The 55,096-nt window shown below is 70.6% G+C and carries 51 protein-coding genes and 2 tRNA genes (1 of these 53 cut by a window edge); 26 read left to right on the forward strand and 27 right to left on the reverse strand.

Translation table 11 applies throughout. From position 1 onward, the window contains the following. Positions 1–53 precede the first annotated feature (53 nt). Positions 54–1,235, reverse strand: a complete 1,182-nt coding sequence (locus VGL85_RS11640; RefSeq protein WP_331589107.1) for a citrate synthase — start codon at positions 1,233–1,235, stop codon at positions 54–56. A gap of 81 nt (positions 1,236–1,316) precedes the next feature. On the opposite strand from VGL85_RS11640, the gene VGL85_RS11645 reads away from it, so the two are divergent. From VGL85_RS11645 to VGL85_RS11665, 5 genes are all read left to right on the forward strand, one after another. Beyond that, positions 1,317–2,402 carry a citrate synthase/methylcitrate synthase gene (locus VGL85_RS11645; protein ID WP_331589108.1) on the forward strand — a complete coding sequence of 362 codons (1,086 nt, stop codon included), beginning with the start codon at positions 1,317–1,319 and terminating at the stop codon, positions 2,400–2,402. 55 nt (positions 2,403–2,457) lie between these two features. Then, positions 2,458–3,393, forward strand: a complete 936-nt coding sequence (locus VGL85_RS11650) for a cation diffusion facilitator family transporter (protein ID WP_331589109.1) — start codon at positions 2,458–2,460, stop codon at positions 3,391–3,393. Positions 3,394–3,515: 122 nt separating this feature from the next. Beyond that, positions 3,516–4,208: a glutathione S-transferase family protein gene (locus VGL85_RS11655; protein WP_331589110.1), complete on the forward strand. Its 693-nt coding sequence runs from the start codon at positions 3,516–3,518 to the stop codon at positions 4,206–4,208. Continuing rightward, on the forward strand, positions 4,189–5,352 hold the full coding sequence (gene queG, locus VGL85_RS11660) for a tRNA epoxyqueuosine(34) reductase QueG (RefSeq protein ID WP_331589111.1): 1,164 nt from the start codon (positions 4,189–4,191) through the stop codon (positions 5,350–5,352). Before VGL85_RS11655 ends, queG begins: the two co-directional genes overlap by 20 nt. Positions 5,353–5,379: 27 nt before the next feature. Continuing rightward, on the forward strand, positions 5,380–6,102 hold the full coding sequence (locus tag VGL85_RS11665; protein WP_331589112.1) for a DUF899 family protein: 723 nt from the start codon (positions 5,380–5,382) through the stop codon (positions 6,100–6,102). A gap of 10 nt (positions 6,103–6,112) precedes the next feature. Here the strand turns inward: VGL85_RS11665 and rfbC are convergent, their stop codons facing one another. Beyond that, the gene (gene rfbC / locus VGL85_RS11670) at positions 6,113–6,670 is read right to left on the reverse strand and encodes a dTDP-4-dehydrorhamnose 3,5-epimerase (RefSeq protein WP_331589113.1); all 558 of its coding nucleotides are present in this window, start codon (positions 6,668–6,670) and stop codon (positions 6,113–6,115) included. 20 nt (positions 6,671–6,690) lie between these two features. Between rfbC and VGL85_RS11675 the strand changes: the two genes are divergently transcribed. Further along, positions 6,691–7,734, forward strand: a complete 1,044-nt coding sequence (locus VGL85_RS11675) for a glycosyltransferase family 2 protein (protein WP_331589114.1) — start codon at positions 6,691–6,693, stop codon at positions 7,732–7,734. 102 nt (positions 7,735–7,836) lie between these two features. Here the strand turns inward: VGL85_RS11675 and argE are convergent, their stop codons facing one another. Beyond that, on the reverse strand, positions 7,837–8,997 hold the full coding sequence (gene argE, locus VGL85_RS11680) for an acetylornithine deacetylase (protein WP_331589115.1): 1,161 nt from the start codon (positions 8,995–8,997) through the stop codon (positions 7,837–7,839). A gap of 124 nt (positions 8,998–9,121) precedes the next feature. On the opposite strand from argE, the gene VGL85_RS11685 reads away from it, so the two are divergent. Then, on the forward strand, positions 9,122–10,786 hold the full coding sequence (locus tag VGL85_RS11685) for an MFS transporter (RefSeq protein ID WP_331589116.1): 1,665 nt from the start codon (positions 9,122–9,124) through the stop codon (positions 10,784–10,786). Continuing rightward, complete coding sequence (locus VGL85_RS11690; RefSeq protein ID WP_331589117.1) at positions 10,783–11,241, forward strand: GNAT family N-acetyltransferase; 459 nt, start codon at positions 10,783–10,785, stop codon at positions 11,239–11,241. The genes VGL85_RS11685 and VGL85_RS11690 overlap by 4 nt, the downstream gene beginning before the upstream one ends. 10 nt (positions 11,242–11,251) lie before the next feature. On the opposite strand, the gene VGL85_RS11695 is transcribed toward VGL85_RS11690, so the two are convergent. The 3 genes from VGL85_RS11695 to VGL85_RS11705 form a co-directional block, all read right to left on the reverse strand. Beyond that, entirely contained in the window at positions 11,252–11,773 is a 522-nt protein-coding gene (locus VGL85_RS11695) for an FKBP-type peptidyl-prolyl cis-trans isomerase (protein WP_331589118.1), read from the reverse strand. A gap of 14 nt (positions 11,774–11,787) precedes the next feature. Continuing rightward, positions 11,788–12,996 carry a threonine ammonia-lyase gene (locus VGL85_RS11700; protein WP_331589119.1) on the reverse strand — a complete coding sequence of 403 codons (1,209 nt, stop codon included), beginning with the start codon at positions 12,994–12,996 and terminating at the stop codon, positions 11,788–11,790. A 126-nt stretch (positions 12,997–13,122) separates the two neighbouring features. Next, entirely contained in the window at positions 13,123–14,184 is a 1,062-nt protein-coding gene (locus tag VGL85_RS11705; protein WP_331589120.1) for a mannose-1-phosphate guanylyltransferase, read from the reverse strand. Between the two features lie 73 nt (positions 14,185–14,257). Here VGL85_RS11705 and VGL85_RS11710 point away from each other — a divergent pair, with 73 nt between their 5' ends. After that, positions 14,258–14,782, forward strand: a complete 525-nt coding sequence (locus VGL85_RS11710) for an HAD family hydrolase (protein ID WP_331589121.1) — start codon at positions 14,258–14,260, stop codon at positions 14,780–14,782. Between the two features lie 125 nt (positions 14,783–14,907). On the opposite strand, the gene VGL85_RS11715 is transcribed toward VGL85_RS11710, so the two are convergent. The 3 genes from VGL85_RS11715 to VGL85_RS11725 form a co-directional block, all read right to left on the reverse strand. Further along, positions 14,908–16,533, reverse strand: coding sequence for a cisplatin damage response ATP-dependent DNA ligase (locus tag VGL85_RS11715; protein ID WP_331589122.1), 1,626 nt, complete (start codon positions 16,531–16,533; stop codon positions 14,908–14,910). A 49-nt stretch (positions 16,534–16,582) separates the two neighbouring features. Beyond that, positions 16,583–17,407: a DUF4349 domain-containing protein gene (locus tag VGL85_RS11720; protein WP_331589123.1), complete on the reverse strand. Its 825-nt coding sequence runs from the start codon at positions 17,405–17,407 to the stop codon at positions 16,583–16,585. A gap of 225 nt (positions 17,408–17,632) precedes the next feature. Then, positions 17,633–18,643, reverse strand: a complete 1,011-nt coding sequence (locus VGL85_RS11725; RefSeq protein WP_331589124.1) for a ligase-associated DNA damage response exonuclease — start codon at positions 18,641–18,643, stop codon at positions 17,633–17,635. An 88-nt stretch (positions 18,644–18,731) separates the two neighbouring features. On the opposite strand from VGL85_RS11725, the gene VGL85_RS11730 reads away from it, so the two are divergent. Together VGL85_RS11730 and VGL85_RS11735 are read left to right on the forward strand one after the other, a co-directional pair. Continuing rightward, a complete protein-coding gene (locus VGL85_RS11730; protein WP_331589125.1) occupies positions 18,732–19,241 on the forward strand; it encodes a PaaI family thioesterase in 510 nt (169 codons plus the stop codon). Then, a complete protein-coding gene (locus tag VGL85_RS11735) occupies positions 19,238–19,654 on the forward strand; it encodes a PaaI family thioesterase (protein WP_331589126.1) in 417 nt (138 codons plus the stop codon). The genes VGL85_RS11730 and VGL85_RS11735 overlap by 4 nt, the downstream gene beginning before the upstream one ends. Here the strand turns inward: VGL85_RS11735 and phnD are convergent. Beyond that, positions 19,651–20,649, reverse strand: a complete 999-nt coding sequence (gene phnD / locus VGL85_RS11740) for a phosphate/phosphite/phosphonate ABC transporter substrate-binding protein (protein ID WP_331589127.1) — start codon at positions 20,647–20,649, stop codon at positions 19,651–19,653. The two genes, VGL85_RS11735 and phnD, sit on opposite strands and share 4 nt — an antisense overlap. Positions 20,650–20,822: 173 nt before the next feature. Here phnD and VGL85_RS11745 point away from each other — a divergent pair, with 173 nt between their 5' ends. Continuing rightward, positions 20,823–22,502 carry a lysine--tRNA ligase gene (locus tag VGL85_RS11745; protein WP_331589128.1) on the forward strand — a complete coding sequence of 560 codons (1,680 nt, stop codon included), beginning with the start codon at positions 20,823–20,825 and terminating at the stop codon, positions 22,500–22,502. Between the two features lie 6 nt (positions 22,503–22,508). Here the strand turns inward: VGL85_RS11745 and VGL85_RS11750 are convergent, their stop codons facing one another. Together VGL85_RS11750 and VGL85_RS11755 are read right to left on the reverse strand one after the other, a co-directional pair. Then, a complete protein-coding gene (locus VGL85_RS11750) occupies positions 22,509–23,366 on the reverse strand; it encodes a hypothetical protein (protein WP_331589129.1) in 858 nt (285 codons plus the stop codon). Positions 23,367–23,569: 203 nt separating this feature from the next. Continuing rightward, positions 23,570–26,044 (reverse strand): zinc-dependent metalloprotease, encoded by a 2,475-nt coding sequence (locus VGL85_RS11755; protein ID WP_331589130.1) that lies wholly within the window; start codon positions 26,042–26,044, stop codon positions 23,570–23,572. Between the two features lie 213 nt (positions 26,045–26,257). On the opposite strand from VGL85_RS11755, the gene VGL85_RS11760 reads away from it, so the two are divergent. The 3 genes from VGL85_RS11760 to VGL85_RS11770 are packed head-to-tail and all read left to right on the forward strand — an operon-like array spanning position 26,258 to position 29,064. Further along, on the forward strand, positions 26,258–26,737 hold the full coding sequence (locus VGL85_RS11760; protein ID WP_331589131.1) for a MerR family DNA-binding transcriptional regulator: 480 nt from the start codon (positions 26,258–26,260) through the stop codon (positions 26,735–26,737). A 44-nt stretch (positions 26,738–26,781) separates the two neighbouring features. Further along, entirely contained in the window at positions 26,782–28,569 is a 1,788-nt protein-coding gene (locus VGL85_RS11765; protein WP_331589132.1) for an acyl-CoA dehydrogenase C-terminal domain-containing protein, read from the forward strand. A gap of 24 nt (positions 28,570–28,593) precedes the next feature. Continuing rightward, positions 28,594–29,064 carry an OsmC family protein gene (locus VGL85_RS11770; protein ID WP_331589133.1) on the forward strand — a complete coding sequence of 157 codons (471 nt, stop codon included), beginning with the start codon at positions 28,594–28,596 and terminating at the stop codon, positions 29,062–29,064. Positions 29,065–29,165: 101 nt separating this feature from the next. Here the strand turns inward: VGL85_RS11770 and VGL85_RS11775 are convergent, their stop codons facing one another. The 3 genes from VGL85_RS11775 to VGL85_RS11785 form a co-directional block, all read right to left on the reverse strand. Continuing rightward, positions 29,166–29,615, reverse strand: a complete 450-nt coding sequence (locus VGL85_RS11775) for a DNA mismatch endonuclease Vsr (RefSeq protein ID WP_331589134.1) — start codon at positions 29,613–29,615, stop codon at positions 29,166–29,168. 8 nt (positions 29,616–29,623) lie between these two features. Further along, positions 29,624–30,613: a cysteine synthase A gene (cysK, locus tag VGL85_RS11780; protein ID WP_331589135.1), complete on the reverse strand. Its 990-nt coding sequence runs from the start codon at positions 30,611–30,613 to the stop codon at positions 29,624–29,626. Positions 30,614–30,701: 88 nt separating this feature from the next. Further along, positions 30,702–31,838, reverse strand: coding sequence for a DNA cytosine methyltransferase (locus VGL85_RS11785; RefSeq protein WP_331589136.1), 1,137 nt, complete (start codon positions 31,836–31,838; stop codon positions 30,702–30,704). 46 nt (positions 31,839–31,884) lie between these two features. Here VGL85_RS11785 and VGL85_RS11790 point away from each other — a divergent pair, with 46 nt between their 5' ends. Beyond that, on the forward strand, positions 31,885–32,355 hold the full coding sequence (locus VGL85_RS11790) for a hypothetical protein (protein WP_331589137.1): 471 nt from the start codon (positions 31,885–31,887) through the stop codon (positions 32,353–32,355). Positions 32,356–32,364: 9 nt separating this feature from the next. Here VGL85_RS11790 and VGL85_RS11795 read toward each other — a convergent pair whose 3' ends face one another. Next, on the reverse strand, positions 32,365–32,493 hold the full coding sequence (locus VGL85_RS11795) for a hypothetical protein (protein ID WP_331589138.1): 129 nt from the start codon (positions 32,491–32,493) through the stop codon (positions 32,365–32,367). 226 nt (positions 32,494–32,719) lie between these two features. Between VGL85_RS11795 and VGL85_RS11800 the strand changes: the two genes are divergently transcribed. The 5 genes from VGL85_RS11800 to VGL85_RS11820 all read left to right on the forward strand — a co-directional run bounded on the left by VGL85_RS11800 (position 32,720) and on the right by VGL85_RS11820 (position 38,614). Continuing rightward, positions 32,720–34,501: an N-acyl-D-amino-acid deacylase family protein gene (locus tag VGL85_RS11800; protein ID WP_331589139.1), complete on the forward strand. Its 1,782-nt coding sequence runs from the start codon at positions 32,720–32,722 to the stop codon at positions 34,499–34,501. Between the two features lie 10 nt (positions 34,502–34,511). After that, on the forward strand, positions 34,512–35,546 hold the full coding sequence (locus VGL85_RS11805; protein ID WP_331589140.1) for a TauD/TfdA family dioxygenase: 1,035 nt from the start codon (positions 34,512–34,514) through the stop codon (positions 35,544–35,546). Between the two features lie 200 nt (positions 35,547–35,746). Further along, positions 35,747–37,591 carry a DNA helicase RecQ gene (gene recQ / locus VGL85_RS11810; RefSeq protein ID WP_331589141.1) on the forward strand — a complete coding sequence of 615 codons (1,845 nt, stop codon included), beginning with the start codon at positions 35,747–35,749 and terminating at the stop codon, positions 37,589–37,591. Positions 37,592–37,655: 64 nt separating this feature from the next. Continuing rightward, positions 37,656–38,312, forward strand: a complete 657-nt coding sequence (locus VGL85_RS11815) for a hypothetical protein (RefSeq protein ID WP_331589142.1) — start codon at positions 37,656–37,658, stop codon at positions 38,310–38,312. Next, entirely contained in the window at positions 38,246–38,614 is a 369-nt protein-coding gene (locus VGL85_RS11820; RefSeq protein ID WP_331589143.1) for a hypothetical protein, read from the forward strand. The genes VGL85_RS11815 and VGL85_RS11820 overlap by 67 nt, the downstream gene beginning before the upstream one ends. A gap of 3 nt (positions 38,615–38,617) precedes the next feature. Here the strand turns inward: VGL85_RS11820 and VGL85_RS11825 are convergent, their stop codons facing one another. The 3 genes from VGL85_RS11825 to gyrB all read right to left on the reverse strand — a co-directional run bounded on the left by VGL85_RS11825 (position 38,618) and on the right by gyrB (position 42,030). Beyond that, on the reverse strand, positions 38,618–39,073 hold the full coding sequence (locus VGL85_RS11825) for a hypothetical protein (protein WP_331589144.1): 456 nt from the start codon (positions 39,071–39,073) through the stop codon (positions 38,618–38,620). A 76-nt stretch (positions 39,074–39,149) separates the two neighbouring features. Beyond that, complete coding sequence (locus tag VGL85_RS11830; protein WP_331589145.1) at positions 39,150–39,521, reverse strand: MerC domain-containing protein; 372 nt, start codon at positions 39,519–39,521, stop codon at positions 39,150–39,152. Positions 39,522–39,594: 73 nt separating this feature from the next. After that, complete coding sequence (gene gyrB / locus VGL85_RS11835) at positions 39,595–42,030, reverse strand: DNA topoisomerase (ATP-hydrolyzing) subunit B (protein ID WP_331589146.1); 2,436 nt, start codon at positions 42,028–42,030, stop codon at positions 39,595–39,597. 263 nt (positions 42,031–42,293) lie between these two features. Between gyrB and VGL85_RS11840 the strand changes: the two genes are divergently transcribed. Then, positions 42,294–43,502 carry an aspartyl/asparaginyl beta-hydroxylase domain-containing protein gene (locus tag VGL85_RS11840; RefSeq protein ID WP_331589147.1) on the forward strand — a complete coding sequence of 403 codons (1,209 nt, stop codon included), beginning with the start codon at positions 42,294–42,296 and terminating at the stop codon, positions 43,500–43,502. On the opposite strand, the gene recF is transcribed toward VGL85_RS11840, so the two are convergent. Then, a complete protein-coding gene (gene recF, locus VGL85_RS11845; protein ID WP_331589148.1) occupies positions 43,499–44,728 on the reverse strand; it encodes a DNA replication/repair protein RecF in 1,230 nt (409 codons plus the stop codon). The genes VGL85_RS11840 and recF overlap by 4 nt on opposite strands. Positions 44,729–44,838: 110 nt before the next feature. On the opposite strand from recF, the gene VGL85_RS11850 reads away from it, so the two are divergent. Continuing rightward, on the forward strand, positions 44,839–45,639 hold the full coding sequence (locus VGL85_RS11850; protein WP_331589149.1) for an isocitrate lyase/phosphoenolpyruvate mutase family protein: 801 nt from the start codon (positions 44,839–44,841) through the stop codon (positions 45,637–45,639). Positions 45,640–45,780: 141 nt separating this feature from the next. On the opposite strand, the gene VGL85_RS11855 is transcribed toward VGL85_RS11850, so the two are convergent. Beyond that, on the reverse strand, positions 45,781–46,161 hold the full coding sequence (locus VGL85_RS11855; RefSeq protein WP_331589150.1) for a VOC family protein: 381 nt from the start codon (positions 46,159–46,161) through the stop codon (positions 45,781–45,783). Positions 46,162–46,295: 134 nt separating this feature from the next. On the opposite strand from VGL85_RS11855, the gene polA reads away from it, so the two are divergent. Further along, positions 46,296–49,199: a DNA polymerase I gene (gene polA / locus VGL85_RS11860; RefSeq protein WP_331589151.1), complete on the forward strand. Its 2,904-nt coding sequence runs from the start codon at positions 46,296–46,298 to the stop codon at positions 49,197–49,199. 22 nt (positions 49,200–49,221) lie between these two features. On the opposite strand, the gene VGL85_RS11865 is transcribed toward polA, so the two are convergent. After that, positions 49,222–49,297, reverse strand: a tRNA-Ala gene (locus VGL85_RS11865). Between the two features lie 120 nt (positions 49,298–49,417). Here VGL85_RS11865 and VGL85_RS11870 point away from each other — a divergent pair. Beyond that, complete coding sequence (locus VGL85_RS11870) at positions 49,418–49,723, forward strand: YggT family protein (protein ID WP_331589152.1); 306 nt, start codon at positions 49,418–49,420, stop codon at positions 49,721–49,723. Between the two features lie 207 nt (positions 49,724–49,930). Here VGL85_RS11870 and VGL85_RS11875 read toward each other — a convergent pair whose 3' ends face one another. Continuing rightward, positions 49,931–51,235: an ammonium transporter gene (locus tag VGL85_RS11875; RefSeq protein ID WP_331589153.1), complete on the reverse strand. Its 1,305-nt coding sequence runs from the start codon at positions 51,233–51,235 to the stop codon at positions 49,931–49,933. Positions 51,236–51,436: 201 nt separating this feature from the next. Between VGL85_RS11875 and VGL85_RS11880 the strand changes: the two genes are divergently transcribed. Next, entirely contained in the window at positions 51,437–52,207 is a 771-nt protein-coding gene (locus VGL85_RS11880; protein WP_331589190.1) for a Sir2 family NAD-dependent protein deacetylase, read from the forward strand. A gap of 9 nt (positions 52,208–52,216) precedes the next feature. On the opposite strand, the gene VGL85_RS11885 is transcribed toward VGL85_RS11880, so the two are convergent. From VGL85_RS11885 to VGL85_RS11900, 4 genes are all read right to left on the reverse strand, one after another. Next, positions 52,217–52,678: a hypothetical protein gene (locus VGL85_RS11885; protein ID WP_331589154.1), complete on the reverse strand. Its 462-nt coding sequence runs from the start codon at positions 52,676–52,678 to the stop codon at positions 52,217–52,219. An 81-nt stretch (positions 52,679–52,759) separates the two neighbouring features. Next, positions 52,760–52,835: transfer RNA gene (locus tag VGL85_RS11890), tRNA-Thr, on the reverse strand. Positions 52,836–52,904: 69 nt separating this feature from the next. Beyond that, positions 52,905–54,458, reverse strand: a complete 1,554-nt coding sequence (locus VGL85_RS11895) for a heme biosynthesis HemY N-terminal domain-containing protein (protein ID WP_331589155.1) — start codon at positions 54,456–54,458, stop codon at positions 52,905–52,907. Next, positions 54,455–55,096, reverse strand: partial view of a hypothetical protein gene (locus VGL85_RS11900; protein ID WP_331589156.1) — the 3' portion only. The gene runs 258 nt beyond the window's last position; only the last 642 of its 900 coding nucleotides appear in the window; the start codon falls outside the window, past its right edge — the gene reads right to left on this strand; it ends in the stop codon at positions 54,455–54,457. Before VGL85_RS11900 ends, VGL85_RS11895 begins: the two co-directional genes overlap by 4 nt.

Here is a 55,096-nt window from a genome sequence, read left to right on the forward strand (position 1 = left end):
CTGCTCTCGGCGCGCAAGGCGTTCTACGAGGCCGGCGTCTAGCGGCGCTCCCCCTACCCGAACTCCGGCTCCGGCCCCACGTAGCGCGCCCGCGGGCGGATCAGGACGTCTGCCTGGCCCTGTTCGATGGCGTGGGCGATCCAGCCGGCGCAACGGGCCACCGAGAACAGGGCGAAGGGCGCGTCGGGCGGCAGCCGCAGCGCCTCGCAGGCGGCCAGCAGGGTGAAGTCCACATTGGGATCGAGGCCGGCCACGGCCTTCACCGCCTGCTGCAGGGCGAGCAGGTCCGGCGGCGGGCTGAAGTGTTCCAGCAGGGCGGCGGCGCGCGGGTCGCCATCGGGATAGAGCATGTGGCCGAAGCCCGGCAGGGCGCGGTCCTCCATCAGCCGATTGGCGATCGCCTGGCGAGGCCCGAGCTGGGCGGCCTCGGCCGCGAAGGTGCGCACCGCCGCCGTGGCCCCGCCGTGCCGTGGGCCGGAAAGAGTCGACAAGCCCGCGAGCGCACTGGCCGCCAGCGAAGCGCCGGTCGAGGCCGCCACCCGCGCGGCGAAGGCCGAGGGGTTCAGCTCGTGGTCGGCGATCAGCACCAGCATGCGGCGGACGAGATCCGCGCCGGGCCCTCCGGGCCCCTGGCCCCAGGCCAGCGCAAGGCGGTTGTGGATCGCCCCGCCCCAAGCTTCGCCCGCCACGGCGTCGGTAAGCACGTCGAGCAGGGTGGCGGCCTCCACGGCGAGCGCCAGCGGGTGGCGGCCGCGCGCCGGCGGGTCCGCGCCGGCCCGCAGCGCCAGGGCCAGGTAGGCGCGGGTGCGCATGTCCGGATGCTCCGGCGGGTCGGGCCGGTCGGTGCGCTTGAGCGCCGCGCCGTGGCCGCCGCGCAGCAGGCGGGCCACCGATTCCAGGGTCTCGCTGTCGGCGAGCCGGATGGCGTCGCGGCCCCGGTAGAACAACCGCCCGCCGGCCACGGTGGTGATCTCGGACGCCAGCACCGGCTCGCCCCAGGCGATGGCCCCGGCGGCGACGTCGGAGACCTTGCGGCTGCGGCTCTTGCGCTGGGTGAGCGCGGTGATGTCGGCGGCGCGGTAGAGGCTGCGGCGCGGATCGCGCGGATCGGGGCGCACCTGCACCCGGCCGCGGCTGACGTAGGCGTAGAGGGTCTGAGGCCGCACACCCAGGCGGTCGCGGGCGTCCTCGGCGGCGATCCAATCGCCTGACGGCCTGGGGGCGGTTGCGGTCATATATTGATTATATTGATCAAGATTGACGAAGCCAATGTGAAGGCATTTCTGACGGGCAGCAAGCGAGATCTGGAGACGGCCATGTCGGAGGGGTTGGAAGGCGTTGTCGCCGCGAACACGGTGCTGTCGGAGGTGGACGGCCAGGCCGGCCGGCTGATCATCCGCGGCCACGACCTGGACGAGCTGGCCGGGCGCGCCACCTTCGAGCAGGTCACGCGCCTGTTGTGGGACGGGTTCTTCGAGCCCTTGCCGCAGGACCTCGCGCCGGCGCTGGCCGCCGCCCGGGCGGAGGTGTTCGCCGAAGTCTCGGCCCTGGACAGCGGCCTGCTGGACCGCACGCCAATCGAAGGAATGCGGGCGCTGACCGCGCGGCTGGCCGACGGCGACAGCCTGGCGACCGCGCTGCGCCTCACCGCCGCGCCGGCGGTGTTCACCGCGGCCATGGTGCGCGCCCTGGCGGGCGAGGCGCCGGTCAGGCCGGACCCGTCGCTCAGCCACGCCGCCGACGCCCTGCGCATGCTGCGTGGCAAGGCGCCCAGCGAAGCCGAAACCGCGGCGTTGGACACCTATTTGGTGACGGTCAGCGACCATGGCCTGAACGCGTCCACCTTCACCGCGCGGGTGATCGCCTCGACGCAGGCCGGCCTGGCCTCGGCGGTGCTGGGCGGGATCAGCGCGCTGAAGGGGCCGCTGCACGGCGGCGCGCCGGGGCCGGTGATCGACATGCTGGACGGCATCGGCAGGCCGGCGAACGCGCGCGCCTGGATCGAGGGCGCGCTCGACCGCGGCGACCGGCTGATGGGCTTCGGCCACCGGGTCTACCGGGTGCGCGACCCGCGCGCCGACGCGCTGAAGGCCGCGGTGCGCAAGCTCACCGAAGGCTCCAATGCCGCGCCGGGCCGGCTGGCCTTCGCCGAGGCTGTGGAGGCCGCCGCCCTGGTGATCCTGAAGGAGCGCAAGCCCGACCGGGCGCTGGACACCAACGTCGAGTTCTACACGGCGCTCCTGCTGGAGGCCCTGGCTTATCCGCCGAACGCCTTCACCTGCGTCTTCGCCACCGGCCGCGTCGCCGGTTGGATCGCCCACGCCCGCGAGCAGGTGATGGGCGGCCGGCTGATCCGCCCGGCGTCGAACTATGTGGGTCCCTGGCCGAAGAAGGCGGCCTGAGAGCTGAGAGTCGTTCGCGCTGGCGCGGCCGTTCCCGCGCCCTAAATTCCGCTCCATGACCGAACCCCACGGCCTGACGCCCCAGGAGACCTTCGCGCTGACCCGGCGCGTCACCCTCTATTCGGTGGCGACGGCGGGGGTCCTGGTGACGATCAAGATCGCGGCCTGGCTGGCGTCGGGCTCGGTGGCGCTCCTGGCCTCGACGGCGGATTCCGGCCTCGACCTCCTGGCCTCGCTCACCACCTTCTTCGCCGTGCGCTACGCCGCCGCGCCACCGGACGCCGAGCACCGCTATGGCCATGGCAAGGCCGAGGGCTTCGCGAGCCTGGTGCAGGCCGGCCTGGTGTTCGCGTCGGCCGCCCTGATCGGCCAGCAGGCGATCGAGGACCTGATCCATCCCAGGCCGATCGCCGACGGCGCCTGGGCGCTGGCGGTGATGGGCGTCTCGGTGGTGCTGACCGGGGTGCTGATCGCCGCCCAGAGCCAGGTGCTGAAGAAGGCCGCCTCCGTGGCGGTTTCCGGCGACCGGGCGCACTACGCCGCCGACTTCGCCTCCAACCTGGTCGCGCTGGCCGGCATCGGCCTCGCCGCCTTCCTGGGGCTGAACAGCCTGGACGCCGTCGCCGCCCTGGCGATCGCGGCCTTGCTGCTGTGGGGCGCGGTGGGCGTGTTCCGCGAGGCCTCCGGCCAGCTGATGGACCACGAGTTGCCCGACGAGGTGCGCGCCCAGATCGTGGCGCTGATGACCAAGGACCCGCAGGTGACCGACGTCCACCAATTGCGCACGCGCGCCGCCGGACCTTACGTCCACATCCAGATGCATGTGGACATGGACCCCAAGCTGACGCTGGAGGCGGCGCACAAGGCGATCGTCGCCGCCGAGAAGCGGGTGCTCGACGCCTTCCCCGCCGCCGACATCATTATCCACGCCGATCCGCGCGGCCGGGCGGAGCCGCACGGCGGGGCCTTCGCCGAAACCCACGCGGCCTAGGGCGAGATAAATCGGCGGCGAATGGCGCCGGGGCGGCGTAGTAAACGAGCCCTTAAGGGGTGGAGCGTCCATTGGGGCCAACGATTCGTACTGCCGAGAGTTATCGGTAAGACCCGGACCCGATGAGCGTCGAACGCATCCTCCACCACTTCCCGCTGGACCCGGCCTCGCGCCAGGTGCGCTTGACGCTGGGCGAGAAGCGGCTGGCGTTCACCGAAGTCCAGGTCCGCTATTGGGAGCGGCCGAAGGAACTGACGGCGATGAACCCGTCCGGGATGGTCCCGGTGCTGGAGGAGACCGACACCGACCTCGGACGCCACCTGGTGCTGTGCGAAACCCGCGCCATCCTCGACCACCTGGAGGAATCGACGCCCGAACCGGCGCTGCTGGGCCGCGATCCGGGCGAGCGGGCCGAGGCGCGCCGGCTGCTCAGCTGGTTCGACCGCAAGTTCGAGTTCGAGGCCGGCGGCTACATCCTGCACGAGAAGATGGAGAAGCGGCTGTTCGGCCTGGGCGCGCCTGACCTGAACAATTTGCGCCAGGGGCGCGACGGCCTGCGCGCGCACCTGTTCTACATCGACAAGCTGCTCCAGGAGCGCGAGTGGCTGGCGGGGCGCCGGCTATCGCTGGCCGATTTCGCCGCCGCTGCGCACCTGTCGGTCATCGACTATTGCGGCGACATGCCCTGGCCGGACTTCCCGGCGGTGAAGACCTGGTACATGAAGCTGAAGTCGCGCCCCTGCTTCCGGCCGCTCCTGGCCGACCGCTGGCCGGGCCTGGCGCCGCCCAGGAACTATGACGACCTCGACTTCTGAGCGTCCTGAAGACCTGACCAGTCCCGAATCCCAGATCAGGGCCGAGGCGCTCAGGCTCGGCTTCGACCTCTGCCGATTCACCCGCGTGGACGAAGCCTGGAACGCCGGCGCGCGGCTGGCCGAATATGTGGCCGCCGGCCGCCACGGCGAAATGGCCTGGCTGGCCGAGACCGCCGAGCGGCGGGCACACCCGCAGGCCATGTGGGCCGACGCGCGCGCGGCGATCGTGCTGGGGATGAACTACGGGCCGGACCACGACCCGCTGGCGATCCTCTCCGAGCCGGCGAAGGGGGCGATCAGCGTCTACGCCCAGGGCGACGACTATCATGAGCTGATCAAGGGCCGGCTGAAGCAGCTCGGCGGCTGGCTGCAGGCGCGTTTCGGCGGGGCGCTGAAGGTGTTCGTGGACACCGCGCCCTTGCTGGAAAAGCCGCTGGCCGAGCGCGCCGGCCTGGGCTGGCAGGGAAAGCACACCAACCTGGTCAGCCAGGCGTTCGGCTCCTGGCTGTTCCTGGGCTCGATCCTGACCACCCTGGAGCTTTCGCCCGACCCGGCGGAAGCCAACCACTGCGGGACCTGCCACGCCTGCCTGGACATCTGCCCGACGGACGCCTTCCCCGCGCCCTACCAGCTCGATGCGCGCCGCTGCATCTCCTACCTGACCATCGAGCTCAAAGGGGCCATCCCGCGGGAATTCCGGGCCGCGCTCGGCAACCGCATCTACGGCTGCGACGACTGCCTGGCGGTCTGCCCCTGGAACAAGTTCGCCGAGACCGCCCGCGAAGCCGCCTTCCACGCCCGCGACGTCTTGCGCGCGCCGGCGCTGGCCGAGCTGGCGCGGCTGGACGATGCGGCCTTCCGCGCCCTGTTCGCCAAGAGCCCGGTCAAACGCATCGGTCGCGACCGCTTCGTGCGCAACGTCCTCTACGCGATCGGCAACTCGGGCGAGCCGGTCCTGGCGGCGGAGGCGGAGCGCTCGCTGGACGACCCCTCGCCCGTGGTGCGCGGCGCGGCGGTCTGGGCGCTTTGGCGGCTATTGGAAGGCCCGGCGTTCGACAGGTTGAAAGCGGCGCGGGAACCTGAAGAAGCCGACGTGGCCGTCCGCGAGGAATGGCAGGAACCCCGATCCGTCGTGGCGGGTTGACCAGGTTTCCACGTGGGAGACCCCGTCATGGCCGATGGCTCCAACCTGCGCCCCGCCAAGGCGATCGCGCAAAGCAATCACGCCCGCCAGCCGCACGAGAGCGCCGAGTACCGCCAGGCCCGCGAGGCCCTGCTGGCCGAGGAGATCGAGCTCAACCGCCACATCGCCCGCGTCGCCGCCCAGCGCCGCGCCCTGCCGCCCGGCGGGGAAGTGAAGGGCGACTACCAGTTCCTGGGCGAGGCCAGCAGCGTGCAGGGCGCCAATCCGGTGGGGTTCGGCGAGCTGTTCGGCGATCAGGACACCCTGTTCGTCTACAACTGGATGTACGGCCCCAAGCGCCAGCGGCCTTGCCCCATGTGCACGGCGCTGCTGAGCTGCCTGAACGGCAACGCCGACCACATCCGCCAGCGTATCGCGCTCGCGGTCGTCGGCCTTTCCCCCATCGAGCGGCAGGTGGCCTTCAAGGTCGAGCGCGGCTGGAAGAACCTGCCGATGTACGCCGACGTCAACGGCAAGTTCAGCCAGGACTACCACGCGATCATGGACGACGGGACCGACACCGCCGCCTACAACGTCTTCACCCGCAAGGACGGGACCATCCGGCACTTCTGGGGCGCGGAGCTGGGGTTCGAGTCGGCCGATCCGGGCAAGGACCCGACCACCGAGCCCGACCTGATGGTGCTGTGGAACGTGCTGGACCTGACGCCGGGCGGGCGCGGGACCGACTGGTACCCCAGCATCACCTACTAGGCGTCGTCCGTTAGAATCCTGTCTTGCCCAGGTCCTTGAGCCGGGGCTGGACCTTGTCCTTGTCCGAGAGCATCGGATCGACGTCGAGCGGCCACGCGACACCGATGTCGGGGTCGTTCCAGATGACGCCGCCCTCAGCCCCAGGCGCGTAGTCGTTGTCGACCTTGTAGAAGATCTCGCAGTCGTCGGTCAGCGTCATGTAGGCGTGGGCGAAGCCGGGCGGCACCCAGATCTGCTCGCCTGCCTCGGCGGTCAGTGTGGCGGCGGCCCATTGGCCGAAGGTCGGCGAGCCCGCGCGGATGTCGACCGCCACGTCGAACACTGCGCCGCGCAGCACCCGCACCAGCTTGCCCTGGGCGAAGGGCGGCTTCTGGAAGTGCAGGCCGCGCAGGGTGCCCTTCCGGGCGCTGAACGCCTGGTTGTCCTGCACGAAGACGGGTTCAAGCCCGGCGGCGGCCGAGAGCGCCTTCTTGCTCCAGGTCTCAGAGAACCAGCCGCGCGCATCGCCATGGCGCTTCGGCGTGATAAGCAGGACCTCGGCGAGGGCCAGGGGCGTGATCGTCGTCATTTTGGCTCGGACTTTGAGGCGTGGACCTTCGGATGGCGCGGCGCACGGCGGAAGGCAAGCCCCCAGCGGCCCGGCCCGCGCCCGCCGTCAGCATCGTGGTGGTGGTCTATGAGTCCGGCCCGACGCTGTCGGAATGCCTGGCGGCCATCCGCGCGCAGAGCTTTTCCGACTATGAGCTGATCCTGGTCGACAACGCGTCTTCGGACCGCACCGCCCAGGCGGCGAAGGCGGCCGATCCGCGAATCCGGCTGATCGAGAACCCGCAGAACCTGGGGTTCGCCGCCGCCGTGAACCAGGGCGCGCGGGCGGCGACGGGCGCCTGGCTGGCGCTGCTCAACCCCGACGCCTTCGCCGATCCGGACTGGCTGGCGAAGCTGATCGCGGCGGCTGGGGCCAATCCGGCGGTGCGCTGTTTCACCTCACGCCAGCTGATGGCCGACGATCCGAGCGTGCTCGATGGGCTGGGGGACGTGATGTCGCTGGCCGGCTATCCGTTCCGCGGCGGCTACACCCACAAGGACCCTGGCGCCATCGCGCCCGGCTGGGTGTTCTCGGCCTGCGGCGGGGCGATGATGGTCGCGCGCGACCTGTTCCTGGGCGTGGGTGGGTTCGACGAGCGGCTGTTCTGCTACTGCGAGGACGTCGACCTGGGCTATCGCCTGCGCCTGATCGGCGAGCCGACGCTGCTGGTTCCCGACGCGGTGGTGCGCCACGTGGGCTCGGCCTCCACCGGCGGGCGGCGCAGCGACTTCGCGGTGTTCCACGGCACCCGCAACCGCTTCTGGGTCTTCGTGAAGGACACCCCGCCGGTGCTGTTCTGGCTGACCCTGCCGCTGCATATCGCCGCCACGGTGGTGCTGTTCGCCCGTCACGCCACGCGCGGCGAGCTCGCCACGCCGATCAAGGGGCTGGCCGCAGGGATCGCCAATGTGCGGGTGGCGGTGGAGGCCCGGCGCGAGGCCCAGGCGACGCGCAAGGTGGGCTCCTGGGGGATCGCGCGGGCGATGAGCTGGAACCCGCTGGACCTGCTGCTGCGGCGCGCCTTCGTGCAGCGGCGCCGCTGACCCTCTCCCTACCCTCTCCCTCTCGCTTCGCGGGGGAGAGGAGGCTGAAGCCCGGGCACAATCTCCTCTCCCCCGAAGAGAGGGAGAGGATCAAGGAGAGGGCTACGACGCCGCCCACTCCGTCAGCCGGCGCATGAAGTCGACGCCGCGCTCCATCTGGCTGATCTCCACATATTCGTCCGGCTGGTGGGCCTGCAGGATCGAGCCGGGGCCACAGAGGATGGTGGAGAGCCCGCCGCGCTGGAACTGGCCGGCCTCGGTGGCGAAGGAGACCACCCGCGGCGGGCCGTTGTCGCCGGCCAGGCGGCGCGCGAAGGCCTCGGCCGCCCCGCCAGGCTCCGGCGCGAACCCGGGGACGTTGGAATGCATGTGCCAGGCCACGCCGGCCTCCGGCGCGCGGGCCTTCAGGGCCGCATCGGCGGCTTTCGCCAGGTCGAAGAAGCCGGCCAGGACCTTGTGAGGTTCCAGCGGCGGCGGGACGCGCAGGTCGAAGACGAACGTGCACTCGCGGGCCAGGATGTTGTGCGCCGTGCCGCCATTGACCATGCCGATGGTCAGGGTCGCGCCCTTGGGCGTGAAGGGCGAGGCCGGGTCTGCGTCGCGCTCCAGCCGCTCGGCGAGGTCCACAAGATAGGCCATCAGCTTCACCGCCGCCGACACCGCTGAGACGCCTTGCTGGGTCTGGCTGGAATGGGCCTCGCGGCCGGTGACGGTGACGTGGAAGGTGGCGATGCCCTTGTGGCCGCCCACGGCCTGCATGTCGGTGGGCTCGCCCACCACCACGAACGCCGGCTTCGGCAGTTCGCGGCCGATGACCTCGATCATCGCCGGCGCGCCCAGGCAGCCGATCTCCTCATCGTAGGAGAAGGCCAGGTGCACCGGGCGCTGTGGCCGCGCGGCGATCACGTCCGGCACGGCGGCCAGCGCCAGGGCCAGGAAGCCCTTCATGTCGCAGGTTCCGCGCCCGTAGAGCCGGCCGTCCTTCTCGACTACCGTCCAGGGATCGCTGCTCCAGGGCTGGCCGTCCACCGGCACCACGTCGGTATGGCCGGAGAGCACCGCCCCCCCTTCGACGTTCGGGCCGATGGTGGCCAGCAGGTTGGATTTGGTCCCGTCGGCGTTGGCCACCCGGCGGTGCGCCGCGCCGTGGCGATCGAGGTAGGCCTCGACCCATTCGACAAGCGCCAGGTTGGAGTTGCGCGAGGTGGTGTCGAACCCGATCAGGGTCTCGAGGATGCCGCGCGTCGTGGCAAGATCGGTCATGGGCGAAGGCATAGACCGCCGCACCGGAAGGCTCAAAGAAAAGCGTGGGGGAAAGCCGTGGCGCCGATCGCGAGGCCATGGCTAACTGTCGCCAACGACAAAAACGACATCGGGAAACATCAGGATGGCCGACATCGCCCTTGAGCCGGGGGCCGCGGCGCCTTCGGAGCCCCGCTTCGCGCCGGTCAGCGCCGCCTATGGGCGCTATGCGCTCACCCTGCTGGTCCTGATCTACACCGTGAACTTCCTGGACCGGCAGATCATCACCACCGTCGGCGAGGCCATCAAGATCGACCTGAAGCTGACCGACACCCAGATGGGGGCGCTGGGCGGCATCTTCTTCGCCTTCGTCTACACGGTGCTGGGCATCCCGATCGCGCGGGTGGCCGACAAGGCGAACCGGCCGCTGGTGATGACGCTGTCGCTGGCGGTCTGGAGCGGATTCACGGTGCTGTCCGCCTACGCCAGGAGCTACGGGGTCCTGGCGATCTCGCGCGCCGGGGTCGGGATCGGCGAGGCCGGGTGCTCGCCCACGGCGCATTCGCTGCTGGCCGACTATTTCCCGCAGCAGAAGCGGGCGACGGCGCTGGCGATCTATTCCATGGGCATATCGATCGGCACGCTGCTCGGCATGGCGATCGGCGGGATCGTGGCCGAGCACTACGGCTGGCGGGCGGCCTTCCTGGTGGCGGGCCTGCCGGGCCTGATCTTCGCGGTGGTGGCGATCCTGACGCTGCGCGAGCCCCGCAGTCAGCTGGCCCAGGATGCGCGCGCGGCGCACGACGCCCAGAATCACATGTCGCTCGCCCTGGTGTTCACCGCCCTGGAACAGCGGCCGACCTTCTGGCTGTTCGCCATGGGCGGGGCGCTGACCTCGTTCGTCAGCTATGCCCACGGACAGTTCTTCACGCCGTTCTTCCTGCGCAACCACTCGCCGGAGCTGACCCAGCTCGCGGCGCAGTTCGGCATGGCGCCGGCGCCGGGCAAGCCGCCGCTGGGCTTCGTGGCGCTGGCGCTGGGCCTGGGCGCGGGCGTCGGCGGGGCGTTCGGCTCCTGGCTGGGCGGCGTGCTGGCCGACAAGCTGGGGCAGAAGGACGTGCGCAACTATGCGCTGTTTCCTCTGCTCGTGCCGTTCGTGAGCCTGCCGGTCCTCTGGTATGCGGCGGCCACGGACAACATGGCGCTCGCGCTCATCCTCCTGCTCATCCCAAACATTGGGGTCGGCGCCTGGTGGGGCCCGGTCTACGGCAGCGTGCAGACCATGACGCCGCCGGCGATGCGGGCGCTCAGCGCCGCGGTGCTGCTGTTCGTGATCAACATGATCGGCCTGGGCGGCGGCCCGACGGCCTTCGGCATCGTCACCGACCTGATGACCAACCGCGACCTCAGCGGCACGGGCCTGGACGTGATCGCCTGCAAGACCGCGGTGGGCGCAGCCAAGGCGACCTGCGCGCACGCCTCGGCGCACGGGATCAAGCTCACGGTCTATCTGTCGACGGCGATCATTCCGCTGGCGATGGCCTGCTTCCTGGCCAGCCGCTGGACCATCGCGGCCGACATGGCCAAGGGCGACCAGCTGCCCACGGCCCCCATGTCCACGACCAAGCTCTGCGCCTACTTCTTCCTGGCCGGGGCGATCCCGGGCGGGTTCCTGGGCAACGCCTCGGCCATGTTCTTCAAGCCGGCGCCGCCGAACCTGTGGATCATCGGCCTGGTGATCGGCGGGCTCATGGGCGTGGCCCTGGGGCTGGCGATCGCAGCGGCGGGGCGCAAGCCCGCGACAGCTTGAGGATCACCCTGCGGCCGGCGCGCCGCGAAGACGTGGCGGCGATCGTGCGCCTGCTGGCCGACGATCACCTGGGCGGCGAGCGCGAGACGGTCAGCGACCCGCCGGAGCCAGCCTATCTCGCCGCCTTCGACAAGGTGGCCGCCGATCCCCGCAACCTGCTGGCGGTGGCGCAGGACGGCGCGGGAGCCGTGGTCGGGACCCTGCAGATGACCTTCATCCCCGGCCTGTCGAACCAGGGGGCGGAGCTGGCGCTGATCGAAGCCGTGCGGGTGGATTCAAGCCTGCGGGGCCGCGGCGTCGGCCAGGTGATGATCCGCTGGGCGATGGATGAGGCGCGGCGGCGCGATTGCGCCAATATCGAACTGCTGGCGCACAACAGCCGCACCGACGCGCATCGGTTCTATGAGCGGCTGGGCTTCATCCGCAGCCACGCCGGGATGCGGCGGCCGCTCTAGCCGGCCTGGATCAACCGTTCTGCACGCTGCCCGGGCCGGGCAGGAAGTCGATCAGCTCGATCTTGAAGATCAGGGCGGCGCCGGGCGGGATCGGGCCCTGGCCGTCGGCTCCGTAGCCCAGCTCAGGCGGCACATAGAGCATCCAGACATCGCCCGGGCGCATCATCGGCAGGGCCTCCTGCCAGGCCTTGACCAGGCCGTTCAGGGGCATGGCGGCCGGCTGGCCCCGCTCGTAGGAGCTGTCGAACACCGTGCCGTCGATCAGCTTGCCCTCGTAGTTGACCTTCACCTCGTCGCCGGGATGCGGCTTGTTGCCCGAGGCCGGACCGGAGTGGACGATCTTGTATTCCAGGCCATCCGGCAGGGTGACGACGCCGGGCTCCTTGGCGGTCTTGGCCATGAAGGCCTTGGCTGCCTTGGACTGGTCGCCCGCCACCGGCCCCTGGCCGCCGCCCGCATCGGCGGCCGACTTGGGCTGGCAGGCCGCGAGCGCCAGGGCGGCGGTCAAGGCGATCATCAGACGACGGATCATAAAGCCTACCTCTGCTAGACTGCCCGCGGCGGATAGCCCGCCTCGCGAAGCGCGTCCATGATCTCCTGGGTATGCTGCGCGTCGCGGGTCTCGATCAAGATGTCGAACTCCGCGCCCTTGGCCGGCACATCCAGGGCCAGGCGGTTGTGAGCCACCTCGATGATGTTGGCGCCCAGGCGCCCGATGATCGCCGAGACCGTGCCCAGCAGGCCCGGCCGGTCGTCGCCGATGATCCGTAGACTGACGATCCTTTGCTCGCGGACCAGCTCGCGGGTCAGCACCGAGGCCAGCAGGCGCGTGTCGATGTTGCCGCCGGTGACCACCAGGCCGCAGGCCTTGCCCCTGAACCGCTCGGGATAGGCCAGCAGGGCGGCCAGCGAGCCCGCGCCAGCGCCCTCGGCCACGGTCTTCTCGATGTTGCAGTACAGCGCCACGGCGCGCTCGAAGAATGGCTCCTCGATCAGCAGCACTTCGTCCACCAGCGGGCGGACCACCGAATAGGAGAGGTCGCCCACCTGCTTGACCGCGATCCCCTCGGCGATGGTCGCCCCGCCGGAGGCGACGCCGGCGTTCACCCCGCGCATCTTGGCGGTGAACGAGGGGTACATGGCGGGCTCAAGGCCCACGATCTTGACGTCCGGCTTGATGTGCTTGGCCGCCGTGGCCATGCCGGCGATCAGGCCACCGCCGCCGATCGGGATCGGCAGAACCTCCAGCTCCGGCACGTCCTCCAGCATCTCCAGCGCCACCGTGCCCTGGCCGGCCATGACGTCGAGGTCGTTGAACGGGTGGACGAACACCAGGTCGCGGTCGTCGCGCAGCTTCATGGCGTAGGCGGCGGCCTCGTCATAGACCTCGCCCTCGATCACCACCTCGGCGCCATGGGCGCGGGTCTGCTGCACCTTCACGAAGGGCGTGCCGCGCGGCATGACGATGGTCACCGGGATGCCGAGCCGGGCGGCGTGGTAGCTCAGGCCCTGGCTGTGGTTGCCGGCCGAGGCGGCGATCACGCCGCGTTTCTTTTCCGCCTCAGTGAGCTGCAGCAGTTTGTTCAGCGCGCCGCGCTCCTTGTAGGCGGCGGTGAACTGCAGGTTCTCGAATTTCACCCAGACCTTGGCCCCGGTGATTTCCGACAGCGTCTTCGACGCGCGGCATGGCGTGCGTTCGATGTGACCCTGCAGCCGGTCTCGGGCTGCGAGGATGTCGTCGAAAGCGAGGGTCATGGCGGGCCGCCGGGAAGAGCTGAAGGGTGAAAAAAGGCGCGCAACCTACCGAGGCGAGGCCTGTGGAGCAATCTTGTGCTGCTGCATGTGCGAAAACGCCTCGCCCCACAAGGGCAGAAGCGAGGTTCAGAGCAAATCTTCCCGTCCGGCCTTGCGCACCGCCTCCACCGCCGCACGGACGGCGCCCGGCGCATCGCGGCGGGTGACCAACACCACCCCGTTTTCGACGATCACCGCCAGGTCCTCGACGCCGGCCAGGACGACGGTCAGGCCATCGGAGATCGCCAGGTTGTTCGCGGTGTCGGCGGCGATGACGGGGCCCTGCAGCACATCGCCCGCGGCGGTCTTGTCGCCCTCGGCCCACAGGGCGTCATAGGCGCCCACGTCGCTCCAGCCCACGTCTGCGGCGACCACCACGGCCCGGTCGGTGCGTTCGAAAACGGCGACGTCCACCGGCAGGGCCGGGACGGCGCGGAAGGCTTCGCCCAAACGCAGGGTGTCGCCGTCGCGGGCGGCCTGGGCGAAGGCGGCGCGGGCCGCGGCGACAAGGTCCGGCGCGGTGCGCTCCGCCTCGGCCAGGAAGGCGTCGGGTTGGAACAGGAAGATGCCGGCGTTCCAGCTGTAGGCCGGGTCGGCGAGATAGGCTCGGGCGGTGGCCAGGTCCGGCTTCTCCACGAAGGCGGCGACCTTGCTCACCGGCCCGTCGCCCGCTTCGGCGCGGATGTAGCCGTAGCCGGTCTCCGGCGCCGTCGGCGTGACGCCGAAGATCACCAGCGCGCCGGCCTCAGCCGCCGGCGCGCCCTGGGCGATCGCGGCGCGCAGGGCGGCGGGGTCGGCGATGCGCGCGTCGGCGCTCAGCAGCAGCACCAGCGGCGCGCCCGCCTGCTCAGCCGCCAGCGCCGAGACCACCGCGGCGGCGGCGGTGTGGCGTCCCTCGGGCTCCAGGATCAGGGCGGCGGGCGCGACGCCCACCTCTGCCAACTGAGCCCGCGTCAGGTCGGCGTGAGCGGCATTGCCGATGACCATGGGCGCGGCGAAGGCCTCAGTCGCAAAGCGCAGCGCGGTGTCCTGGATCAAGGTGCGCGCGCCGCCCAGGGCATGGAACTGCTTGGGCCGCGCCTGCCGCGACAGGGGCCAGAGCCGGGTTCCGGCGCCGCCGGACATCAGGACGGGCGTGATCTTCACCATCAGGGACGTCTTTAGGCGGCGTCCGCGCGTTTTGAAATCACCCAGCCACCGCAAGCGCCGCTATAGTCGCCCCGTGTCCTCCCCGCCGCTTCGCCCCGCCCTGTTCCTCGACCGCGACGGCGTGCTGAACGAGGACCGCGGCTATGTCTCGCGCTGGGAGGACTTCCGCTGGATCCCGGGTGCGCGCGAGGCGGTGGCGGCGTTCAACCGCGCCGGCTGGCTGGTGATCGTGGTGACCAACCAGTCGGGCGTCGGGCGCGGCTACTACACCGAGGACGCCATGCACGCCTTGCATGCGCGGATGGGCGAGGACCTGGCGGCGGCGGGCGGGCGGATCGACGCCTTCTACCATGCGCCCCAGCATCCCGACGCGCCGGCGAAGGCCTATCGCCACCCCGACCCGCCGCTGCGCAAGCCCAATCCGGGAATGATCCTGCAGGCGCTGCAGGACTGGCCCATCGACCGCGAGGCCTCGCTGCTGATTGGCGACAAGCCCTCGGACCTGGCGGCGGCGGAGCGGGCCGGCGTGCGCGCGGCGCTGTTCGAGGGTGGGAACCTGTTGCGGTTCCTGACGATGGAAGACCTTCTCCCACGATAGCCGTCATCCTCCGGTCGCCCGAAGAGGCGGTCCGGGGGACCCATTCGGCCTGGCCTATCGTGCGATCTAGCTTGGGTCCCCCGGATCAGCCTTCAGCTGACCGGAGGAAGGGAGATAGGGGTGAACTAGCGCCCCTCCATCTGCGCCAGCATCCGCTCCAGAGTCGCCAGTTCGTCCGCTTCCCCGGGCGGCTTGTCCCAGCGGATGCGGTTGATGCGCGGGAAGCGCATGGCGACGCCGCTCTTGTGGCGGGTGGAGCGTTGCAGCCCCTCGAAGGCGACCTCGAACACCAGGCCGTGACGCGGCTCGGCGCGCACCGAGCGGACCGGGCCGAAGCGTTCGACCGTATTGTCGCGCACGTGCTTGTCGATCTTTCTCAGCTCCTCGTCGGTGAAGCCGAAGTAGGCCTTGCCGACCGGAGTCAGGATCCGCTGGCCGAGCTCGTCGATGGTCCAGACCCCGAAGGTGTAGTCGGAGTAGAAGCTGGAGCGCTTGCCGTGGCCACGCTGGGCGTACATCAGCACCGCGTCGATTAGGAATGGGTCGCGCTTCCACTTGAACCAGGGGCCCTTGGGGCGGCCGGCCTCATAGACCGAGTCCCAACGCTTCAGCATCAGGCCCTCGGCGATCTGCGGGTCGCCCGGCGGCGGATCGGACCGGAGGCGCGCGAGTTCTGGCCAAGTGGCGAACGGCTGCATCGGCGACAGGTCGATGCGTGGGCTGGCCTCCTTGGCGACGAAGGCCTCCAGGCGCTTTCGGCGCTCGGCGAAGGGCAGGACCCGTGTGTCCTCGGCCCCCTCGGCCAGCAGGTCGTAGGCGCGGATGGCGGCGGGAAAGGCCGCCAAGGCTTTCGCGTCGACGATCTTGCGGTTCAGCCGCTGTTGCAGGTCGGCGAACGACGCCACCTTGCCGTCGCGCATCACCAGCAGCTCGCCGTCGATGACGCCCTCGGCCTGCAGGGCGTCGACCACGTCGGGGAAGGACTTGGAGATGTCGTCGCCGGTCCGCGTGTAGAGCCGCCGCACCCCGGCCTCGTTCACCGCCTGGACGCGGATGCCGTCCCACTTCCATTCGGCGGCGTAGTCGGCGGGATCGAGCTTCTCGAAGTCCACGGCCTCGTCGATGGCCTGGGCCAGCATGGCCGGGCGGAAGCGGCCGGGGTTCTCGCTCGACGGCCGCTCGGCGCGGCCCTCCAGCCAGGCGAACAGGTCCTCATAGGGCGGATGCAGCGCGTGCCAGATTTCCTCCACCTCGGAGACCGGCGCCGGCGGGTCTGCCATCTCGGCGGCGGCGCGCTTGGCCAGGCGCGCGGTCATGCCGACCCGAAGCGCGCCGGTCATCAGCTTCAAGAGCGCCCAGCGGCCGGTGGGCTGTAGGGCGTCCAGCCAGCCCTCGATCAGCCGCTGGACCTCGGCCCGGCTCGCGCCCCTGAGCGCGTCCACCACCTCCGACAGCTCCGGCTCGCGATTGGCGCCCGGCCGCGCGGGCCAGACCAGGGCCACGGTCTCGGCCAGGTCGCCGACATATTCGTAGGACCACCAGAAGAGCTGCGGGTCCATCCGCTCCTCCACCGCCTTGCGGATGAAGGCGGGCTTCGCCGCGTCGAAGCTGAGGTCGCCGGTCAGCGCCGCCAGCGCCCAGCCGCGATCCGGGTCCGGCGTCTCGCGCAGATAGTCGCTGACCATCCGCAGCTTCGCGTTGCGCGACGCGGTCAGCGACAGCCGGTCGAGAAGGTCGGCGAAGGCGCGCATCAGGTCCTTGAGATAGGCGCCGGAGATGGCCGGCGCCTAGCCAAGCGCATCAGGTCGCCGGGGGCTCCTTACGCCCACGGCGGAACTTCGGCAGGCGCTTACGGAACAGCCACAGCAGGCCGCCGATCAACAGGCCCCAGGGGATCAGCACGGCCAGCGCGCTGACCATGAAAGCCAGGGTGCGCACCGCCAGACCGAGGAAATCGTCCACGGCCCCACGCAAGGGCGAGAACAATCCGCGCGGCGCCAGCACGCCCTCGGACTGGTATTCGATGGTGACCTTCGAGGTCGCCACCCGGGTTCGCATCATGGCGAGTTCGGACTTCGCCGCGTCGATCTCGCCCTGAACGGTGCCGAGCTCCCGCTCGGCGGTGAGCAGGTCGGCTACCTTGCCGGGATGGGCGGCCAGGATCGCCTGCAGCCGATCACGCAGCACCAGCTTGGCGCGCAGTTGGGCGTCGGTATCGACGATCGGGCGCGACAGGTCCTCGGACTCCACCGCGGTCTTGGTGACCCGGCCGCCGGCCTTCTTCGCCTCCCCGGCCAAGCCGTCGCGGAAGGTTTTGAGCCAAGCGGGCGCGGCGCGCAGCTCGAGGCTGGCGGTGACGCTGTCTGGCCCTTGCTCATTCACCTCGGCGCTGACCACCTGGCACTGGGTCGGGCCGGCGGCGTTGCAGGCCGCCTCGTGCCGGGCCTTCAGCGCGCGCACCCCATCCGGCGGCGCGGCCAGACCCCAGGTATAGTCGTAGGCGAGCTGCGGGGCGGTGATCTCAATGCCCTGCGCACTTGGCGCGTTGGCTGAGTCGGTGGCGTCGTCCGCCGCTGCGGCGGCGGCCATTTCGGGCGCGGGCTTGGCCGCGGCCCTCAGCTGCACGGCCGGAGGCGGCGCGCCCTGATAGCGAATGGGAGTGTTGACGACACCGCCGTCGACAGCCGGGCCGGTCTGGCCAGACTTGCTACAGGCGGTGAGGGTGAGAAGGGTGGCCGCCAAGGCCAATAGAAGCGGGGTCCGTGTCACGGCTCGTCTCCGTTCAGGTCCCAATCTGAGGTGACGATAACATTTCTGTGATCGACCGCAATGATCCCGTTCAGGAGTCCATCAGCCGTCGTCCTCGTCATCGTAGCCCACCAGCCGAAGCGCCCGGGCGGTCACGCCGTGCAGCTCCGCCCAGCGGACCAGGGCCTCCTCGCGGCCGTGCGTGATCCAGAGTTCGCCGGGGCGCAGCTCGTCGACGGTGGTGGTGAGTTCGTCCCAGTCGGCGTGGTCGCTGATGACCAGGGGCAATTCGATGCCGCCCTGGCGGGCGCGGGCGCGCACCCGCATCCAGCCGGAGGCGAAGGCGGTGATCGGGTCCGGGAAGCGGCGGCTCCAGCGGTCCTGGGTCGCCGACGGCGGGGCGAGGATGATCTGGCCGGCGAAATCGGCCTTGGCGCCGCCGGTCGCGGGCCGCAAGTCGCCGAGCGCCACGCCATGGCGTTCGTAGAGCGCGTTCAGTCGCTCAAGCGCGCCGTGGACATAGATCGGCGCGTCCCAGCCCGCCTCGCGCAGCAGGCAGATGATCCGCTGCGCCTTTCCGAGCGCATAGGCGCCGACCAGATGGCTGCGCTCCGGGAACTGGGCCACCGAACGCAGCAGGCGCGCGATCTCCTCATGGTCCGGCGGGTGGCGGAAGACCGGCAGGCCGAAGGTGGCCTCGGAGATGAACACGTCGCAGGACATCGGCTGGAAGGTCGGGCAGGTCGGATCGCGCCGGCGCTTGTAGTCCCCGCTGACGACCATGGTCAGGCCCTTCCAGCGCACCACCGCCTGGGCCGAGCCCAGCACGTGGCCCGCCGGGACCAGGGTCACCTCGACGTCATCGCGCGGGACCGCTTCGCCATAAGCCGCCGCCTGGGTCGAGCCCGCAAACTCCGCGCCATAGCGCTCGGCCATGATGTCGAGGGTGGCAGGCGTCGCCAGCACCGCGCCGTGGCCGGCGCGCGCGTGGTCGGCGTGGCCATGGGTGATCACGGCGCGCGCCACCGGGCGCACTGGATCGATGTAGAAGTCGCCGGGCGGGCAATAGAGCCCCTGCGGCTTCGGGCAGAGCAGGTCCTGCGGGCGGATCATCTGGGAGGCAATGTAGTGCGGCCGAAAAGGCTGCGCGCCCAAGAACCGGCGTTGACGCGCCTTTGGGGTCGCCCTACCGCCTTGCGGCATGAGCGAAGTCCCCGAGGTTTTCCGCCAGATCGCCGAGCGGATGGTGGAAGTGACGCCGCAGGCCGCGGCGCTCGGCCTGCGTTTCGTCTCCGTCGCCCATGCCCGAGGCTCGCTCGAAGCGCCCTGGCGCGAAGACCTGGTGGGCGATCCCGACACCGGGGTGATCGCCTCGGGCGTGGTCACCACCCTGCTCGACCACACCTGCGGCCTGGCCATGGCCGCGGCGGCCGGGACCGAGCCCTTCTCCACCGCCACCCTCGACCTGCGCATCGACTACATGCGCGCCGCCGCGCCCCGGACCGGGGTCACCTGCGAGGCCCACTGCTACAAGATCACCCGCTCCATCGGCTTCGTCCGCGCCGAGGCCTGGGACGTGGACCGCGCCGACCTGGTGGCCACCGCCCAGGCGGCCTTCATCCTGAACCGACCGACGCCGGAGATGATCGCCACCATGTCCGGCCACGGCCAGGCGGATCGAGGGCCGGCGGATCAAGGTGCTGGCGCATGAGTGACGCCGCCCAGCAGCAGCTCGAAAGCTTCCTGAGTCGCGTGCCCTACATCCGCTTCCTCGGCATGCAGGCCGAGCTGGCGGGCGACGAGATGACCGCCATCCTGCCGCCGTCCGGGCGCCTGATCGGCAACACCTTCATCCCGGCCCTGCACGGCGGGGTGATCGGCGCCTTCCTGGAGATGACCGCGCTCGCCCAGCTTTCGGTGGCGGAGCCGGCGCGTCGGATGCCCAAGACCATCGACGTGACCATCGAATATCTGCGCCCCGGGCGCGGCGGGCTCACCTCTTACGCCCGCGCAGACCTGCGCAAGGTCGGCCGCCGCATCGCCAACGTCCATGTGGAGGCCTGGCAGGAGGACCGCGACAAGCCGTTCGCGGCGCTGCGCGGGCATTTCCTGCTGCGCGACTAGCCCTTCGGCAGGGCCGCCTCTTCCTTCTTCACCTGGTCGAGCTTGGCCTGGGCGGCCGCGAGCGCGGCGGTATCGCCCTTGGCCTTGGCCTGCACCACCTCACCGGTGGCCTCCATCTCGCGCACGGGCAGCAGGTGGGTGTTGTCGGCGTGCTTGAAGGCGCCGGTCTGGATGCGCTCCAGGATCGCGCGCTGGCGCTTGGCCTCGTCGGTGTCGCCGACGCCGTAGGCGAAGATGAAGTCGGCGACCTTCTTCTTCACCGCCGGGTCGAGGTCGGCGCGCCAGATCATCGGATCCTCGGGGATGGTCGGCGAGGTCCAGATCACCTGCAGGGCCGCCATCACCCTCTTGGCGTCGGGCGTATCGATCACCGCGAGGCGATCCATGGAGCGGGTGTTGTCGGTGGCGGCGGGCAGGACGTCGTTGCCGACCGCGAACAGGTTGGCCTCGGCGCTGGCCGAGCGGACGGTCTTGAAGCACTTGACCGGATCGATGCCGCGCGGCCCGAACAGATAGGTGTTGGGCGCCAGCGTGCCCGAGGTCGACTTGGCGTCGCCCATGCCGAAGTCGAGCGTGCGGTCGCACTTCAGGAGCCTGTCGAGGGTGATCCCCGAGCCCTTCTTGACGATGATCACACCCTGGTAGCCGTCGTGGCCATTGGGATGGGTGGTGCGGGCGAACACCTCGCCACCCGCGCGGCGCACCGCCTCAAGGCCCGACTGGTTGGTGAACCAGCCGAGGTCGGTCTGCTTGAAGCGCATGGCCTCGACCAGGGCCGAGTAGTTGGAGCCGAAGAACGGCTTCACGGTCAGCCCCGTGGCCTTCTCCATGTCCTTCAGGAACGGGCCCCATTCCTGCATCTGGGTCTGGGTCGCCTCGGTGGAGACGATGGAGAAGCTGAGCGTCTTCTGGGCCTCCGGCGCCGGCTTCGAGCAGGCGGCGAGGGCGAGGAGGGCGGCGGCGACTATGCCGGTGACGGGGGTGATGCGTTTCATGGCCGGACCATAGCGCAGCTTTTGCGACAGTCAGAGGTCGCTGTTCCTTCTCCCCTTGACCGTCAACCCCTCATCCGACCTGCTCCGCAGGCCACCTTCTCCCGCAAGGGGAGAAGGGTCGGATGCACTTGGCGCTTGAGCCACACGCCTGCGGCCTGTAACCCGCCAGCCCCATGTTGACCGGATTGTCCCATCAGGCGCGCGACGCCAGGAGCTGGCCGTTCGAGCAGGCGCGCCTCCTCCTGGAGCGTATCGTTCGCCTGCGCCTCTCCGACGCCGAGCGTGACCTGGCCGCGGCCCTGTTCGCCCAGGGCAAGTTCGCCAAGGCGGTGGCGAGCCTGCCGGCGCTGGCCAGGCCGGTGATCTTCCAGTGCGGCTATGGCGCGTCAGGCCTGCCGCACATGGGCACCTTCGGCGAGGCGGCCAGGCCCACCATGGTGCGCACCGCCTTCCGCGCGCTCACCGAGGACGCCATCCCGACGCAGCTGATCGTCTTCTCCGACGACATGGACGGCTTCCGGAAGATCCCCGACAACGTGCCCAACAAGGCGATGCTGGAGGAGGACCGCGACAAGCCGGTCACCAGCGTGCGCGACCCGTTCGGCGAGTACGAGAGCTTCGGGGCGCACAACAACGCCCGCCTGCGCGCCTTCCTCGACGGTTTCGGCTTCGACTACACCTTCATGAGCTCCACCGAGACCTACAAGTCCGGGCGGCTGGACGAGGTCCTGCTGCGCATCCTGGCGCGTTTCGACGCGGTGCAGGCGATCATGCTGCCGACGCTGGGCGAGGAGCGCCGCGCCACCTATTCGCCCTTCCTGCCGATCAGCCCGAAGACCGGCCGGGTGCTGCAGGCGCCGACCCTGGAGCGCAACGTCGAGACGGGCACGATCGTCTTCCCCGACGAGGACGGGACCTTGACCGAGGTTCCGGTCACCGGCGGCCGTGTGAAGCTGCAATGGCGGCCCGACTGGGCGGCGCGCTGGACGGCGCTATCGGTCGACTTCGAGGCCTCGGGCAAGGACCTGATCGACAGCGTCCGCGTGTCCGACAAGATCGTCCGGGCGCTGGGCGGCGAGCCGCCGCTCGCCTTCCACTTCGAGCTCTTCATGGATGAGAACAACCAGAAGATCTCCAAGTCCAAGGGTAACGGTCTGACCATGGAGGAGTGGCTGCGCTACGGCGCGCCCGAGAGCCTGGCCTACTACATGTACCAGTCGCCGAAGTCGGCGAAGCGGCTCTATTTCGATGTCATCCCCAAGGCGACGGACGAGTACATCCAGCAGCTCGACGCCTTCAACAAGGCCCGCGCCGAGGGCGGCAACGCGCCCGCCATCGACAACCCGGCTTGGCACGTCCATGGCGGCGCGCCGCCGGAGCGCGGCTCGCCGGTGAGCTTCTCGCTGCTGCTGAACCTGGTCTCGGCGGCCGACGCGTCCACCAAGGACATCCTCTGGGGCTTCATCGAACGCTACATTCCAGACGCGACGCCGGTCAGCGAGCCCCTGCTCGACAAGCTCGCGGGCTACGCGATCAACTACTACGAGGACTTCGTGAAGCCGAATAAGCAGTTCCGTGCGCCCACGGCGCAGGAACGCGCGGCGATGGAAGACCTGGTCTCGAAGCTGAAAGCGCTCCCGGCCGGGGCTGACGCCGAGGCGATCCAGAACGAGGTGTTCGAGGTCGGCAAGGCCGCCGGGTTCGAGCCCTTGCGCGCTTGGTTCTCCGCCCTTTACGAGGTGCTTCTGGGCCAGAGCCAGGGCCCGCGCTTCGGCTCCTTCGTGGCCATCTTCGGGGTCGAGCGGACGGTCGCTCTCGTCGAGCGGGCGCTGAGGGGCGAGCTCCTAGCCTAGGCGAGGTCAATTCGCGCCGGCGTGGCGCTCCTCGTAGCGCGCGCCGGAGAGGATGTTGCTCATCCCGTAATTGCCCTCGTGGCAGGTGTATTCGTAGATCGGCCCCTTGGTCTTGCGGAAGGGCATCTCGGCGCGCCAGGGCTGGGTGTAGAGCGTCGGGTCCGTGACGGTGAACTCGTAAAGCAAGTCGGTCGCGCTGGTCCGGGTGAACCGCTCGACGATGGTCGCAGCCGATGAAATCTTCAGACGTTCGGTGCGGCTAAGGCCCGCGGCGGAGAAATTCGTGTTCTCGACCACGAGCGTTTCGCCGTCCCATCGGCCGATGGCATCCCCCATCCACGAGGTGACCGCGGCGGGCGCGTGTCTCGCGCCCAGACGGATGATGTGCACGTCGTGGTATTTCTCGCTCAGCATCGCCACGTCGTCGGCGGTCTGGATGATCTGCGTGTAGTTGCCGTCCGGGCTCGGCAGGTTCGGCGGATAGCCGCCCTCCGAGCCTATGCAGCGCTCTGTGATCGAGCGTTCCTCGGGATTGTCGCGGCCTCTCGGGGGGCGATCCTTCTGATCGTAGTGGAAGCGTTTGCGCGTCTCGGTGTTGAACGGCAGCCGACCATCCGGCGGATCCACGATCCAGGACGTCCGGATTTCGCCGCGCACGCGCGCCAGGCCATGGCCGATTTCCCAGGTCTCCGAATCCTTCTGGCCCAGGGGATCGACGTCCTTGGGGTCGAAGCTGCCGATCCTGGCGAACATCGCCTCCGCCTTGGCCGCTTCCTCCGGCGATATCACCAGGCTCTTGAATTGCGGCGGTCGTTCGAGGTCGGTGTATGAGGCGTTGGTCCAGATGCCCTGGAGATCAGGCATTCCAAAAGCCGTGCGGGGCGCGCGGTAGCCGTGGGCCCGACCGGCCCTGGGCAGGAGGACGCTTGCTGCGGCGCCGAGAAGGAAGCCCCGCCGATCCGGCCATGACGCCGCCGCAGAATCCATGGTCGCCCCCAGCTTGGACGCGACTTTCAGCGGCCCTGGGTCGGTGGCAACTGCACATTTTTGACCGCCGGCGCCGACGCCTAGAAATCCCCGTCGTCGTCCTCGCCGATCGGCATGCCGGGTGGGACCTCGACCTTCATCTTCGGGTCGGCGAGCACCCGCTTCAGTTCATCCTTGTCGGTGATGAGGGCCGCCAGGTGCAGGCGGTGCGCGCCCTCGTCGGGGTCGGCGCCGGGCTGGGACTTCAGCTTGTCGGCGAGGTCGGCGAGCGCCTGGTCGATGTCGGCGGCGGCATTGGGCGAGGTCGCCGCCGCGCGCGCCGCGCCGGCCAGCGCCAGGACCGTGCGGGTCTGGATGCGCCGGGCGACCTCGGCGTAGCGGCCGCTGGCCGGCTTGAAGGTTGCGTCCAACATACGCCCCGCCAGTTCGCTCACGCCCGGTTCGTTCGGGTCGCGCCGGTGCTGGTCGACCAAGCGGTTCAGGCGCTCGGGCGAGGCGAGTGTGTCCAGCACCACGGTCGCGCCCACGTCCACGGCGGACAGGCTGTCGTAGATGGAGCCGGCGGCGGTCGGGATCACCTCGATGGTCGTCTGGCGGTCGGGGCGGCCGGACTGGCCGGAGGACAAGAGCGCGACCAGCCGCTCCGGCGTATCCAGCGCCTCGGGCGTCATGGCGGCCAGCAGGCTGGCGATCGCCTGCCGCTGGCGCGCGGCCGGGACGACGATGGCCACAGCGCTCTTGTCGCCCTTGACGCCATAGCCGAAGTCGACGCCGCCCACCGACTTCGACGCCGACTCCACTTGGTAGCGGTGCAGCAGATAGATCGGCACGAACTTGCGCCGCAGGGCCTCCAGCGCCTCGCCGGGCCGCAGAGCCCGCTCGCCGAACTGGTCGATGGCGACCTTGCGCACGGCCATCATGCGGTCCAGCTCGGCGATGGGATCGGGGCCGTCGTCCCAGATCGCGCCGTCCGGATGGCCGGAGTTGATGGGCCGGGCGTCGTCGTCCTGCACGAAGCGCAGCTTCTCGGCGGCGGCCCGGGCCTTGTCGTCGAGGATCTTTCGGCCCGCTGGCCCGGCCGGAACGTCGGCGTAGAGCCAGTCGACGATGAACTTGTCCCAGTCGCCGATGTCCTTTCCGTAGGCATCGGAGAGGTCGATCTTGCCGTTGGTCAGCTTGATGCGCGGCGGCGGGTAGTCCATCACCGAGGGGCGCCCCTGGACCGAGGCGCCGAAGTTGTGGGCGAAGCCCAACGTATGGCCCACCTCGTGCGCCGCGAGTTGGCGCAGGCGCTCGAGCGACACCTGCACCGGATCGTTCGGGCCGCCCTTGCCGTCCTGGTCGGCGCCCACCAGCCCCTCGAAGATCAGCATGTCCTGGCGCACGCGCAGCGAGCCCAGCAGCACCGAGCCCTTGATGATCTCGCCGGTGCGCGGGTCGGTGATCGACTGGCCGTACGACCAGCCGCGGGTGGCGCGGTCCACCCAGTTGATGACGTTGTAGCGGATATCCAGGGGGTCGGCGCCCTCGGGCATGATCTCCACGCGATAGGCGTCCTTGTAGCCGGCGGCCTCGAAGGCCTTGGCCCACCAGGCGGCACCCTGCATGAGGGCGGTGCGGATCGGCTCCGGCGCGGCGCGATCGACGTAGTAGACGATGGGCTTCTTGACCGTGGAAACCGCCTTGGTCGGGTCGGTCTTCTCCAGCCGGTGGCGCGGCGCGAGCCGGACGGCGATGTCCTTATCCAGAGGCACGGAATAGTCGTAGACGATCGAGTTGAACCCGCCGGTGCGCGGGTCGGCCTCACGCGGCGCATAGCCCGGCTCCGGCAGCTTGATCAGGCTGTGGCGGACGGTGAGCGTGATCGACTTGGGCTCGGGCGCGATGTTGCGAACCTCGGCGCTGGGCGTGTCGGAGGCGAAGGTCTGGCGGGCCTCGAACTCCAGGTTCAGCGGGAAGACCTTCACCGCACTGGGGTCGGCCACCGAAAGCTCCGGGACCAGCCTGAAGCCGCGCTCGCCGGCGCGCTGCAGGTCGCCGGCGATGTCCTCCACGTCGCGGGTCAGGAAGCTCGACAGGTCCACCAGCACCCGGCCGTCCGGCGTCACCCCCTCGACGCGGCCCGCCCAGACGGTGGAGACGGCGAAGGCGTCGCGGGCGGCGGCGGCCTCGTCGGCCGTACCGTGCGCGGCCATGAAGTGAGGGTTCTCGTACTCGGCGATCACCTTCTGGCCGATGCGGCGGAACACCAGGATCTTCGACTGGCTGACCCGGGCGCGGTCGAGGCCGATGGGCGCCGATCCCAACCCGGTCTTCAGCGCGGTCACATAGAGGAAGCGGCCGTTGACCCCGTCCTTGTCGGCCGCCGGCAGGGCCACCAGGATGCGGCCCTTCTCCTTGTCGACATAGGTGGGCAACAGGCCGTCCTGGCGGGTCAGGCCGGCCACGGCGTCGGCGGGCCGCGCGGGGCCGCCTTGTTGCTGGAACGCCAGGGCCGGCGCGGACGCCAGGACGAGAGCCGCGGCGGCCGCCGCTGCGAACAGACCACGCTTCACGAAACATCCCCCGAACCGGCCCGAAACTGGGCGCAGACTAGGCCCACGTCGGCCCCGCGGCCAAGCGATGTGGTTCCCCTGTGAGGCGAATCCCTGGTCGGTCCTGCCTGTCGATTCCTGGGGCGACGTTGCGTCAGCCTGCTTGACCCAAACGGAAGCATAGTTTTACAGTGTCAACAGATAACACCAACACGCGTCCGAAGAGGACTGCCCATGCACAGCGACCTGCGCCGCCCGAACCGAACCTTCACCATTCGCCAGCTCTGCCAGGAGTTCAAATGCACGCCCCGGGCCTTGCGCTTCTATGAGGACAAGGGGCTGCTCGCCCCGGCCCGCGACGGCATGAACCGCGTCTATTCCTACAAGGACCGCGCCCGCCTGCAGCTGATCCTGCGCGGCAAGCGCGTGGGCCTGGCGCTGGCCGAGATCGGTGAGATCCTTGACCTCTACGAGGTGGACGACGGCGGCGCGGCCCAGGCGGCCAAGAGCCTGCGCAAGTTCCAGGAGCGGATCGTCGCCCTGGAAAGCCAGAAGGTCGACATCGACAACGCCATCAAGGAGCTGCGGGACGGCTGCCAGGCGCTGGAAGCGCGCCTCGCCGCGACCCGCCCCGACCTGCTGCCGCGCGCCGCCGACTACGATCAGATGTTGCGTCGTAGGCTGGATGGCGTGGAACATAGCGAAGCCAAGTAGCCGCTGACTCGGGACCGTCGCGGCTTTCCAGCGAAGAGGCCGCGATGACCTACCAGCCGCCCGTCCGGGATTACGCCTTCCTGTTGCGCGACGTGCTCGAACTCGAGCGCTACGCCAACCTGCCGGCCTTCGCCGATGCGTCGATGGACGTGATCGACCAGGTGCTGGAGGAAGCCGGCCGCTTCACCGGCGAGGTGCTGGCGCCGCTGAACGGGGTCGGCGACAAGCAGGGCTGCACCTGGCATGCGGACTTCACGGTCACCACGCCCAAGGGCTTCAAGGAGGCCTATCGCGCCCTGGTGGATGGCGGGTGGCCGGCGCTGGGCTCCGACCCGGCCTACGGCGGTCAGGGCCTGCCGCACGTGGTCAACGTCGCCTTTTCCGAGATGAGCTCGGCGGCGAACATGGCGTTCTCGATGTATCCGGGCCTGACGCACGGCGCCTATTCGGCGATCCACGTGGGCGGGACCCAGGCGCAGAAGGACCTCTATCTGCCCAAGCTCGCCAGCTTCGAGTGGGGCGGGACGATGAACCTGACCGAGCCGCAGTGCGGCACGGACCTGGGCCTGCTGCGCACCAAGGCGGTCCCGCAGGGCGACGGGACCTACAAGATCTCCGGCCAGAAGATCTGGATTTCGTCGGGCGAGCACGACCTGACGGAGAACATCGTCCACCTGGTGCTGGCCCGCATCGAGGGCGCGCCGGCCGGCACCCGCGGCATCAGCCTGTTCATCGTGCCGAAGTTCATCCCGGACAAGGACGGCAAGCCGGGCGTGCGGAACTCCGTGAAGTTCCTGGGCCTGGAAGAGAAGATGGGCATCCACGGCAACGCCACCTGCGTGATCGCCCACGAGGAGTCGACCGGCTGGCTGATCGGCGAGGAGAACCGCGGCCTCAACCTGATGTTCGTGATGATGAACGAGGCGCGGCTGGGCGTCGGCGTGCAGGGCATCGCCCAGGCCAGCGCCGCCTACCAGGCCGCCGCCGAATTCGCCAAGGACCGGTTGCAGGGCCGCTCGCTGACCGGACCGAAGAACCCCGACGGGCCGGCCGACCCGATCATCGTCCACCCGGACGTGCGCCGGATGCTGATGGACATGAAGGCGATCGTCGAGGGCGGTCGCTGCTTCCTCTCCTGGACCTCGCTGCACGGCGACCTGGCCGAGGCGAGCCCTGACGAGGCCGTGCGCCAGAAGGGCCACGACTACATGGCGCTGATGACCCCGGTGCTGAAGGGCTTCCTCACCGACCGCGGCTTCCAGGTCTGTTCCGACGCCATGCAGGTGCATGGCGGCTCGGGCTTCACCGAACATTTCCCGGTCAGCCAGTACCTGCGCGATTGTCGCATCGCGCTGATCTACGAGGGGACCAACGGTATCCAGGCCCTGGACCTGGTGGGCCGCAAGCTGGCCGCCGACGGCGGGCGCGGCGTCATGGGCTTCTTCGCCGAACTGGACGCCTTCGTCGCCGCCAACGAGCCGGATGAGGCGATGAAGCCCTTTACCGAGGGCCTGGCCAAGGCCAAGGGCGAACTGCAGGAGGCGACCCTGTGGCTGATGCAGAACGGCCTGGCGAACCCCGACAACGCCGGCGCCGCGTCCACCGACTACCTGCATCTTTTCGGCCTGACGGCGCTTGCCTACATGTGGGCGATGATGGCCAAGGCGGCGCAGGCGAAGATCGCGGCGGGCGACAGCGACCCGCTCTATGCCGAGAAGCTGGCGGTCGGGCGCTACTACGTCGCGCGCGTGCTGCCGGAGACCTCCAGCCGGTTGACCAAGCTGAAGACCGGGGCGGAGGTGCTGATGGCGCTGCCCGCGGCGGCTTTCTGAGGCGCGGCGTTCCGAGGGAGTTCGATGGCCAGCTACTACGCGACGTCCGACTGGAGCCTGGAAGCGGGCGGCGACTTCCCGAACGGCCGCTACAGCCGCGGCCATTCTGTGGTGTTCGGCTCGGGCGTGAGCGTGCCCGGCACCGCCTCGCACCAGGTGGTCGGCAACAAGTGGGCCGCGCCGGACGCCATCGACCCCGAGGAGATGCTGGTGGGCGCGATCAACACCTGCCACATGCTGTCCTTCCTGCACGTGGCGCGCGAGGCGGGTTTCGTGGTCACCCGCTACCGCGACGCGGCCGTGGGCCTGATGACCAAGCGCGACGACGGCGAGATGTGGGTGAGCAAGGTCACCCTCAAGCCGGAGATCGCCTACCAGGGCGCGCGGCCCAGCGAGGCCCAGGCGCACGACCTGCACCACCGGGCCCACGCGATCTGCTTCATCGCCAATTCGGTGAAGACCGAGATCGTGGTCGAGGAAGTCGTCGGCGCCTGAGTTTCCTTCTTCCCTGCGGGAGAAGGTGGCCTGCGGAGCAGGTCGGATGAGGGGTTGGAAAGCCCGATCCGCTCATTTGCGCCGCCGCTCGGCGAGACCCCTCATCCGTCGGCTTCGCCGCCACCTTCTCCCGCAAGGGGAGAAGGATCGAGAATGCGCTGGAGTCGATCTTCGAGTCCGTCCTTCAGCTCACACTCCCAGATCGTCTCGATGCGCCAGCCAAGGGCCGCCAGGGCGTCGCGGGTCTTGGCGTCGCGGGCGCGGTTGCGGCCGACCTTGCCCAGCCAGTAGTCGCGGTTCTGTTTCGGCACCCGGGCGCCGCGAGGGCAATCGTGGCCGTGCCAGAAGCAGCCATGGACCAGGAGCGCGAGCCTGCGACCCGGCAGCACGATGTCGGGATTGCCGGGCAGGTCCTTGCGGTGCAGGCGGTAGCGGGCGCCGAGCCCGGTGAGGGCCTTGCGGACCTTCAGCTCCGGCGAGGTGTCCTTGCCCTTTACCCGGCGCATGACGGCTGAGCGTTTCTCGGGAGGGTAGACGTCGGTTCCGGCCACCGCCGCCGCTACAGCCCCTCGAACAGCGAGGTGGAGACGTAGCGCTCGGCGAAGCTGGGAATGATGACCACGATCAGCTTGCCGACCGCCTCGGCGCGGGCGGCGACGTCGAAGGCGGCGATCAGGGCGGCGCCGGAGGAGATGCCGACCGGGATGCCTTCCTCGGCGGCGACGCGCCGCGCCATGGCGAAGCTGTCGTCGTTGCCGACCTGGATCACCTCGTCGATGACGTGGCGGTCGAGGATCGAGGGCACGAAGCCCGCGCCGATGCCCTGGATCCGGTGTGGGCCGGGCTGGCCGCCGGAGAGCACGGCCGAGGTCTCCGGCTCCACGGCGATCATCCGGATCGAGGGCTTCCTGGCCTTCAGCACCTGGCCGACGCCGGTGATGGTGCCACCGGTGCCGACGCCGGAGACCACCGCGTCGACGCGGCCCTGGGTGTCGTTCCAGATCTCCTCGGCGGTGGAGACCCGGTGGATCAGCGGGTTGGCGACATTGTCGAACTGCTGCGGCATCACCGCGCCGGGCGTAGCGGCGACGATCTCGCGGGCCCGGGCGACGGCGCCGGCCATGCCGCGCTCGGCGGGGGTGAGCTCCAGCTTGGCGCCCAGGATCAGCAGCATCTTGCGCCGCTCCATGGACATGCTTTCCGGCATGACCAGGGTCAGCTTGTAGCCCTTGGCCGCGGCCACGAAGGCCAGGGCGATGCCGGTGTTGCCGCTGGTCGGCTCGACGATGGTGCCGCCCGGCTTCAGGGCGCCCTTGGCCTCCAGGTACTCGATCATGGCGACGCCGATGCGGTCCTTCACCGAGCCGATCGGGTTGAAGAATTCCAGCTTGGCGACCACCTCGCCCTTGGGCTTCAGCGCCGCGGTCAGCCGCGGCAGGCGCACCAGCGGGGTGTCGCCGATGGTGTCGAGGATGGAGTCGAAGATCTTGCCCCGGCCGACACGCTCGTAGCGCGCGGCGTCATAGACCTTGTCGGGGGTGGAATCCATGGAAACGGACCTCTGAAACGCGGCGTTTGCGCGCGACCCTAAGGATTCCGTCGGCGAATAAAAGGGGGCGAAGGCGGGACGGCCGAGCCTATTCGGCGGCGATCACGGCGGCCGGGCGCAGCAAGGGCTCCAGCAGGCCCTGCGCCAGCCAGCGGACCACGGGAACCGCCACCCCGTCGCCGGCCACGTGCAGGGCCGCGGTGGTCGCGGCCGGCAGGCGGTAGCTGTCGGGCAGGCCCATCAGGCGCGCCGCCTCGCGGGAGCTCAACAGGCGGGTGCGGACGCGCCCGGCCTCCACTGCCACGATGACCTGGCGCGAGGAGCCGCCGCGCGGGGTGCGCAGGCAGCCGGCAAGGCCGTCGAAGCGGACCTCGGCCCGCTGGACCTTGCGCCCGCCCTCCAGGCGCATGCGCCGGAAGATCGCGCCCACCGCCCGCTCGCCTCGCGATGCGGTGGCCTCCAGCCGGGCCCGGTGCAGGGGGGCCATCAGGGCGAGCCAGCGGGCGGTGCGCTCGGGCGGATGCCAGGCGACCACGTCGTCCGGCTCAAGGATGGCAGCAAGGTCGGTGTTGCGCGGCGCAGGCTGGGCCAGGCGCCACCAGATCCAGCGCGCGGCGAGGTCGGCCGGAAGCGCCGCGGCGGCGGCTTTTATGGCGCGGGTCTGGAAGGCGCCCTCGCCGATCAGCCCCTGGGGAACCAGCTCCCGCGTGGCCACGACGAAGATCCTGGGCCGCGACTGTGGGACGAAGGCCGCCGCGTCGATCTCCAGCGCCCCGAAGCGGTAGCCCTGACCGGCCAGCGCCTGGCCGAGCGCGGCGAAGTCGCGGCCGCCGTGCGAGGTGAGCAGCCCGCCCACATTCTCGATGACGATGGCGCGGGGAGGGCGGCCCTCCGCCGCCAGGGCCTCGATCAGCCGCCAGAAGCCGAAAAAGGCCCCGGAACGGCCGCCCGCCAGGCCCGCGCGGGCTCCGGCGAGGCTGAAGTCCTGGCAGGGGCTGGAGGCCCAGGCGAGGTCGGCCCGTCCCGGTAGGTCGGCGGCCGAAAGCTTCCAGACGTCGCCTTCGCGCAGATGATCTGCGGCCTCCGGGAAGTTGTCGCGATAGACAGCCGCCTTCAAAGGGTCGAAATCATTGGCGAAGGCGCACGCCCAGCCGTCCCCAAGGCCAAGCCGCGCCATGCCGCCGCCGGCGAAGAATTCGTAGAAGGGGGAGGGCGCCCGACTCATCCCGGGTCAGTCTAACCTGCGCCGCCCAATTCCAAAGACAGGCTCCATGCATCCGCCCCGTTCCACAGCCGCCCTCGCCGCCGCAACCCTGGCCGCCCTCGCGCTCTGCGCCTGCGGCGGCAAGGGCCCGACCTCCAACGACAATCCGCCCGCGCCGCCGGATGTGGCGGCCAACTTCGTCCAGCCGATCAACGCCGAGGCGGCGGACGGGTCGTGGAGCCTGAAGATCCGCGACAACCAACTCACCCTGTCGCGGCCGGGCCAGCCGGACGTGACGGCGACCGCGCCGGGGGCGAGCATCCAGCCGCACCAGGCCACCTGGACCGCGCCCCTGGCGGACAAGCGGCCGATGACCGTGAAGATCTATGCGAGCAGCTGCGTCTATCCCGCGACCGTCGAGACCCACGCCTTCGCCGCCGAGGTGGATATGCCCGACGACTCGCCGCTCAGCGGCTGCGCCGATCCGGTGACCGCGCCGAAGCCGGCGGCCAAGCCTGCCGCGCCGGCGAAACGCTAGGGCGAAACGCTAGTACGCGCCGAGGTCGATCTGGGCGATCTGGGACTTGGGATGGGCGTGGGAATGGGCCGCGGGCAGGCTGAAGCCCACGAAAATGGCGGCGGCCAGGGCCGCGGCGAGGGCGGCTTTGAGCGTCATGACTACTCCCTCGACCTGACGCGCGAAGCGACGGGTCTGGTTGATCTCTCGATTTGCGTACCCAGGATAAGCGTGCGCGGCGGGGCGCGGGTTCCCTCGGCGTAAGGCAGGCAGGCAGGCTCATAGGCGGGATCGCGGGTGCGATGCCGCTTGACCGAGGGGGTCCGGCAGGCGGCAAAATGGCCGCCGACACCGCCGGAAGACGGCCGGTCCGGGAGCGCGGCGCATGGAAAAGGCCCCTATCGAGAAGACTTGGGACCTGGTCATTCGGGGCGGCAACGTCGTGGACGGCTCGGGCGGCCCTGGCTTCGAGGCCGACGTGGCGGTGAAGGACGGCGTCATCGCCGCGGTCGGGCGGGTGTCCGGGAGCGGGGCCGAAGAGATCGACGCCCGCGGCAAGCTGGTGATCCCGGGCTTCGTCGACATCCACACCCACTACGACGGCCAGGCGACCTGGGACGAGCGGCTGCAGCCCTCGTCCTGGCACGGGGTGACCAGCGTGGTGATGGGCAACTGCGGGGTCGGTTTCGCACCCTGCCGGCCCGCCGACCACGACCGGCTGATCCGGCTGATGGAAGGCGTCGAGGACATCCCCTTCCCGGTGCTGGCCGATGGCCTGCCGTGGAACTGGGAGAGCTATCCGGACTATCTCGACGCCCTGTCGTCGCGCCGCTTCGACGTGGACGTGGGCAGCCAGCTGCCGCATGCGGCGCTACGGGTCTACGTCATGGGCCAGCGCGGCGTGGACCGCGAGCCGGCCACCCAGGCCGACATCGCGGCCATGGGGGCGATCGCCAAGCGGGCGATGGAGGCCGGCGCGCTGGGCTTCGGCACCTCGCGCACCCTGAACCACCGCTCCTCCGACGGCTCGCCGATCGCGACGCTGACGGCCGGCGAGGACGAGCTGACCGGGATCGCCCTGGGCATGGCCGCGGCCGGTCGCGGGGTGCTGCAGGTGGTCAGCGACTTCAACGACCCAGTGGAGGAGTTCGCCATGCTGCGCCGGGTGGTGGAGGCCTCCGGCCGGCCGCTCAGCTTCTCCCTGTTGCAGAGCCCGCGCGATCCTGAGCAATGGCGCCTGATGCTGGACCAGATGAGCGAGGCCAAGGCGGCGGGCCTGCAGATGCGCGCGCAGGTGGCGACCCGGCCGGTGGGCGTGCTGTTCGGTCTGGAGCTGACGGTCAATCCGTTCTCCAGCCACCCGAGCTATCGCGAGATCAAGGCCCTGCCGCTCAGCGAGCGGGTCGCGCGCCTGCGCGATCCCGGCTTCCGCGCCCGGCTGCTCGCCGAGGAGGCGGAGAACGCCCGCGCGCCCGGCCTGTCGCCGGCCCGGGCCTGGGACCGCATCTATCCGATGGGCGAGGACAATCCCGACTACGAACCCACGCCTGACCGCTCCATCGCCGCCATCGCCGCCGAGCGGGGCGCCGACCCCTATGGCGTCGCCCTGGACCAGATGCTGGACGGCGGCGAGGGGAACGGGCGCGGCATGCTCTACCTGCCACTGCTCAACTACGCCCAGAACAGCCTGGAGCCGGCCTACCGGATGCTGCAGCACGACTGCGTGGTCCCCGGCCTGTCGGACGGCGGCGCCCATGTGGGGATGATCTGCGACGGCAGCTTCCCGACCACCAACCTGGTCCACTGGACCCGCGACCGCACCCGCGGCCCGAAGCTGCCGCTGGAGATGATGGTCAAGGGCCAGTGCCGCGACACGGCCGAGACGGTCGGCCTCTTTGATCGTGGGCTGGTTCAATCCGGCTACCGCGCCGACCTCAACGTCATCGACTACGACCGCCTGACCCTGAAGGCGCCGCAGGTGGCCTATGACCTGCCGACCGGCGGCCGGCGGCTGATCCAGCGGGCCGAGGGCTACGAGGCGACCATCGTCGCCGGCCAGGTGACCTATCGCGACGGGACGCCCACCGGCGCCCTGCCCGGCCGGCTGCTGCGCGGGGCGCAGGCCGCGCCGGCCGCCCATGACCCGAAAACCTGGGCTGCGGAATAGGAGGTTCGCCATGAACGACATCGCCGCCTTCAAACCCGAGGTCCTGGAGACCGCCTGCGAATGGGCCGCGCCGGACGTGGCCGACGAGACGAAATGGACCGAGCGGCTCTCGCCCGCCGAGGTGGATGAGCTGGACGAGGCGGTGGCCCACGCCTTCGGCGTCTCCGACGACTTCCTGGCGATCGGCAAGGCGGAGTTCCCGCTGCCGACCCTTGGCGTTCGGTTGAAGGGGATCGAGCGCGAGCTGATCGATGGGCGCGGCTTCGTGCGCATCCGCGGGCTGCCGCGCGAGCGCTGGTCGAACGACGAGATGTGCATGGCCTATTGGGGGATCGGCGCGCACTTAGGGAGGCCCTGGCCGCAGAACGCCAAGGGGCACCTGCTGGGCGATGTCACCGACCACGGCAAGGCGCAGGGCGACCCCACCTCGCGCGGCAACGAGATCGGTCTGGTGGGGCTGGACTTCCACTGCGACGGCTCGGACCTGGTGGGGCTGATGTGCCTGCAGACCGGGATTTCGGGCGGGCTCTCGGCGGTCGCCAACTCCGTGGCCCTGCACAATCGGCTGGTGCGCGAGCAGCCGGACCTGGCGGCCGAGCTCTACAAGCCGCAACCCTTCGACTATCGCGGCGAGCAGGCGCCCGGGAAACCCGGCTGGTACCTGATGCCGGTGTTCAGCCAGCTGAACGGGCGGCTGTTCATCCGCCTGATCCGGCCCTACATCCTGGCCTCGCAGCGCCACGCCGACGCCCCGCGCCTGACCCAGAAGGCCATCGCGGCCCTGACCTGGATGCAGGAGCAGGCCGAGGGCGGCGACTACTCGGTCATCATGGACTTCGAGCCCGGGGACATGCAGTTCATCAACAACTACCACGTGCTGCATGGCCGCAGCTCCTATGTGGACGACCGCGCCGCCGGTAAAATCCGGCACCTGAAGCGCCTGTGGCTGGAAACCGAGGCGCTGGCCGAACGGCCCAAGCAGTTCGTCAACCGCATGGGCGCCCACTGGACGCGCAACTTGACCATCAGCCGGATGGACGCCTGAACGCGACTGACGCCTTCTCCCCCCGCGGGAGAAGGCCATCCCTGCGAAGCAGGTCGGATGAGGGGGTTGTGGCCCTATCCGCACGATCGCAACGATAGCCCCGGCGAGACCCCTCATCCGTCGCCCTGCGGACGACACCTTCTCCCGCAAGGGGAGAAGGATCACTCGCAATCGCCCCGACTCACCCCCATAAGACGTCGATGGACGCCGCTGTGGCCGACCTTGCCCAAAACCCCCTCGACGAAGCGCGCGACATCCTGCGGCGCACCTTCGGCCACGCGGAGTTTCGCGGTCGCCAGGCCGAGGTGATCGCCGAGATCCTGGCGGGGCGCGGCGCCCTGGCGGTGCTGCCGACCGGCGGCGGCAAGAGCGTCTGCTATCAGATCCCCAGCCTGATGCGGCCGGGCCTGGGGCTGGTGGTCTCGCCGCTGATCGCGCTGATGGCCGACCAGGTGGCCGGGCTGCAGCAGGCGGGCGTGGCGGCGGCCCGGCTGGATTCCAACATCGAGCCCGAGGAGAAGGCCGAGACCTGGCGGCGGATCGAGGCCGGCGAACTGGACCTGCTCTACGTCTCGCCCGAGGGGCTGATGCAGCCCTGGATGCTGGACCGCCTGGCGCGGACGCCGCTGGCGCTGATCGCCATCGACGAGGCCCACTGCGTCAGCCAATGGGGTCACGACTTCCGACCCGAGTACCGGATGCTGGGCCGGCTGGCCGATCTCTTCCCGGACGTCCCCAGGCTGGCGGTGACCGCCACGGCTGACGCGCGCACGCGCGAGGACATCCGCGCCGAGCTGCGGCTCGAGGACTCTGCCGAATTCGTCGCCAGCTTCGCCCGCCCCGAGCTGGTGCTGTCGGCGGAGCGCAAGCGCGGCGCGGCCCTGAAGCGGGTGGTGGAGCTGGTCGCCGCGCGGCCCGGCCGCTCCGGCGTGGTCTATGCCGGCTCGCGCGACAAGACCGAGGAGATCGCCCGCGCCCTGGTCGAGGCCGGCGTCCCGGCCATGGCCTATCACGCGGGCCTGGAGAAGCAGACGCGCAGCGAGCGGCTGGAGCAGTTCCTGGAGGCCGAGGCGGCGGTGATGGTGGCGACCATCGCCTTCGGCATGGGCGTCGACAAACCCGACGTGCGCTTCGTGATCCACGCCGACGCGCCGGCCTCTATAGAGGCCTATTGGCAGGAGATCGGCCGCGCCGGGCGCGACGGCGACCTGGCCGAAGGCATCACACTCTACGGCGCCGCCGACATGAGCTGGGCGCTGCGCCGCATCGGCGAGCGGGACATGGACGCAGGCGTCAAGCAGGCCCAGGTGGGCAAGGTGCGCCAGCTCTACGCCCTGCTGGACGGCACAGGCTGTCGCGCCATGGCCGTGCGCCGCTATTTCGGCGAGGCGGGCGTCGAGGCCTGCGGCCAGTGCGACCTCTGCACCGGCCGGGTAGAGCTGTCCGACGCCACCGAGGCCGCCCAGAAGGCGCTGTCGGCGGCGCACCGGCTGGGCGGGCGTTTCGGGCGCGGGCGGCTGGTGGACCACCTGCTGGGCAAGACCAAGGAGCCCAGCGACTTCGAGGCCGGGCTGTCGACCTTCGGCATCGGCCAGGATCTGAGCGCCACGGCTTGGCGCGACCTGATCGAGCAACTGCTGTTCGAGGGCCTGTTGCGCGAGGACCCCAACGACGGCCGCCCGCTGGTGGGCGTGGGCGACGCCGCGGCGGTGAAGCAGGTGTTCCGCGGCGAGCGGCGGGTCGAGGTCCAGCACCGCGCCGAAGCGCCGGCCCGGACGCGCAAGGCCCGCAAGGCCCGCGACGGGATCGAGGTCTCCGCCCACGACCGGCCGCTGTTCGAGGCGCTCAGGGCCTGGCGCGCGCGCACCGCCAAGGCCCAGCACGTGCCGCCCTACGTCATCTTCCACGACCGCACCCTGGCTGAGATCGCCACGGCCCGCCCCGGCCGCCGCGCGGCGCTGGGCGAGGTCAATGGCGTCGGCGAAGGCAAGCTCGCCCGCTATGGCGACGCCGTGCTGGAGGTGGTGGGCGCCTTCACGGCCTGACGTCGGATCGAATGTGACTGATCCTTAAGCTGCGCGCCGGCTCCGAACGATTTAGGAGATCGGCATGGCTCGTTTCCGCGCAATGTTGATCGCCTTGGGCGCCGTCGCGTTCTGCAGCGCAAGCGCACTGGCCGCCGACAAGCCCGCACCGCTGAGATCAACGCTGAGCGACGGGGCGCTCACGGTCGACATCGTCGACCTCAGCCCCCAGTTCCTGGCCTGGTACGCCGCCGCCAAGGCCGCCCCCGATGCGGACGCACGGTTCAAGCTGTGGCAGCAGCTCTATGGCTTCGCCGCCGTGCCGCCAGGTCCCGAGGGCGCGGCGATGGCGCGCAAGCTGGTCGACGAGGCCTGGCCCCGATACGGCGAGGCGGTCGCGCCGGCCAAGGTGGGCGCGGCCGGCATGCAACCGCAGCCCATGGCGATCCTGCATCGCGTCGCCGAAATCCTCGAGGTCAAGCAGCCGGTCCACATCCAGCTCATCACCTATGTGGGCGGGTTCGAGAACAACGCCTTCAGCTATCGCGGCGAACTGCCCGTGGTGGCCATTCCGCTGGAAAGCCAGCCGCAGGTCCGCGCCGCAACCTGGCGCACGAAGGGACCCACGCCATCCACATTATTGTCGCCCGCCTCAGCGGCGGCTGGGAGCGGTCGGTGGCGGCCACCATGCTGCAGGAGGGCCTGGCCATGCACGTCACCCGCGAGGTGTTCCCCGGCCTGACCGTGCAGACCTACGTCAGCGCCGCGCCGGGCTGGTGGGAGAAGAGCCAGGCGATGGAGCGGCCGATCCTGCAGGACCTGCGCGGCAAGCTGGCGCTCAGCGACTCGGCCACCGTGATGGGCGTCACCATGGGGACCGCCAAGGTGAGCGGCCTCAACCGCGAAGCCTATTACGGCGGCTGGCGGGTGGTGGAGCAGATGCGCAAGGACGGCCTCAGCCTGGCTGAGATCGCCCGCATCCCCGAGGCCGACATGCCCGCGCGGGTGGAAACGGCGCTGGACGAACTGCTGGCGGCGCGCTGAAGCCTAGGGCGCGGCGGGCTTGCCGGCGGGCGCCTTGGACGCCGTCCTGGTCTCCGGGGCCGGCGGGCCGCAGCGCCTGGCGTCGCCGGCCTTGCAGGCGGCCACGTCGGCCTTCCAGGCCTCGACCTGCTTCTGGTAGTCGGCCTGGACCTTGGCGTTGGCGGCGTCGCGGGCGGTGAGCTGGGCGCGGTAGTCGGCGACCGATTTCTCGTAGGCCGCCCTGGCCGCATCGTTGCGCGCCTGCACCTCGCGGTTCCTGCGGTTGATCTCGACGTTCAGCGCCTTCGACCGGCGGGCCTGGTCGGCGAGTTCGGCGTCACGGGCCAGCTTGGCCGCGAGGGCGTCGTCGCTCACCGCTGCGGGATTGACCGGCGATGAAACAGGGGCCGCGGGCGCCTGGGCGAGCGCCGGGGCGGCGATGGCGACAGCGAAGAGGCCGGCGAGGAGGATCGGTTTCATGGCGCGCTCCCTTGCGCCCCATATGGTGAAGCCTGGGATCGAGCGCCAGCGGAAATCGGCGGTTGGGACGCCTCGTTCAGGCCGCCTGGATACGCCGCCAGTTCCAGAGGTGGGCGACCCCCAGGGTCGCGGCGCCGGCGACGGTGGCGGCGACCTCGCTGCCCTCGGGGCCGAAGGCGCCCCAGGCGAGTAGCCCCACGCCCGCGAAGCCCAGGGCCAGCAGCCGGGTCGGCGGCCATCGGCCATGCACCCGCCGCGCCAGGGCGAAGACGGCGAGCGGGGCGGCGAAGGCGATCAGCACCACATGGACCCAGGGCGCGCGCGCCCAGGCGCCGGCGGCCGGCAAGGCGGCGCCGATCAGGGGCAGGATCAGGCAATGCGCCAGGCACAGGCCGGACAGGCCCATGGCGGAGCCGTCGAGCAGGCTGAGGTTTTCGCGGCTGTCCATGAAGGTCCGGAACTCGAAGTCAGAGACTGTTATAGAGTAACATGTCCTGGCGACAAGCCCTTGCAGCCGGCCCCTAGACGTCCACCTCGGCGTCGAGGGCGTTTTCCTGGATGAACTCGCGGCGCGGCTCGACCAGGTCGCCCATCAGGCGGGCGAACATGTCGCCGGCGTCCTCGGCGTGGTTGACCCTGACCTGCAGCAGGGTGCGCGCATCGGCGTCGAGCGTGGTCTCCCAGAGCTGGTCGGCGTTCATCTCGCCCAGGCCCTTGTAGCGCTGGATGGAGAGGCCGCGGCGGCCGTTGTCCATCACCGCATTGACCAGGTCGATCGGACCTCGGACCACCATGGCGCGGTCGCGCCGCGTGTAGGTCGCCTTGCCGGAGAAGATCTGCGCCAGCTCCTTCGAGCGTTCCGCCAGGCGGCGCGCGTCGGCGGCGTGCAGCAACAGCTCGTCCAGCACGATGCGCTCTGAAACCCCGCGCTTCACCCGGCTGAACTCATAGGCGCCGCCAGCGGCAGGCGCGCCTGTCCAGGCGCCGTCGCCCTCCTCGGCATAGAGGTCGAGGCGCGCGGCCGCCTTGGCCGGATCGCCGCCCTGCGCCAGCAGGCCGGCCAGCGCCGCCTGCTCGATGGCGAAGGCCGGCGCGCGGGCGGCCAGGCGCTCGACGTTGGCCTTGGCGCCGCGGGCGGTCTGCACCATGGCCAGCAGGTCGGCGCCGGCGATCCGCTCGCCGCTCGACAGGTCGAGCGTTGCGCCGTCCACGCCCTCGTCGATCAGGTAGATCTCGAGTTCGGCGTCGTCCTTCAGGTAGCGGACCGACTTGCCCTTGGCGGCCTTATAGAGCGGCGGCTGGGCGATATAGAGGTAGCCGCGTTCGATCACCTCCGGCATCTGCCGGTAGAAGAAGGTGAGCAGCAGGGTGCGGATGTGGGCGCCGTCGACGTCGGCGTCGGTCATCAACACGATCTTGTGGTAGCGCAGCTTCTCGATGTCGAAGTCCTCGCGGCCGATGCCGGCGCCGAGGGCGGTGATCAGGGTGCCGATCTGTTCGGACCCCAGCATCTTGTCGAACCGCGCCCGCTCCACGTTCAGGATCTTGCCGCGCAGGGGCAGGATGGCCTGGTTCTCGCGGTTGCGGGCCTGTTTGGCCGAGCCGCCGGCCGAGTCGCCCTCGACCAGGAAGATCTCCGACTTGGCCGGGTCCTTCTCAGAGCAGTCGGCGAGCTTGCCGGGCAGGTTGGAGATATCCAGCGCCGACTTGCGCCGGGTGAGCTCACGGGCCTTGCGGGCGGCCTCGCGCGCCGCAGCCGCTTCAGCGATCTTCTGGACGATCAGCCGGGCCTCGTTCGGGTGCTCCTCGAACCAGCTTCCCAGACCCTCGCCCACCAGGCCTTCCACGGCCGGGCGCACCTCGGAGGAGACCAGCTTGTCCTTGGTCTGGGAGGAGAACTTCGGGTCCGGCACCTTCACCGACAGCACGCAGGTCAGGCCCTCACGCGCGTCCTCGCCGCCGACCGAGACCTTCTCGCGCTTCGCCGCGCCGCTGCTCTCGGCATAGCCGGTGATGATCCGCGTCAGCGCCGAGCGGAAGGCCGCTAGGTGGGTGCCGCCGTCGCGCTGGGGGATGTTGTTGGTGAAGCAGAGGACGTTCTCGTGGTAGCTGTCGTTCCACCACAGAGCCATGTCCAGTTCGACGTTCTCGCGCTTGCCGCGGACCACGATCGGCTCCTTGATCAGCGCCGTCTTGGCCTTGTCCAGGTGGCGCACGAAGGCCTCGATGCCGCCGTCGTAGTGCATGACCTCCTCGAAGGGCTCGGCCCCGCGGTTGTCCTTCAGCCAGATGGTCACCCCGGAGTTCAGGAAGGCCAGCTCGCGCAGCCGGTGCTCGAGCGTCTTCACGTCGAAATCGATGAAGGCGAAGGTTTCGGTGGACGGCAGGAAGGTGACCTCGGTGCCCGACAGCGGCTCGCCGTTCGTCCGCATCGGCGCGACGCCAGTCTCCTTCAGCGGGGCGACAGCATCGCCATGGCGGAATTCCATCTCGTAGGACTTGCCGCCGCGATAGATCTTCAGGCGCAGCCATTCGGAGAGCGCGTTCACCACCGACACGCCCACGCCGTGCAGGCCGCCGGAGACCTTGTAGGAATTCTGGTCGAATTTCCCGCCGGCGTGCAGCTGGGTCATGATGACCTCGGCCGCCGAGATGCCTTCGCCCTCGTGGATGTCCACCGGGATGCCGCGGCCGTCGTCGGTGACCGTGCAGGAGCCGTCGGCGTTGAGGATCACCTCCACGCGGCTGGCCCAGCCGGCCAGGGTCTCATCAATCGCGTTGTCGACCACCTCATAGACCATGTGGTGCAGGCCCGAGCCGTCGTCTGTGTCGCCGATGTACATGCCCGGCCGCTTACGCACCGCGTCCAGGCCCTTCAGGACCTTGATGCTCTCAGCGCCATATTCGGCCTGCCCATTGCTGTCGGGGCCGCCTTCGATCTCGTTGTCTTCGCTCATTCCGGTTCCAATCGGGGCCCCGGTTCTGGGGGAGGCAGGGCCCGGCGTGGTCGTCCTCTGGCCTTCGCGGCCGGCGACCGAATCTCTCAGGAACTATATAGGGGTTAGCAGCCCGCGGCGCACCCTTTTCGTGCGCGTGCCCACGCGCGCGAGCACGCGCGTTTTGTGCGTGCTCGGGCCCGCGCACGCACATACGAGGCGTTTTTCTCCGCGGGCCGTGTCGTCGCCTTGACCGCCCGGAGCGGCGGCGGCGTCCATGCCGCGTGCCCGCCCCTCTCGTCGCCGCCGATCTGGAAGCCGCCTGGCGTGACGGGACCCGGGCGCTGCGCGATGGCCGCGCCGAGGTGGCGCTGGGCCACCTTCACCGCATCGTCGACGCCGGGCGCGGCGACGCGGCGGTCTGGACGGCGATCGCCGTGGCCCACCGCATCACGGGCGAACGCGCGGCGCTCAGGACGGCCCTGGGGCAGGTGCTGGCGCGCGACCCCCGCGACCTGCGGGCGCTGGTGATGAGCGGCGACCTGTTCGCCGCCGAGGGCGACAGCCGCGCCGCCGACGCCCACTACGCCGCCGCCGTGCGGATCGCCGAGACCGCGCCGCCGTCGGATCCGGGCTTGCGGGCCGAGGTGGCCCGGGCCGCCGACCTGTCGCGCCGGCAAGCCGGCGAGTACGCCGACCACCTGCAGCGGGCGATGGCGGCGCAGGACATCGACCGCCCCGCGGCGCGGCGCGTGCGCCAGGCGCTCGACCTGCTGACGGGCCGCCAGGCGCTCTACCTTCAGCAACCACGCCACTTCTACTTCCCGGAGCTGCCGCAGATCGCCTGGGCCGACCGCGCGGCCTTCCCGTGGCTGGACAGGGTGGAGGCGGCGACCGACGCCATCCGCAGCGATCTGACCCGGCTGCTGGAAGAAGACGCCGCCGCGCCCGCCAGCGCCTTTTCGCCCTATCTCCAGCAAGAGGCGAACCGCCCGATCTTCGCCGCCAGCTCCGGCCTGATGGGCGATCCGGCCTGGAGCGCCTTCTATCTGTGGAAGGGCGGCGTCCCGCAGGCGGAGAACCTGGCGCGATGCCCCTCGGTGGCCGAGGCCCTGGCCGATGCGCCGCTATGCGCGATTCCCGGACGCACGCCCTCGGTGCTGTTCTCGCTGTTGCGGCCGGGGACACACATCAGGCCCCACCACGGCTTCACCAACGCCCGCTTCATCTGCCACCTGCCGCTGATCGTCCCGGACGACTGCGCCATGCGGGTGGGCGCGGAGACGCGGCCCTGGATCCCCGGGCAGGCCTGCGTCTTCGACGATTCCATCGAGCACGAGGCCTGGAATCGCAATCCCGACCGGCTGCGGGTGGTGATGATCTTCGACGTCTGGCGGCCCGAGCTCAGCGCGACCGAGCGCGAGCTGGTGAGCACCCTCTTGCAGGCGGTGGACAGCTATGGCGCCGCCGCCGCGCCGGCCTGGGAGGGCTAGACGGGCGTCAGCGCCGCGCCCTCGACCCGGAAGCCCTGGGCCCGGCCGGCCAGACCCTCGAACAGGTGGTCGTCGGTTCCGGTGAGGAAGGCCTGCAGGCCGAGCGCCTCGATCTCGTCGAACAGGGCGGCGCGGCGGCGCGCGTCCAGGTGGGCGGCGACCTCGTCGAGCAGCAGGACGGGGCTGGGATCGGAAGCGGCGCGCGCCAAGCGCGCGGCCTGGGCGAGGGCCAGGTTGAGGATCAGCGCCTTCTGCTCGCCGGTGGAGCATTCGGCGGCCGGACGGTCCTTCTCGGCGTGGATCACCGCCAGGTCGCCGCGGTGCGGGCCGGTGAGCGCGCGGCCGGCGGCGGCGTCGCGCGGCCGGGCCTCGCCCAGCGCCCGGGCCAGGCGGGCCTCGATGTCGGCGATCTCGGCCCCGGCCGCCGCCATCTGCTCCCACTCGCCGGTCAGCGACAGCCGCGCCTGCGGGAACGGCCGCTCGCCCCGGCTGTCGATCTCGGCCTGGAGGGCGGCAAGGGTCGTGGCGCGCGCCTCGGCCATCAGGGCGCCGGCCTCGGCCAGGCGCGCCTCCAGAGCGTCGAGCCAAGCGGGATCCGGCGTCTGGGCCTCGTCGCCCCCTCTGGAGTCCGGGGTGAGCAGGCGCATGCGTTCGCGTGAGGCGCGGTCATAGGCCTGGGCGTGGGCGGCGTGGCGCGGGATGGCGGCGAACACCAGCCGGTCGAAGAACCTGCGCCGCTCGGCCGCGCCTTCCAGGAACAGCCGATCCTGGGCCGGCGTCAGCCACACCTGGCGCAGATGCTCGGCCAGGCGGCCGGGCGGCGTGGTCTCGCCGGCGATGCGGACGATCCGGCGCGCGGCGCCGGGCTGGTCGACGCCCGTGCCGATAGGGGTCTCCCCGCCGCCGGCCGCGACCACCGCTGAGACCGCCCAGGCGCGCCCCTGCGCCTCGCCCGGCAGCCGGCGGCCGACCTCGGTCAGGCTCGCGCCGCGCAGGCCGCGGCCGGGCGTGAACAGGCTGATGGCTTCCAGGAGGTTGGTCTTGCCCGCCCCGTTCGGGCCCACCAGGTACACCGGGCGGCCGTCCAGCCCGATCTCCGCCCGGTCGTAGGAGCGGAAGTCGATCAGGGTCAGGCGGGAAAGGGCCGTTCTGGCTGGGATTGGAGCGGTCACCGCAGGGTCATAGCCGGTTTCGCCGGCATGCGCGAAATCGCGGATCGGCGGCATGCTGCCATACCCTGTCAGCAGTCGTCGACGTCCGCTATCCGCCAGCGGTTGTCACGGCGGCGCCATACCCTACGTCTTGCATCGGAACGCCAGGCTTCAAGGGAATGACCATGGACCAGAAGACCGCCGCCACCTTCGCCGCCCTGCACGCGGGGCCGGACATCCTGGTCTTGCCCAACGCCTGGGACGCGGCCAGCGCCGCGGTGATGGAGGACGCCGGCGCCAAGGCGGTCGCCACCTCCTCGGCCGCCGTCGCCTGGGCGCACGGTTATCCGGACGGCGACAAGCTGCCGCTGGAGAAGCTGCTGTTCACGGTGTCCACCGTGGCACGGGCCGTGAAGGTCCCGGTCACCGCCGACATCGAGGGCGGCTACACCGATGACCTCGGCCAGCTTTCCGAGACCATCAAGGCGGTGATCGGCGCCGGCGCCGTGGGCGTCAACCTGGAGGACGGGACCCGTGAGCCGGCGCTGCACGCCCGCAAGATCGAGGCGGCGCGCAAGGCCGCCGAGGCGGTCGGCGTGGCGCTGTTCATCAACGCGCGGACCGACGTCTATCTGAAGGGCCTGGCTGAGGGCGAGGCGGCCTACGCGGAAACGGTGCGGCGCGCCGCGCTCTATCGCGACGCCGGCGCGAGCGGGATTTTCGCGCCCGGCGCAGCCGGGACCGAAGTTGTCGGACGGCTGGCCAAAGCCATCGCCCTCCCGCTCAACATCATGCTCTGGCCCGGCGTGCCAAAGGCCGCCGAATTGCAGGCCGTGGGCGTGCGGCGGGTGTCCTCCGGCGCCTCGCCGTTCCGCGCGGCCTATGCCGGCCTGGCGCGGATGACGGCCGCCTACCTGGCCGACGGCAGCGGCGCGGCTTTCGCCAATGTGGAAGGGCTCGGGAACCTGAACGCGCGGTTCGGGTAGTCCCAAGCACCCCAATTCCTCCGTCATGGCCGGGCTTGTCCCGGCCACCCATCGACACCGACGCCGCGAGATTGATTGCGGCATAGGTGCGTATGGGTCCCCGGCACAAGGCCGGGGATGACGAGCCTTGGGTGGGAGTGGCTAGGCCGGCATGCGGTGCAGGGCGCAGAGCTTGTTGCCGTCCGGATCGCGCAGATAGGCGAGGTAGAGCTTGCCGGTCGGGCCTTCGCGCACGCCCGGCGGGTCCTCGATGGAGACGCCGCCGTTGGCGAGGCCCGCGGTGTGCCAGGCGTCGGCCTGGGCCGAGTCGGCGCAGGCGAAGCCGACGGTCGAGCCGTTGCCGATGCAGGCGTCCTCGCCGTCGATCGGCAGGGACGCGGCGAACACGCCGGTAGGCGTCATCCAGAAGATGCGGTGGCGGTCGACCCGGCCCGGCGGCACGCCGAGCGCGCCCAGGGCGGCGTCATAGAACTTCTTGGACCGGTCGAGATCGTTGGTGCCGACCATGATGTGCGAGAACATTGGCTTCCTCCGGCTGAAAGTGACGCCCGCGTCATGCCCGGCGGCGCAGCGCAAGACAATGGGGGGCGAAAGACAATCGCCGGAGGCGGTCACGCCATGATGACCTGTCGCGGACGTGCGCCTATCTTGGAGCCATGACCGAGACGCTCGACGCCGCCGACCCCCAGGACGCGCCCCAAACCCTCGACCAGATTCCGCGCGACCCGACCCAGGACGGGCCGAAGGTGCGGCTGTACCTCGTCGACGGCTCGGGCTTCATCTTCCGCGCCTTCCATGCGCTCCCGCCGCTGACGCGCAAGTCGGACGGCCTGCCGGTGGGCGCGGTCTCCGGCTTCTGCAACATGCTGTGGAAGCTCTTGGCCGAGATGCGCGCCCAGGCCGACGCCCCGACCCACCTGGCGGTGATCTTCGACCACTCCGAGGATACCTTCCGCAACAAGCTCTACGACCGGTACAAGGCCCATCGCCCACCGCCGCCGGAGGACCTGGTCCCGCAGTTCCCGCTGGTGCGCGAGGCGACACGGGCGTTCGGCGTGCCCTGCCTTGAACTGCCCGGCTATGAGGCCGACGACCTGATCGCCGCCTACGCCTGCAAGGTGCGCGACATCGGCGGCGAGGTGGTGATCGTCTCGTCCGACAAGGACCTGATGCAGCTGGTGGGACCACGCGTCTCAATGCTGGATACGATGAAGACCCCGAACCTGGTGATCCGCGAGCCGCAGGTGTTCGACAAGTTCGGGGTGACGCCGGACAAGGTGGTCGACGTCCAGGCCTTGTGCGGGGATTCCGTGGACAACGTCCCCGGCGCGCCGGGCATCGGGATCAAGACCGCCTCGGCCCTGATCAACGAATACGGCGACCTCGACACCCTGTTGGCCCGCGCCGCCGAGATCAAGCAGGACAAGCGCCGCCAGACCCTGATCGACTTCGCCGACCAGATCCGGCTGTCGCGCCAGCTCGTCCAGCTCGACTGCGACACCCCGCTGCCGGAGCCGATCGACGACCTGGGCGTCCGCGCGCCCGACATCGAGACGGTGACCAAGTTCCTCGACGGCATGGAGTTCCGCACCCTGACCCGGCGCGTGACCGAGGCGCTGTCGGGCGAGGCGCCGCCGAGCGCGGTCCCGGCGCCTTCCGCCGGCGACGGCCGCGCCGCGCCGTCGGCCCCGACGCACGGCGCCATAGACACCTCGGTCTACGCCTGCGTGCGCGACCTGCCGACCCTGGACGCCTGGATCGCCCGCGCCTTCGCCGCCGGGCTGGTCGCCTTCGACACCGAGACCGATGCGCTGTCGTCCTCGGCCGCCAACCTCTGCGGCGTGTCCCTGGCCGTGGCCCCGGGCGAGGCCTGCTACATCCCGCTGGGCCATGAGCATGAGCACGAGGGCGGCCTGCAGCTCGAGGCGCCCGCGGCGCTCGACCAGATCCCGCTGGCCGACGCCATCGCGCGGCTGAAGCCGCTGCTGGAAGCGCCGGGCGTGCTGAAGGTCGCCCAGAACGGCAAGTACGACATGGCCGTCCTGGCCCGCCACGGGATCGAGGTCGGACCCATCGACGACACCATGCTGATCGCCTTCGCCCTGGAGGGCGGGCTGCACAAGAGCTACGGCATGGACGAGCTCAGCAATCGCCTGCTGGGCCACGAGCCGATCAGCTTCAAGTCGGTGGCCGGGACCGGCAAGGCGCAGAAGAGCTTCAAACACGTACCTCTGGACGCGGCCACCTGCTACGCGGCGGAGGACGCCGACGTCACCCTGCGCATCTACCAGCACCTGCGCCCGCGGCTCAGCCACGAGCACCTCTTGACCGTCTACGAGACCCTGGAGCGGCCGATGCCCAAGGTGCTGGTGGGCATGGAGCTGGCCGGCGTGAAGGTCGACCCGGAGCGGCTGCGCCAGCTCTCCAACGACTTCTCGGTGCGCATGGTGGAGCTGGAGGGCGAGGCGCACCGCGTCGCCGGCCGCCCGTTCAACCTAGGATCGCCCAAGCAGATCGGCGACATCCTGTTCGGCGAGATGGGCCTGGCGTCCGGCCGCACCACCGCCACCGGCGCCATGTCCACCGACGCCTCGATGCTGGAGGACCTTGCCGCCCAGGGCCACGAACTGCCGCGCATCCTGCTGGACTGGCGCCAGGTCTCCAAGCTGAAGGGCACCTACACCGACAACCTGGTCGCCGCGATCAACCCGAAGACCAATCGGGTGCACACCAGCTATTCCCTGGCCGCGGCCACCACCGGCCGCCTCGCCTCGTCCGACCCCAACCTGCAGAACATCCCGGTGCGCACCGAGGAAGGCCGCAAGATCCGCAAGGCGTTCATCGCCGAGCCCGGCCATGTGCTGATCAGCGCCGACTATTCGCAGATCGAACTGCGCCTGCTGGCCCACATCGGCGACATCGCCCAGCTGAAAAAGGCGTTCGCCGACGGCCTGGACATCCACGCCATGACCGCGTCCGAGATGTTCGGCGTGCCGGTGGAGGGCATGCCGGCCGAGACGCGCCGGCGCGCCAAGGCGATCAACTTCGGCATCGTCTACGGCATCTCGGCCTTCGGCCTGGCCAACCAGCTTTCGATCCCGCGCGAGGAAGCCGGCGCCTATATCAAGACCTATTTCGAGCGCTTCCCCGGCATCCGCACCTACATGGACCGCATGCAGCGCCAGGTGCGCGCCGAGGGCTTCGTCACCACCATCTTCGGCCGCAAGGTCTTCATCCCGGCCGCGCAGGGCAAGAGCCAGGCGGAGCGCTCGTTCGGCGACCGCGCGGCGATCAACGCGCCCATCCAGGGCGCCGCCGCCGACATCATCCGCCGCGCCATGGTGCGCATGCCAGACGCCCTTGTGGCCGCCGGCCTGAAGGCCAAGATGCTGCTGCAGGTGCACGACGAGCTGATCTTCGAGGCGCCGGAAGCCGAGGCCGAGGCGGTGATCGCGGTGGCGAAGGCGGTGATGGAGAAGGCGCCGGAACCCGCCGTCGCGCTCAGCGTGCCCCTGGTCGTCGACGCTCGCGCCGCCGCCAACTGGGACGACGCGCACTAGGAACTGCGGCGGGGAAGGGTCCTGGTGGAGCCGAGGGGAATCGAACCCCTGACCTCCTCATTGCGAACGAGGCGCTCTACCATCTGAGCTACGGCCCCTTGGGGAAACCCGAGGGTGGTCCAGGAAGGCGCGGAATAGCCCTTTTTCGCCCTGCCCTGTCAAGCCGCCTGCGCGCCTTGGCCGCTTGTCAGCACGGCAAAGCCCGCTAGAACCGGGGCATGGGATCCTTCCTGCTCTACATCGTCGATGGCCTGCTGCAGCTCCTGGCGCTGGCCATCATCATCAGCGCGGTCCTGTCGTGGCTGGTGGCCTTCGACGTGATCAACCTGCGCAACCGGTTCGTCTACAACGTGGCCCGTTTCCTGGACGCGGTGACGCGCCCGGTGCTGCGGCCCGTGCAGAAGATCATCCCGCCGATCGGCGGCGTGGACATCAGCCCGATCATCGTGCTGCTGATCCTGCAGGGCATCCGCATCTACCTGCTGCCGCTGCTGTTCACCCCGATCATCAACGTCCTGCACTGAGGGTTTCCGCCGGCCGGTCCGCGCGGGCGTCCGGGCCGCCGCCAGCTTGGGCGGACGAGGTTACGTCAGCCGGGAACCGAACCCGCGCGCGGATGTTTAACCCTCGATCCCACGGACGCCCCCCGCCGTCGGATCACAGACCGGCCCGGCGACGCCCTGGCATCCCCCCCGACCAACGCCGGGCCGGCCACTTCCTCCCACAATTCCTCAAGGATTCCAGGCGCGTTCGCCGTGCGTGGCCATGTCGAGACCTTCCTCGATGGCCTCGTCGCGGGCGCGCAGGCCCACCGTCCTGGCGACCACAAAGGCGATGAGCAGGCTGGCGATGGCCGACCAGGAAACGACCGCAGCCAGGCCCAGCGCCTGGACGCCCGCCTGGCGGACCATGTCCATCCCGGCCCCATAGCCGGCGCCGCCGAGGATCGGGGCGGCCAGGACCGCCACCAGCATGGTCCCCAGCATGCCGCCCACGCCATGCACCGCGAAGACGTCCAGGCTGTCGTCGATCTTCCAGCGGTGCTTCACCAGGTCGACGAACTGGTAGCAGACGAAGCTGCCCACCGCGCCCACGGCCACGGCGCCGACCGGGCCGATGAAGCCGGAGGCCGGGGTGACCGTGGCCAGGCCCGCCACCACGCCGGTGACCAGGCCCACCATGCTGGGACGCCGGAAGCGGCGCCACTCTATCAGCGCCCAGACCAGGCCCGCCGAGGCGGCGGAGAGGTGGGTGGCCATCAGGGCCGCGGCCGCGTCGGCGTTGGCGGCCAGCGCGCTGCCGGCGTTGAAGCCGTACCAGCCGACCCACAGCATGGCCGCCCCCATCATGGTCATGCCCGGATTGTGCGGCGGCGCCAGGTCGCGCGGGAAGCCGTCGCGGGGCTTGAGCCGCCAGGCCAGCACCAGGGCCGAGGTCCCGGCGGTGGCATGCACCACCAGGCCGCCGGCGAAATCCATGATGTGGCGGTCCATCAGCCAGCCGCCGCCCCAGACCCAGTGGGCCACCGGCGCATAGACGATCAGCAGCCAGAGCGCCGAGAACAGCAGGACGGCGCTGAAGCGGATGCGCTCGACCACCGCGCCGACGATCAGGGCCGGGGTGATGATCGCGAAGGTCATCTGGAACATGAAGAACAGCGACTCCGGCGCGTCGCCATGCATCGCCGCGCGGCCATGAGGCAAGCCGAACGCCGCGAGGTCGCCGATCAGCGGCCAGGTCCCGGAGAACGCCAGGCTGTAGCCGCCGGCCAGCCAGAGGAGCGACACCAGGCAGGCGATGGCCACGCAATGGGTCATCACCGACAGGGCGTTCTTCAGCCGCACCAGGCCCGCATAGAACAGCGCCAGCCCCGGCAGGGTCATGAACAGCACAAGGGCCGTGGCGGTGAGCAGCCAGGCGGTGTCGCCGCTGTTGAGGGCCGCTGTCGCCGGGGCCTGGGCCAGCGCCGGGCCAGCCAGGCCGGCCAGCGCGGCCGTCGCCCCCGCGACCAGGGCCGCTCGTCTCCAGACCCGCATGTCCGCTCCCCCTGTTCGGTCGCCCTTGCCCCGACAGTCGCCATTGTGGCCCGGCGATCTGCCCAAACCTTGGGCATACCCTTTGATGCATTCTTAGGCGGACGCGCAAGCCCGTCGAGAGGCGCCCCGCAATTCCGCGGCGTCTGGGATCTCGTCAACTTCCGCTGGCGCGCCGCGGCGCGAGCCCCCACCTTGTCGCCGATGTCAGCCGCCCCATCCCGGACCTCGTCGACCCGAACCGATCTCGCCCGGCTGATCGCCGACGCGCGGCGGCTGGTGGTGTTCACTGGCGCGGGCATTTCGACCGAAAGCGGCATTCCCGACTTCCGCAGCCCTGGCGGGGTTTGGAGCCAGATGAAGCCGATCTACTTCCAGGACTTCGTCGCCGACCCGGAGAAGCGGCGCGAGGCCTGGGCGCGGGCCTTTTCCGGCCGCGCCGGATGGACGGGCCGCGAGCCGAACGCCGGCCACCGCGCCGTGGCCCGGCTGGTGGCGAGCGGCAAGGCCGCCTGCGTCATCACCCAGAACGTCGACAACCTGCATCAGGCCTCCGGCGTGCCGGCCGACAAGGTGATCGAGCTGCACGGCAACGCCAGCTATGCGTCCTGCCTGGAGTGCGCCGAGCGGCACGAACTGGCCGACCTGAAGGTGGGGTTCGAGAAGGCGGGCGAAATCCCCTACTGCCGCCGCTGCGGCGGCCTGGTGAAGACCGCCACCATCTCCTTCGGCCAGCAGATGCCGGCCGAGCCCATGGCCCGCGCCGAGGCCGCGACCCTGGCCTGCGACGCTTTCCTGGTGCTGGGCTCGTCCCTGGTGGTCTATCCGGCCGCCGGCTTCCCGTTGATGGCCAGGCGCAACGGGGCGAAACTGGCCATCGTCAATCGCGAGCCCACCGAACTCGACGGCTACGCCGACCTGGTTCTGCACGACGAGATCGGCCCGGCGATGAGCGCCGCCGCGCCGGCGAACTGAGCGGGCGGCCTACTTCGGCGCGGGCGCGGGCGGCGCACTGGCGGCCGGGGGAGCCGCCGCCGGGGGCGGCGCGCCGGGCGGCCGCAGGCCGTTGATCGCCGCCTGGACTTTCCGCGACGTGCCGTCGACCAGCGGCCCGCAGCGCTGGAGTTCGGCCTGCAGCTGCTGCGGCCCCAGGCTCGGCGCCTGTGCCTTCACCGCCGCGGCGAGGTCGAGGCCCGGCGCACGCTCCGAGATGCGGCCGGCGAAGAAGAACACCCCGATCTGGCCCGCCTGCGGGTGATCCTTGTTGAGGTTGGAAAAGGCCACCATGGTCAGCAGGCAACGCACGTCGTCGTTGACCGTGGCCGAGCCGGTCTTCGCCGCGGCGGCCGGCTTCGCAGCCGGCTTGGCCTGGGCCAGGCTCACGGCCGGGGCGCCGGCGGCTGCGAGCGCGAGCGCCGAAAGGAAGATGGCAGGGTTGGCTCGCATGGTTTCGCCTTTCGGGCCGGAACAGATGGAACGGCGCCGCGAAGGTGGGACGTCGCAGGGATTTCGAACGTTCCGGAGAGATGGTGCCGCCAGGGTGACTCGAACACCCGACCTACGCATTACGAATGCGCCGCTCTACCGGCTGAGCTATGGCGGCCCAAGTTCCCCAAGAGAGGGGAGGCCCCGGAATCACTCGCGGACGGAGACCCCGCCCGCGAAGGCGCGCCTATTTAGCGGCTCTGGGGGCGCTCGCCAAGCGGCGTGCGCCACCCCTGCGGCGCGCGGGCGCAGGGGCCGGATCGGCGGAGGGGCCATCGTCGTCGTCATAGGCCTCGTCGTAGCCCTCGGCGTGCTCGGGATAGAGCTGCGGCTCCGCGCCGTCGGCGGCCAGGAAGGTCGCCGCGTCGGCATAGGCGATCGGCAGCTCCGGCAGCTCGGAAAGGCCCTTCTCGCGGCGTTCCAGGCGCGGGTGGATCAGCTCGCCAGTCTCGGCGTAGGCCAGGACCAGCCGCGCCCAGTCGGCCGGCGGATAGGCGAAGGCGCGGCCCTCGGCGTCGAGGTCCGACCAGTCAGGTTCGGCCGGGGCGTTCATCCCCTGGGCCAGCCACAGGCGCGCCTCGTCCGGCTGACCCGTGGCGTAGGCGACGCGGGCGCGAAGGCCGGCCAGGCGGGCGGTCGCCGGTTCGGCGTCGAGGGCTTCCAGCGCCTGACGGGCGCCCGCGCCATCGCCGGCGATCAGGGCGCGCTCCACCGCCAGGATGCGGCCCTCGCGGGCGTTGGGGTTCTGGGCGGCGAGCTCGCCAAGGCGCTTGCCGCGCTCGGCCGGGGTCTCGTTGGTCTTCAGGTCGCGGTAGGCGAGCCACAGCGCCGGGTGCGGATGGGCTTTCCAGGCGGCTTCCAGCACGGCCTGGGCGCGGCCGACCTTGCCGTCGGCGGCCAGGAAGCGGGCGGCGATGGCGGCGGCGGGCGCGAAGCCGGGCTGCAGGCGCGCGGCGTCAACGGCGCTGTCCAGCGCCTGGCCCCAAATCTTGGCGTCACGAACCTTGGCGTCGGGCGCGTCGGCCTGCTGGGCGGCGAGCGCGGTGAGCAGGGCGGCGCGAGCGCGCTCGGCGGTGACCGGCGGGACGATCTTGCGGTCGGCGGCGTTCTTGACCAGCTCCAGGCCCTGGGACCACTCGGCGGCGGCCAGGCGGTTCTCCAGCAGGGCGCGCCAGGCCCAGCGGGCGCTGCGGGTCTCGTTGAACGCCTCCTGAGCATGGCGCAGGGCCGTCTCGCGCTCACCCTGGGCCAGCGCCAGCTGCATCAGCCCCTTGTGGCCCGCCAGCCGCATCTCCGGAAAGCCCAGCATGGCGGTGTAGGCGGCCTGGGCTCCGGCGATGTCGCCGGCCGCCTCGGCGGCTTGGGCGGCCAGGACCCGCACCAGGCCTGGCGTCTCTTCGGCGAGGTCGGCGGCCTTCTGTGCCAGGCGTCGCGCCTCGGGCCCGTCGCCGGCGGCGGCGGCCAGGAAGCCGCGGGTCAACGCCTCATTGGCCTGCCGGCGGCGGTTCTCGGCGCGCGCTCGCTCGGCCCGCTGCGGCGCGGCCAGGACCCAGAACAGGGTGCGCCAGAAGATGGTCACCAGCAGGGCGCCGAAGAAGACGATCAGCACCGCGACCGCCGCCGTCATGTCCGCCCGCCAGCCCAGCCAGACCATGGTGGCGTGGCCCGCGTCGCCGGAGAGCGCGAGCACGGTGACGGCCACCGCGGCGACGATCAGGATGGCGAGGCTGGCGCGGATCATGCGCCCGCGCGCCCCCAGCCGGCCTGGGCCTCGCCGGCCAGGGTCTGCAGGGCCCGGGCGCGCAGGGCCTCGGCGTTGCGGTCGATCTCGGCGCGCCGTTCGGCCCGCGCCCGCCAGGGCGCCATGGCGTCGCGCGCGCCCGGCGGCAGGCGGTCGAGGGTGCGCAGCGCCCTGTCGAGGTCGCCATCGTCCACCTGACGTTCGGCGCGGGCGAGCAGCTGGTCGACCCCGTCGCCGGCGGCGTCGCCGACCCTACGCAGGGTCACCACCCGCGACAGTTCATAGACGATCCGCTCGCCCAGGCCGGCCTTGGGGCCGGGCGCGCGGGCGGCCGAGGCGGCGTGGGCGGCATAGTCGGGGTAGCTGACGGCGAGCGCCGTGCGGCTGGGCGCGCCGGCCGCGGCCAGGCGGGCAAGGGCAGCGAGTTCCGGCGACGGCGGCGAGATGGCGCGCAGGCTGGAAAGTTCGTCGGCGAACGGGCCGGTCCCCTGGCTGGCGTCGACGACGGCCGAGGCGGCGAGCGCGGCGGCCGCGGCCTGCGAGGCATGGCCCTGCTGGGCCTCCAGCGTCGCGACCCGGGCGGACAGGCGCGCGACGTCGGCCGAGGGCGCCGCCGGGGTGGCGGCCGGTACGGGCGC

The sequence above is a fragment of the Phenylobacterium sp. genome (assembly GCF_036501465.1).
Taxonomy (GTDB): Bacteria; Pseudomonadota; Alphaproteobacteria; order Caulobacterales; family Caulobacteraceae; genus Phenylobacterium.

Coding starts and splice junctions, on each gene's coding strand:
- VGL85_RS11640 (WP_331589107.1), bottom strand. CDS start 1,235: ATGACCGCAACCGCCCCCAGGCCGTCAGGCGATTGGATCGCCGCCGAG.
- VGL85_RS11645 (WP_331589108.1), top strand. CDS start 1,317: ATGTCGGAGGGGTTGGAAGGCGTTGTCGCCGCGAACACGGTGCTGTCG.
- VGL85_RS11650 (WP_331589109.1), top strand. CDS start 2,458: ATGACCGAACCCCACGGCCTGACGCCCCAGGAGACCTTCGCGCTGACC.
- VGL85_RS11655 (WP_331589110.1), top strand. CDS start 3,516: ATGAGCGTCGAACGCATCCTCCACCACTTCCCGCTGGACCCGGCCTCG.
- queG (WP_331589111.1), top strand. CDS start 4,189: ATGACGACCTCGACTTCTGAGCGTCCTGAAGACCTGACCAGTCCCGAA.
- VGL85_RS11665 (WP_331589112.1), top strand. CDS start 5,380: ATGGCCGATGGCTCCAACCTGCGCCCCGCCAAGGCGATCGCGCAAAGC.
- rfbC (WP_331589113.1), bottom strand. CDS start 6,670: ATGACGACGATCACGCCCCTGGCCCTCGCCGAGGTCCTGCTTATCACG.
- argE (WP_331589115.1), bottom strand. CDS start 8,997: ATGACCGATCTTGCCACGACGCGCGGCATCCTCGAGACCCTGATCGGG.
- VGL85_RS11685 (WP_331589116.1), top strand. CDS start 9,122: ATGGCCGACATCGCCCTTGAGCCGGGGGCCGCGGCGCCTTCGGAGCCC.
- VGL85_RS11695 (WP_331589118.1), bottom strand. CDS start 11,773: ATGATCCGTCGTCTGATGATCGCCTTGACCGCCGCCCTGGCGCTCGCG.
- VGL85_RS11700 (WP_331589119.1), bottom strand. CDS start 12,996: ATGACCCTCGCTTTCGACGACATCCTCGCAGCCCGAGACCGGCTGCAG.
- VGL85_RS11705 (WP_331589120.1), bottom strand. CDS start 14,184: ATGGTGAAGATCACGCCCGTCCTGATGTCCGGCGGCGCCGGAACCCGG.
- VGL85_RS11715 (WP_331589122.1), bottom strand. CDS start 16,533: ATGCGCGCCTTCGCCGACCTTCTCGACCGGCTGTCGCTGACCGCGTCG.
- VGL85_RS11725 (WP_331589124.1), bottom strand. CDS start 18,643: ATGATCCGCCCGCAGGACCTGCTCTGCCCGAAGCCGCAGGGGCTCTAT.
- VGL85_RS11730 (WP_331589125.1), top strand. CDS start 18,732: ATGAGCGAAGTCCCCGAGGTTTTCCGCCAGATCGCCGAGCGGATGGTG.
- VGL85_RS11735 (WP_331589126.1), top strand. CDS start 19,238: ATGAGTGACGCCGCCCAGCAGCAGCTCGAAAGCTTCCTGAGTCGCGTG.
- phnD (WP_331589127.1), bottom strand. CDS start 20,649: ATGAAACGCATCACCCCCGTCACCGGCATAGTCGCCGCCGCCCTCCTC.
- VGL85_RS11745 (WP_331589128.1), top strand. CDS start 20,823: ATGTTGACCGGATTGTCCCATCAGGCGCGCGACGCCAGGAGCTGGCCG.
- VGL85_RS11750 (WP_331589129.1), bottom strand. CDS start 23,366: ATGCCTGATCTCCAGGGCATCTGGACCAACGCCTCATACACCGACCTC.
- VGL85_RS11760 (WP_331589131.1), top strand. CDS start 26,258: ATGCACAGCGACCTGCGCCGCCCGAACCGAACCTTCACCATTCGCCAG.
- VGL85_RS11765 (WP_331589132.1), top strand. CDS start 26,782: ATGACCTACCAGCCGCCCGTCCGGGATTACGCCTTCCTGTTGCGCGAC.
- VGL85_RS11770 (WP_331589133.1), top strand. CDS start 28,594: ATGGCCAGCTACTACGCGACGTCCGACTGGAGCCTGGAAGCGGGCGGC.
- cysK (WP_331589135.1), bottom strand. CDS start 30,613: ATGGATTCCACCCCCGACAAGGTCTATGACGCCGCGCGCTACGAGCGT.
- VGL85_RS11785 (WP_331589136.1), bottom strand. CDS start 31,838: ATGAGTCGGGCGCCCTCCCCCTTCTACGAATTCTTCGCCGGCGGCGGC.
- VGL85_RS11790 (WP_331589137.1), top strand. CDS start 31,885: ATGCATCCGCCCCGTTCCACAGCCGCCCTCGCCGCCGCAACCCTGGCC.
- VGL85_RS11795 (WP_331589138.1), bottom strand. CDS start 32,493: ATGACGCTCAAAGCCGCCCTCGCCGCGGCCCTGGCCGCCGCCATTTTC.
- VGL85_RS11800 (WP_331589139.1), top strand. CDS start 32,720: ATGGAAAAGGCCCCTATCGAGAAGACTTGGGACCTGGTCATTCGGGGC.
- VGL85_RS11805 (WP_331589140.1), top strand. CDS start 34,512: ATGAACGACATCGCCGCCTTCAAACCCGAGGTCCTGGAGACCGCCTGC.
- recQ (WP_331589141.1), top strand. CDS start 35,747: ATGGACGCCGCTGTGGCCGACCTTGCCCAAAACCCCCTCGACGAAGCG.
- VGL85_RS11815 (WP_331589142.1), top strand. CDS start 37,656: ATGGCTCGTTTCCGCGCAATGTTGATCGCCTTGGGCGCCGTCGCGTTC.
- VGL85_RS11825 (WP_331589144.1), bottom strand. CDS start 39,073: ATGAAACCGATCCTCCTCGCCGGCCTCTTCGCTGTCGCCATCGCCGCC.
- VGL85_RS11830 (WP_331589145.1), bottom strand. CDS start 39,521: ATGGACAGCCGCGAAAACCTCAGCCTGCTCGACGGCTCCGCCATGGGC.
- gyrB (WP_331589146.1), bottom strand. CDS start 42,030: ATGAGCGAAGACAACGAGATCGAAGGCGGCCCCGACAGCAATGGGCAG.
- recF (WP_331589148.1), bottom strand. CDS start 44,728: ATGCCGCCGATCCGCGATTTCGCGCATGCCGGCGAAACCGGCTATGAC.
- VGL85_RS11850 (WP_331589149.1), top strand. CDS start 44,839: ATGGACCAGAAGACCGCCGCCACCTTCGCCGCCCTGCACGCGGGGCCG.
- VGL85_RS11855 (WP_331589150.1), bottom strand. CDS start 46,161: ATGTTCTCGCACATCATGGTCGGCACCAACGATCTCGACCGGTCCAAG.
- polA (WP_331589151.1), top strand. CDS start 46,296: ATGACCGAGACGCTCGACGCCGCCGACCCCCAGGACGCGCCCCAAACC.
- VGL85_RS11870 (WP_331589152.1), top strand. CDS start 49,418: ATGGGATCCTTCCTGCTCTACATCGTCGATGGCCTGCTGCAGCTCCTG.
- VGL85_RS11875 (WP_331589153.1), bottom strand. CDS start 51,235: ATGCGGGTCTGGAGACGAGCGGCCCTGGTCGCGGGGGCGACGGCCGCG.
- VGL85_RS11880 (WP_331589190.1), top strand. CDS start 51,437: ATGTCAGCCGCCCCATCCCGGACCTCGTCGACCCGAACCGATCTCGCC.
- VGL85_RS11885 (WP_331589154.1), bottom strand. CDS start 52,678: ATGCGAGCCAACCCTGCCATCTTCCTTTCGGCGCTCGCGCTCGCAGCC.
- VGL85_RS11895 (WP_331589155.1), bottom strand. CDS start 54,458: ATGATCCGCGCCAGCCTCGCCATCCTGATCGTCGCCGCGGTGGCCGTC.